This is a genomic window from Rathayibacter sp. AY2B5, from assembly GCF_002931645.1.
Classification (GTDB): domain Bacteria; phylum Actinomycetota; class Actinomycetes; order Actinomycetales; family Microbacteriaceae; genus Rathayibacter.
The window spans coordinates 1-51401 of sequence record NZ_PSUE01000024.1 but is presented as its reverse complement, the minus strand read 5'-3'; the positions used below and the strand labels follow the sequence as shown (position 1 = coordinate 51401).

Below are 51401 nucleotides of genomic sequence, written 5' to 3'. Positions count from 1 at the left end.
CTCCCGGAAGCACATGCCCGACAGCCACGCCGCCCGCACCCCCTACGAGGTGCTGGGCGTCGCCGCCACCGCGTCCGACGACGAGCTCCGCCGGGCGTACCGGCTCCGCCTCCGCGAGACCCATCCGGACACGGGAGGCGACGCCGCGTCGTTCCACGCGGTGCAGCTCGCCTGGGAGCGGATCGGCAGCGCCTCCGCCCGCGGCGACTACGACCGAGGCGCTCCCGCCCCCGGGAGGTCCTCCCCGCAGTCGCCGTACACCGGCTCGCCGCGCCCGCAGACCGCCTCGGCCGTGCGCGCCCGCTCCTACGGTCACCCGGGAGGCGCGGCGCGCGAGTACTACCTGCGCCTGGTGCGCGAGTGGCTCGGCCGCGGCGTCGAGACCGAGGACCCCTTCGACCCGGCGATCGTCCGCTCCGCTCCTCGCGAGATCCGCTCCTGGCTCGCGAAGGCTCAGGCCGAGGAGGCGACGGCCGCGCTCGTCGGCGCGCTCGGCATCGCCTACACGATCTGGAACGACGTCGCGGTCGGCGACGGCGGGCTCAAGATCGACCACCTCGTGCTCGGGCCGGCCGGCCTGCTCGCGCTGACCTCCGCCGACTGGGGCGACCCGGTCCGCTTGAAGAAGGGCGAGCTGGAGGGCCCCGGGATCGCCGAGGACGAGAAGCCGATCGCCTCGCTCGCGAAGGCCGCGCGCCGTCTCGGCCGCGAGCTGGGCGTCCGCTTCTCGACGAGCGTCGTGGTCGTGCCGGACGACGCGCTGGAGCAGCCGTTCGAGCAGGTCGAGCGCGGCAGGCACCAGGGCGCCGTCGTCATCCGCCGCTCGCTGCTGCCGCAGCTGCTGCGCTCCGGCACGGACGACCCGCGGCTCGGCGGGTACGGCGAGTCGTTCGAGGTCCGCACCCGCGTGCAGAACCGCATCCGCTTCGTCTGACGCCGCGCTAGCCGCCGCTCGCGACCGCGGCAAGGGGTTAGCGCGCATCCGGCGCCCCGCCCACCATGGGACGTGCCCCCGGGCATCCACGACGAGCGGAACGAGGACGGACGATGGTGCGATTCGGATACACCCTGATGACCGAGCAGAGCGGACCCAAGCAGCTGGTGGGCTACGCGGTCGACGCCGAGAGGCTCGGCTTCGAGTTCGCGGTCTCGAGCGACCACTACTCGCCGTGGCTGACCGAGCAGGGGCACGCCTCCTACGCCTGGACGCTGCTCGGAGCGGTCGCGCAGGCCACGTCGACCATCGACCTCACGACCTACGTCACCGCGCCGACCATCCGCTACCACCCGGCCGTGGTCGCGCAGAAGGCCGCGACGCTCGCGATCCTCTCCGACGACCGCTTCACGCTCGGCCTCGGCTCGGGCGAGAACCTCAACGAGCACGTCGTCGGCGAGGGCTGGCCCTCGGTCGCCGTGCGCCAGGACATGCTCGAGGAGGCCGTCCACCTCATCCGCGAGCTGCACACCGGCGAGCTGGTGACCTGGGAGGGCGAGTACTTCCGCGTCGACTCCGCCCGCATCTGGGACCTGCCGGACACGCCGGTCGAGATCGGCCTGGCGGTCTCGGGGGAGAAGTCGATCGCCCGCTTCGCGCCGATCGGCGACCACCTCATCACGACCGAGCCCGACGCCGAGCTGATCTCGCAGTGGACCGCGGTCCGCGGTGCGGACGCCGCCCCCTCGCGCACGATCGGCCAGATCCCGATCTGCTGGGCGCCGGACAAGGAGCAGGGAGTGGCGCTGGCCCACGAGCAGTTCCGCTGGTTCGCCGGCGGCTGGGCGGTCAACTCCGATCTGCCGACCCCCGCCGGCTTCGCCGGAGCGAGCCAGTTCGTGCGCCCGGAGGACGTCGCCGAGCAGATCGCCTGCGGCCCCGACCTCGACGAGCTCGCCCAGAGCTTCGTGCCCTACATCGAGGCGGGCTTCACCGACATCGCCCTCGTCCAGGTCGGCGACGAGCTGCAGCAGCGGTTCCTCGACGAGGCGGCGGAGGGGCTCCTGGAGCGCCTGCGCGCGCTCGCCCCCTGAGGCCGCTGCCGGGTCGCGCGGTCAGAATCCGCGGAGGCGCTCGATGTCGCGCCGGTCGCGCTTCGTCGGGCGGCCCGCTCCGCGGTCACGGACGATCACGCCCGGCGCGGACTCCCGGGGTGGCGGCGGGGGTGTCCGGTCCTCCATGCACTCGGCGGCCACCGGCGCACCGACCCGCTTGACCACGAGTCCGCGGACGATCAGCTCCCGGTCGAAGCCGCCGATCCGGGCGCGGACCTCATCGCCCACCCGCACGGTCTGCGCCGCCTTGGCCCGCTCGCCGTTGACGCGGATGTGGCCGGCCCGAGCCGCGGTCGTCGCGGCGGAGCGCGTCTTGTAGATGCGCACCGCCCAGAGCCACGCGTCCACCCGCACGGCACCGGTCACCGGGATCTGCATCCCCCCAGTCTACGAACGGCGCCCGCTCGCCACCCACCCCGCGGTCCTACACTGGCCGCCGACAAGGAGGTTCCCATGAACCGAGACGACAGCATCTACACCGGAGCGGACGACGCGCTGCGGAGCGGCGACGACCGCATGGTCGCGGCGAACGACAGCTCCGGAGCCGGCGGAACCCGCGGCGACGTCGGCATGAGCACGACGAGCGGCGAGGGCACCGGGGTCCCCACCCGCGGCGCGCCTCCGCAGAGCGGATCCCCGTCCGAGCTGCGCCCCACCGGCTTCCCGCACGCGGGCCTGAAGTTCTCGCTCGTCCCGTCCGGGCACGAGGAGTGGCGGATCGAGCACCCGGGCGGTCGCACCGTCGGCGTCCTCGCCGTCATCTCGCACGCGGGCGAGGAGTCGGAGGCCGTGTTCGTCACGCGCCGCGTCGGCTCCGAGGACGCCGTGGCCGAGGGCACCGACTGGCGCGGCATCGTCTCGGCCGTGATCAACGACGAGGCGGCGGACGAGCGCGATCCGGTCCAGCTCGACCCCACCGTCGAGCACGTCCGCGGCGGACTGATCAGCCGCGGCCCCGCGGACGTCGACGGCCTCTCCTGAGCCCTCTCTCCTCCGGGACGCCGTCCGCGCTCGGCGCGGGGCGTCCCACGGAGGAGGGTCGGACGCTCAGCGGGCGAGCAGCGCGGCGTTGATCCGGACCGAGAGGTCGGCGTCGACGCGGCGGTCGGTCCCGTCGACGGCACGGACGGGAGCGGCGTTGCGCGCGCTCGAGACCAGCCACGCCGCGTCCGCCGCCTCCAGATCGCCCGAGCGCAGCGGACGCACCGCCGTCCCGAGGCCGAGGCCCGGCGCGAGCGCGAACAGGTCGGCCTGCGTGGTGCCGGGCAGCAGCCCGAGGCTCGGCGGAGGAGTCACGAGCTCCCCGCCCGTCAGCAGCACGAGGTTCGAGGTCGGCCCCTCGAGCAGGTAGCCGTCGCTCGACACGAACAGGGCGTCGTCGGCACCGCGCCGGGCGGCCTCCCGCGCGGCCGCACGGTTCACCGCGTACGAGAGCGTCTTCGCGCCGGCGAGCAGCCAGGGGGACGTCGACTGCACGTCGGAGCGCAGCCCGCGGTCCAGGAGCACCACGCGCACGCCGTCGCGGCGGGCCGGGCCGAAGTCCGGGCTGGTCTGCACGAAGACGACGCCGGTGGGCCGCCCGCCTCCCTCGACGCCGCGGGTCAGGATCGTCTTCACCATCGCCTCGGCGACGGGCGGGTGCGCGGCCACCGCCGCTCCGATCGCCTCGAGCCAGGCGGGCCGGTCCGGCCGGGGCAGGTCGAGCATCCGGGCCGAGCGCTCGAAGCGGTCCAGGTGCGCGTCGAGCGCCTGCAGCCGTCCGTCGACCAGGTTGATCGTCTCGAACACGCCGTCGCCGCGGGTGAAGCCGAGGTCGGTGACGTCCAGATCGCCGCGCCCGCTCGGATCGATGCGGTGCGCGGGTCCTCCCGGCGAGTGCGCCTCGGCGTCGAGGGAGGGTCGGTCGAGGACGACGAGGGTCTCAGCGGGCATGGGCGGTGCGGTCCTTCCGGGAGCGGCGGCGGGGGGAGAAGCGGAGCAGCGCGATCGTCAGCAGGGCGCCGATCAGGGAGCCGCTGCCGTTCGAGACGAGGTCCTGCACGTCGGAGACGCGGGTCGGCAGCCACAGCAGCTGCGCTGTCTCGACGGCCGCCGACACGGCGAGCCCGATGACGGCGGCCCACAGGCGGCGACCCGCCGGCAGCTGCGCGGCGATCAGCGCACCGAGCGGCACGAAGAGCAGCACGTTCGCGGTGAACTCCGCCACGTCGAAGTCGAACCAGCCGGTGAGCGGCGTGGAAGCGAGGAAGGCGATGATCCCGCGGATCAGCGCGTTGGGCTCCCCGGCCGGGTAGGGCGCGGGCGTCAGCGTGATCAGGGCGATCAGCGCGAGCCAGGCGAGCGTCGCGAGGCGGAGGGGTCTCGAGCGGCGCATCGTCCGATTCTGCCAGCCCGTCGGGGTCGGGCGCGGCGGGCGCGGTGTGGGAGGCTGGAGGGCATGACCAGCGAGGACCCCGGCGCGGACGCCGTGCTCCCGCGCCACCCCTTCGACGCGTCGCTCGGCGACGGCTGGGTCGAGATCGGCGACGGACGCCGCTTCTGGGGGCGCTTCGGCGCCGCCGGCCTCCTCCTGCGCGATCCGTCGGGACGCGTCCTGCTCCAGCACCGCGTCAGCTGGAGCCACTTCGGCGACACCTGGGGGCTGCCCGGCGGCGCCCGTCACCCCGAGGAGACGGCCTTCGAGGCGGCCCTCCGGGAGTCGGAGGAGGAGGCGGGCGTCCCCGCCGACCTGATCCTGCCCGTGCTCTCCAGCGTCGTCGTGATCGGACCGTGGAGCTACTCCACCGTCCTGGCCGAGTCCCGCGAGCACTTCACTCCCCGCATCAGCGACGCCGAGAGCACCGAGCTGCGCTGGGTCGCCTCCGACGAGGTCGACTCCCTGCCACTGCACCCGGGCTTCGGAGCGGCCTGGCCGGGTCTGCGCGCGCTCGGCTCCTCGATCCCGGTGCTCGTCGTGGACGCCGCCAACGTGGTCGGCTCACGCCCCGACGGCTGGTGGCGCGACCGCGCCGGCGCCGCGGAGCGCCTCCTCGCCTCCCTGGCCCGCCTCGCGGAGGCCGGCGTCCCCGGCCGTCTCCTGGGGGTCGACGCCGACACGGTCTGGCCGCGCATCGCCGTGGTGCTCGAGGGAGTGGCGTGCGCCGCCCGTCCGGAGGCGGGCGCTCTCACGGAGCGGCTGACGGTCCACGCGGCCGACGGCTCGGGCGACGACGCGATCGTCGAGCTGGTCGGCGCGCTCGAGACCGCGGTCGTCGTGACGGCCGACCGTGGACTGGCCGCCCGCGTCGAGGCGCTCGGGGCCGCCGTGGTCGGTCCGAGGTCGCTGCTCGACCTCCTCGATCCCGCCCGGGAATAGGCCGCGGGGGCACCCGGTTGCATCCCCCATGGCTACGACTGCGATGACCCTCGACTCCCACGACCAGACGATCGCCGACGGCATCGTCCTCATCGACTTCTGGGCCGACTGGTGCGGCCCGTGCAAGCAGTTCGCTCCGGTCTTCGAGGCCACGAGCGAGAAGAACGCCGACATCACCTTCGCGAAGGTCGACACGGAGGACCAGCAGCAGCTCGCCGCGAGCTACGGCATCTCCTCCATCCCCACCCTCGTGGTGTACCGCGACGGCATCCCGCTGATGGCTCAGCCCGGCGCCCTGCCCGCCCCCGCGCTCGACAACCTGATCGAGCAGGTCCGCGGCCTCGACATGGTCGAGGTGCGCCGCCAGTACGAGGAGGCGAAGGCCGCTCAGGAGGCCGGCGCCGCCCCGCAGGCCTGATCCGCGCGGCGCTTCGATCCGCTCCGCAGGCGGGAGGCGCCCGCAGACGCACGAGAACCCCCGGCAGCCGTGAGGCTGCCGGGGGTTCCGTCGTTCCGAGCCGGGATCAGCCGGTGTTCTGCAGCCCCGCCGCGACTCCGTTGACCGCGAGCAGGAGCAGCCGCTGGTTCTGCTCCGTCCCGGATCCGCCCGGGTCGGTGCGGAGCGCCTTCAGTGCGCGTAGCTGCAGGAGCGAGAGCGCGTTGACGTACGGGGTGCGCAGGCGCACGGCACGGCCGAGCACGCGGTGGCCCGTGAGCAGGCTCTCCTCGCCGGTGATCGAGAGCACCCACCGGCGGGTGAGCGCCATCTCGTCGAGCACGAGTCCGGCGAGGTCGTCGCGGGAGTCGAGGGCGAGGTACCGGCGGGCGATGCCCTCGTCGGTCTTCGCGAGCGACATCTCGACGTTGTCGACCATCGTCGTGAACAGCGGCCAGGAGGCGTAGGCCTCGCGGAGCAGGTCGAGGTCGCCGACGGCCTCGAGCGCGCTGCCCAGCCCGAACCAGCCGGTCAGGTTGACGCGGGCCTGGGTCCAGGCGAAGACCCACGGGATCGCTCGCAGGTCCTCGAGCGACTCGACGGAGAGGCCGCGGCGGGCCGGACGCGAGCCGAGGGCGAGCAGGCCCACCTCCTCCTGCGGGGTGACCCGGGCGAACCACGGCGCGAAGCCGTCGGCCTTCACGAGCTCGAAGAAGCGGCGGCGCGACTCGCGGTCCATCGTCGCCGCCACCTCGGCGAAGCGCTCCGCGGCGCCCGCGTTGCGCTCGCCGACCGCGGGGGAGGAGGCGAGCAGCGTCGCTCCCGCCACCTGCTCGATGTGCCGGGTGGCGATGTCCGGGTTGCCGTAGCGGGCGAAGATGACCTCGCCCTGCTCCGTCAGCTTGAAGCGGCCGTCCACCGATCCGGGCGGCTGCGCGAGGACGGCCCGGTTGGCCGGCCCGCCGCCGCGGCCGAGCGCTCCGCCGCGCCCGTGGAACAGCGTGAGCACGATGCCCTCGTCGGCCGCCCACTGCGCGATGCGCGCCTGCGCGTCGTAGAGCGCGAGCGTCGCCGAGACCGGTCCGACGTCCTTCGACGAGTCGGAGTAGCCGAGCATCACCTCGAGCCGGTTGCCGGTGGCCGCGAGGCGCGCCTGCACCTGGGGGAGTCGGATCATCTCGGCGAGGATGTCGGTCGAGGCGTCGAGGTCGGCGAAGGTCTCGAAGAGCGGGACCGCGTCGATGATCGGCGGCACGCCGTCGGTCGCCGCCTCGGCCAGTTCGAAGACCGTCCGCAGGTCGTCGGCCGACTGCGTGAAGGAGACGATGTACCGCCTCGCCGCGTCGGTGCCGAAGCGCTCCTGGACCTTCGCGATCGCCCGGAACACCGACAGGACCTCGAGGCCGCGCTCGTCGAGCTCCTCGCCGGCGCGGATCGCGGCGATCGTCTCGCGGTGCACCTTCGAGTGCTGGCGCACCTCGATCTCGGCCAGGTGGAAGCCGAAGGTCTCGAGCTGCCAGACGAAGTCCTGGAGGTCGCCGTAGGCGGCGCGGACGTCCTCGGCCTCGACCAGGGACTCCTGGAGGGTGCGCAGCTCGGCCAGCAGCTCGGCGGCGGCGGAGTAGGCCAGCGGCCCCTCGGAGCGGGTCGCCGCCAGGCGCTCGGCCGCGAAGAGCAGGACGCGGCGGTGCGCCTCGTTGGGCGAGCGCTCGGCGATGTCGGCGGCGAGCTCGGGAGCCCGCTCGACGCAGGAGGCCCAGAGCGCCTCGACGGCGGCCGACGGGGGAGTGGTCGACGCGTCGAGGGTCAGCGCGCGGCCCACGCGGCGGGCGACCCGCTCGAGGCCCATGAGGACGTGCTCGGAGGCGATGTCCACCGCAGCGAGGGTCGTCTCGGCGGTGACGAAGGGATTGCCGTCGCGGTCGCCGCCGATCCAGGTGCCCAGGCGGACGAAGGCCGGTGCGACCGGAGCCCGGGTGCCCGAGCCCTCGCAGAGCAGAGCGTCGTCGAGGCGGCGGTAGACGCGGGGGAGCACCGAGAACAGCGACTCGTCGAAGACGCTCATCGCGGTGCGCACCTCGTCGAGGGGAGTGGGCTTGGACTCGCGCAGCGGAGCGGTGCGCCACAGCGTGTCGACCTCGGCCAGCAGCCTGCGGCGGATCTCCACCAGCACGACGCCGCCCATGCGCGGGTCGTCGCGCTGCTCGAGCAGGTCGCTGATGCGGCGGATGGTCGAGGCCACTGCGCGGCGGCGCGCCTCGGTCGGGTGCGCCGTGAGGACCGGGCGGAACTCCAGTCGGGACAGGCGCGCGAACGCCTCGTCCTCCCCGAGCTCCCCGGTCAGCCGGCGCATCGAGGCGAGGATCGAGTCCTCGGGCGACTGCGCGCCGGCGTCGGCCTCGCGCCGGCGCAGCACGCGGACGCGGTGGAACTCCTCCGCCACGTTGACGAGGTGGAAGTAGCAGGTGAACGCCCGGGCGACCTCCTCGGCGCGCTCGAGCGTGAGCGAGGCGACGAACTCCTCCGCCTCCGCGGTCCCGGCGGCGTCGCCGCTGTCGTAGGCGCTGATCGTGAGCGCGCGCAGGCGCTCCACGTCCTCGTAGAGGGAGGGCTCGCCCGACTCGCGGAGCACCTGGCCGAGCAGCTCGCCCAGCAGGTGGACGTCGGCGCGGATCCTCTCGTCGAGCGGAGGCGCGGTCGTCCCATCGGCGGAGGAGGGGGCGGTGGCGGAGGCGGGTGCTGCGGTCGCGGCGGACGCGTCGGAGAACGGATGCACGGGAGAGACCTTAGCGGCGGTGCGTATCGAGCACATGACGCCTGCGTCACGATCCGAACTGGAATGATCGAGGGGTGACCGTGACAACCGCACCCCCCGCTCCCGCCGTCCAGACCGAGCAGGCGGCACCCCATGTCGTCGTGCTGTTCGGCGCCGTCGGCGACCTGGCCCGGCGCAAGCTCATCCCGGGGATGGCCCACCTCGCGCTCTCCTCCCTCGCACCGGACCTGCAGATCGTCGGCACCTCGCTCGAGGAGCACGACGACGCCTCGTTCCGCGCCTTCGCGAAGCTGGCCTACGACGAGTTCGGGAGCCGCTCCCTGACGCCGGCGCAGTGGGACGAGTTCGCGTCCAAGCTCCGCTACGTCCCACAGTCCGCCGGTCCGGCCGCGCTGGCCGCCGCCGTGACCGACGCCGAGGCGGTCCTCGGCCCGGACGTGAGCCGGCTGCACTACCTCAGCGTCCCGCCCAGGGCAGCTCTCTCCGTCGTGCGGATGCTCGCCGAGGCCGGGCTGGTCGAGCGCTCGCGGATCATCATGGAGAAGCCGTTCGGCGTCGACCTCGAGAGCGCGGTCGTCCTCAACGCGGAGCTCCACGAGACCTTCAGCGAGGAGCAGATCTTCCGGATCGACCACTTCCTCGGCAAGGAGCCGGCGCAGAACATCCTCGCCTTCCGCTTCGCCAACGGCCTCTTCGAGCCCATCTGGAACCGCAACTTCATCGATCACGTCCAGATCGACATCCCCGAGCGCCTCACGCTCGACCGTCGCGCCGAGTTCTACGAGTCCACCGGCGCGTACAAGGACATGGTCGTCACCCACCTCTTCCAGGTGCTGGCGTTCATGGCGATGGAGCCGCCGACCGCGCTGGAGCCCCAGGCCATCAGCGAGGAGAAGAACAAGGTCTTCCGCTCGATGCGTCCGCTGAACCCCGAGAACGTGGTGCGCGGCCAGTACATCGGCTACCGCGACGAGCCGGGCGTCGCCGCCGACTCCGAGACCGACACCTTCGTCGCGCTGAAGTGCGAGATCGACAACTGGCGCTGGGCGGGAGTGCCGTTCTACCTCCGCACCGGCAAGCGGATGGCCGAGGGTCAGCGCATCATCTCGATAGCGTTCCGCGAGCCCCCGAAGAGCATGTTCCCGCAGGGCTCCGGAGTCGGTGCCCACGGCCCGGACCACCTCACCTTCGACCTGGCGGACGCCTCGAAGGTCTCGCTCTCGTTCTACGGGAAGCGCCCCGGTCCCGGCATGCGGCTCGACAAGCTGAGCATGCAGTTCGCGCTCCAGGAGACCGACCGCGCGGGCGACGCGCTCGAGGCCTACGAGCGCCTGATCCTCGACGCGATGCGCGGAGACCACACGCTGTTCACCACCGCGGAGGGCATCGAGCGGCTCTGGGAGGTCTCCGCGCCGCTCCTGCAGGATCCGCCGCCCGTCCGTCTCTACGCGCCCGGCTCCTGGGGGCCGAACGCGATCCACCAGCTGATCGCGCCGCACGCCTGGCGCCTGCCGTTCGAGCGGGTCTGGCGCGACAAGCGCTGACCACGCCGCCGTGCGCCCCGCCTAGGCTGGGCGCATGGCGCGCACCGGTGAGGACCGGATCTGGACGGTCCCGAACGTCCTCAGCATGGTGCGTCTCGCGCTGGTGCCGGTGTTCCTCGTGCTCGTGGTCCTCGGCGAGGACGCGCTCGCGCTCCTGACCCTCGTCGTCTCGAGCCTCACCGACTACCTCGACGGCTGGATCGCGCGCCGCTTCGACCAGATGACGCGCCTCGGCCGCGTCCTCGATCCGGCCGCCGACCGCCTCTACATCTTCGCCACCGTCCTGGGCCTCGCGGCCCGCGGACTGGTGCCCTGGTGGCTGGTCGCCGTGCTGCTCGCCCGCGACCTGATGCTCGTGGTCCTGGCGGTCGTCCTGGCGAACAACGGCTACGGACCGCTTCCCGTGCACCACCTGGGGAAATTCGCGACCTTCTGCCTCTTCTACGCGCTCCCGCTGATCATGCTGGGGCAGGCGTTCCCGGCCCTCGCGCCCGCCTCGCTCCCCATCGCCTGGGCCTTCGCGCTGTGGGGCGCGTTCCTCTACTGGTGGGCCGGGATCGTCTACGCCGTCCAGACACGGGACCTCGTCCTGGGGGTCCGCACAGGTGCTCAGGGGTCCGACGAGGGTCACGATTCGGATACGCTGACCTGATAGGAGGTACGTCTTGGTCGAGCCCGTCGGTGGAGCATCATCCGCCCAGCACAATTCCGTTCCCGGTGAGCCGTCGACGGAGACGACTCTGACGTTCACCGACGACATCGGTGCCCAGCTCGCCGCTCTCGACAACCGCGCGTCCCGCGAGGAGGCCGAGGCCGTCGGGGCTCTGCCCTCGGGATCCGCGCTGCTGGTCGTGCGCCGCGGACCGAACACCGGCGCCCGCTTCCTCCTCGACACCGACTCCACGACGGTCGGCCGTCACCCCGACGCGGGCATCTTCCTCGACGACGTCACGGTCTCGCGCCGGCACGCCGAGTTCGTCCGCCGCGGCACGGCGTTCGAGGTCCACGACCTCGGCTCCCTGAACGGCACCTACTTCGACGGGGTCCGGATCGAGTCCGCGATCCTCACCGACGGCTCCGAGGTGCAGGTCGGCAAGTTCCGACTCACCTTCTACGCGTCCCGCGCCGACCTCGTCGCCGCTCCGGACGCGTGAGCCGTGGGCCGCTCCTCCGCGCGCGCCCTCCCCACCGGCTCCGCCGCTCTGCTGAGCATCGGGCAGGTGCTGGCCAGGCTGACCAGTGAGTTCCCGGACGTCACCCCGTCCAAGCTGCGCTTCCTCGAGGAGCAGGGGCTCGTCTCGCCGGCCCGCACCGACTCCGGCTACCGCAAGTTCTCGGGCTCCGACGTCGAGCGGCTCCGGATGATCCTCGCTCTGCAGCGCGACCACTACCTCCCCCTCAAGGTCATCCGCGGATACCTCGACGACATCGACGCCGGACGCGAGCCCGCCCTGCCGGCCGGTGTCGGGGGTCCGAGCGCCTCGCTCCTCGGCCCCGCCACGCGGTTGACCCGCGAGGGACTCGCGGCCGAGTCCGGTGCCACGCCCGCTCTCGTCCAGGAGGCCATCGCCGCCGGGCTCGTGCGGGGCGGCGACGTGTTCGGGGACGAGGCCGTGACGACGCTCAAGGCGCTCGTCGACCTCGGCCGATCCGGTATCGAGCCCCGCCATCTCCGACCGCTCCGCGTCGCCGTCGAGCGCGAGATGTCGCTCATCGAGAGCGTCGTCGCCTCCAGCGCCCGCCGCGGAGAGGCGTCCGGCTCCGCCGGCGCTGCCGAGAACGCGGTGGGGCTCGCGACCCAGCTGGGCACGATCCGCGGGGCGATGGTGCGCAGCGCCCTCTCGCGGATCGCCCGCTCGTGAGGGCCGCGCCGCCGGCCGTCGGGCGGCCCGTGCGACACGCCGCGGCGCCGAGGCCGATGTCGTTTACTCGGCCTGCGCCGGTCGGTACGGTAGGGAGCGCGTTCGGAGGATCCGGCGTCCGGATCCGAGAGGCACAGGGATGAGAGAAGTCAGCCGCGACGTCAGCGGCCAGCGCGACCTCGTCCTGTTCACCGACGGACTGCCCGAGCTCGACGCCGACGCGGGCTACCGCGGGGCCGTCGCGGCGCGCGCCGCGGGGATCACCTACCGGCAGCTCGACTACTGGGCGCGGACCGAGCTCGTCGAGCCCACCGTGCGCGGCGCGTCCGGCTCCGGAACGCAGCGCCTCTACGGCTTCCGCGACATCCTCGTGCTGAAGCTGGTCAAGCGCCTGCTCGACACCGGGATCTCGCTCCAGCAGATCCGCACGGCGGTCAACCAGCTCCGCGAGTCCGGGGTCGACGACCTCGCGCAGACGACCCTGATGAGCGACGGCGCGAGCGTCTACCTCTGCACCTCGAACGACGAGGTCATCGACCTGCTCAGCCGCGGCCAGGGCGTCTTCGGCATCGCCGTCGGCAAGGTCCTCCGCGAAGTCGAGTCGAGCCTCGTCGAGCTCGACCATCAGTCGGTCGACCCGGGCGACGAGCTCGCCCAGCGCCGCGCCTCCCGCCGCGTCGGCTGACCGCCCACCCCTCGCGGGTCGGCCGCGGCCCCGGGGACTCCGGGGTCTCCTCCGCGCGCTCAGCTGATCAGGAGCGGACCTGCCTGCAGCCGTGCTGAGCGGGCAACGGGCGGCACCCGAGTCTCACCGAGCTGGTCGAATGGCGGGCCCCGCCCGCGTGATCCGTCCGCCCGACGCGAGCTCCCCGCCGATCACGCCCGCTAGCATGCGGGTCCGATGACGGGCTCCGTCCGTGTCCCGCCCTGCGGATCCGACGATGGGCTCCGCCCGCGCATCGAGAGCCCGCGCTGAACTCCGACGCCGAGCGTCCGCCGGCGCCGTCCCTGGCACTCCTCGGGCACCGAGCATCGCCCGCGTCCCGAGACCTCGAGCCGGAGGAGTCCGGCGGACCCGCCGGCCCTAGGTCGCGGCGGGGACCTGCTCGCCGATGCGACCGGTGCGGATCACGCGGTCGAGCAGCAGGTCGAAGTTGTGCGCCATCTCCTGAGCGCTCTCCCCGGGCCAGACGTGCACGGGCTTCGCCGCGCCCTGCGCCTGCTGGAGGGAGGTGCGCTCCGGGAGCTGCGGGCTGAGCACGAGCGGCCCGAACATGTCGCGCAGCTCCTTGATCCGGAACTGGTGCTCCAGCGACTGGACGCGGGCGCGGTTGACGATGATGCCCAGCGGCTGGAGGCGCGGGCTGAGTCCGCGGCGGATCTCCTCGATCGCCCGGAGCGCCCGGTCGGCGGCGGCCACCGAGAACAGGCCCGGCTCCGTGACGACGGCGACGCGGTCGCTCGCGGCCCAGGCCGTGCGGGTCAGGGCGTTGAGCGAGGGGGCGCAGTCGATCAGCACGAGGTCGTAGTCGGCCTCGACGCTCGCGAGGGCCTCCTCGAGCTTCCAGATGTCGCGGATGCTGGGGTGCGGCCCGTCGAAGTTGATCGCGGAGGGGCTGCCGATCAGCACGTCGATCGTGCCGTGGTGCTCCTTGGTCCAGCCGGAGGGGGCGATCGCCGAGCGGACGATCTTCTCCTTCGGCGACGTCAGGACGTCGGCGATGTTGAGGTGGCCGGCGACGTTGATGTCCATTCCGGTCGACACGTCGGACTGGGGATCGAGGTCGACGACCAGCGTTCGCAGGCCCTTCGAGAACGCCGCGGATGCAAGGCCGAGCGTCACCGTGGTCTTGCCGACGCCGCCCTTGAGGGAGCTCACGCTGAGTACATGCATGGCTGACTACTTTACGTTCCTCCGGGCGGCAGAACCTAACCGTTCGCTGCACGCGCCGTCCGCGCCGCCTCCGGAAGCGGGCCGCACTAGCAGTCGGAGCGCGCTCCGACCAAGCCGCCCGGCGCGATCCGGGCCCGCCGGTACACTCGTCCTGAGCGGAAGGAGGCTCGTTCGCATGGATGAGCGCAACGACGAACAGCCCGACACCGGCACCGGTCCCACGCCGCGGACCGCCATGGACGCGGCTCGGGAATCGGGTCAGTACTCCCCGCGAGCCAGCGACACCGCTCCGACCCTCCTGCCCGACGGCGTGCGGATCACCCCGCCCGGCCCGCGGCGCCGCTCCACCGCCCCTGCTCCGGTCGAGGACGAGGACGCGATCGATGTCGGCCGCCTCGGCCTGCCGCCCTCGCGCTCGCACGCTCTCGTGCCCCCGGAGCCGAGTCCTGCTCCGACCCCCTCACCGGCTCCCGCTCACCCGTCCGGCGCGAACGGACCGGTCTCGGCGGGGATCCCCGCCCGAGCGGAGTCCGCCGAGAAGCCCGCGGCGTCCGAGTCCGCGGGGGAGCCCGCCGCCGTCCCCACGCGCCGCGACCGCCTCCGCGCCGAGTCCTCGAGCGCCGCTCCCGCCCCGTCCGCGCCGAGCGCCGCCGTCCCCGAGTCGGCGTCGATGCTCACCCCGGACAGGCTCCTGGAGGTCAACCGCAAGACCCGTCCCGCTCCCACGGGCGGCTGGCACCGCTTCCTCTACGGCCTGACCTTCCACACGGTCAACCTCGGCGACTCCGCGAAGGTGAAGGCGTGGAAGGCGATGGACGAGCGGATCGGCCGGCAGTTCGAGGGCGGCACCCGCTTCGTCCCGGTCATGACCCGCAAGGGCGGCGTCGGCAAGACCACGGTCACGACGCTCCTGGGCATGGCCCTCGCCGACGCGCGCGAGGACCGCATCATCGCGGTCGACGCGAACCCCGACCGCGGCACCCTGGCCGAGCGCGTCCCCAAGCAGACGCGGGCGACCGTCCGCGATGTCGTGAACCGCGCGGCCGGTGTGACCGGATTCACCGAGTTCTCGACGATGGTCTCCCGCGACGAGACCCGCCTCGACGTCCTCGCCTCCGACACCGACCCGCAGCTCTCCGAGGCCTTCGACGAGGACGACTACAACGTGGTCGCCGATCTGGTCGAGCGCTTCTACTCGATCATGCTCACCGACTGCGGCACGGGCATCGTGCACTCGGTGATGCGGCCCACGCTGCAGCGCGCCGACACAGTGGTGATCGTCTCGGGCGGCAGCGTCGACGAGGCCCGCCTGGCCTCCGAGACCCTCACCTGGCTGGACGCGAACGGCTACGGCGCCCTGGTGCGCAACGCGGTCGTCGCGCTCAACACGGCGACGCAGGGCACGAGCCTGGTGAAGCTGGAGGAGATCGAGTCGCACTTCCGCTCCCGCGTCCGCGACATCGTCCGCATCCCCTACGACCCGGTGCTCGCCGCCGGCTCCGTGGTGAAGTGGGAGCAGCTGCGCGAGGGCACGAAGGACGCCGCACGCCTGCTCGCCGCGCTCGTGGTCGAGGGCATGCCGGTCCGACGTGTCTGAGCCCCGGGGCTCCGGGGCGGCGTCCGCCGCGCACCAGGACCGCACCGACGGGCCCGACCCGTCCACCGACGCCTTCGACCTGATCGTCATCGGGGCCGGCTCCGGCAACTCGATCGTCGGTCCGGAGTTCGACGGCCTGCGGGTCGCGATCCTCGACGACGGGGAGTGGTTCGGCGGCACCTGCCTCAACGCCGGCTGCATCCCGACCAAGATGTTCGTCCATGTCGCCGACGTGATCACCGACGTCGACCAGGGCGGCCCGATCGGCGTCCACTCCCGCCTCCGCCGCCCCGAGTGGGCCGAGGTGCGCGACCGGGTGTTCGGCCGGATCGACGCGATCAGCGAGGGCGGTTTCGAGTACCGCGATCAGCGCTCCCCGAACGTGACCGTCCTCCGCGAGAGCTTCGGCTTCGAGTCGCTCGGAGACGGCGACCGCCCGCACATCCTCGTCAGCGCCAGCGGTGCCCGCATCAGTGCGCCGCAGGTGGTCGTGGCCGCCGGCTCGCGGCCCAGGCCGCTCCTCGCCGCGTACGAGCCGGACCCCCGCATCCAGGACTCCTCCTCCGTCATGCGGCTCGACGAGCTCCCCGAGCGGATGCTGATCCTCGGCGGCGGCGCGGTGGCCGTCGAGTTCGCCCACGTCTTCTCCTCCTTCGGCACGGCCGTGACCGTCGCCGTCCGCGGCGACCGCCTCCTCCGCGCCCTCGACGAGGACGTCTCGCGCCGGTTCACCGGGATCGCCGCCGAGCGGTACACGGTGCTCACCGGAGTGAGCGCCGAGAGCGTCGACGCCCGCCCTGACGGGCTCCGCGTCGCCCTCAGCGACGGCACGACGGTCGAGACCGACCTGCTCCTCGTCGCCTTCGGCCGCGACCCCAACAGCGACACGGTCGCCGCCGCCTCCGTCGGGATCGATCTGCACGAGGACGGCCGGATCAGCGTCGACCCCGAGCAGCGCGTCCTCTCCGGCGGACGCCCCGTGCCCGGCCTCTTCGCCCTCGGCGACGTGTCGTCTCGCTGGCAGCTCAAGCACGTCGCCAACCACGAGGCGCGCCTCGTGGCGCACAACCTCCTGCACCCGGGCGAGATGCTCTCCGACACCCTCTCGCCGGTGCCCGGCGCGATCTTCGCCCACCCGCAGATCGCCCACTTCGGGCTCACCGCGGCCGAAGCGCGAGACCACGGCCTGGACGTCGTCACCGTCACCCAGGAGTACGGCTCCACCGCCTTCGGCTGGGCGCTCGAGGACGACTCCAGCGCCTGCCTCCTGGTCGTCGGACTCGACGGCGCCCTCCTCGGCGCGCACATCATCGGGCCGCAGGCCAGTATCCTCATTCAGCCGCTCGTCCAGGCCGCCAGCGCCGGCACCGGCATCCGCGGACTCGCCCGCAGCCAGTACTGGCCGCACCCCGCAGCGAGCGAAGTCGTCGAGAACGCCCTCCTGAGCGCGGAGGAGGCCCTGAGGGAGCGCACCACATGACCGAACGCCAGATCCGCATCTTCGGGGACCCGGTGCTGAAGACCCCGTCCACGACCATCGAGACGGTCGACGCCGGCGTCCGCGGCCTCGTCGAGGACCTCGTCGACAGCGTCCGCCCGCCCGGACGCGCCGGCGTCGCAGCCCCCCAGATCGGCGTCAACCTCCGCGCCTTCAGCTACAACGTCGACGGCGTCATCGGCTACATCCTCAACCCCGAGATCATCGAGCTCAGCGGAGACCCGCAACCGGTCGACGAGGGCTGCCTCTCCGTCCCGAACCTCTGGTACCCCGCGATCCGCTACCCGCACGCGAAGGTCCGCGGCACCGACCTCGACGGCAACGAGATCGTCCTCGAAGGCGACGGCCTCATGGCCCAGGCCCTCCAGCACGAATGCGACCACCTCGACGGACGCCTCTACCTCGACCGCCTCTCCAAGGACGACCGCCGCGCCGCCATGAAGGCCGTCCGGGAATCCGACTGGTTCTGAGTTGGATTCCGAGCCGGTCCTTGCCCGGCTCGGCGCGGTCGGCTTTTCGAGGTGGGCGCGTTCGGTGGAGCGTCGTGCGTTCCGCCGACGGGAAAGCGCTGGGACGCGCTTTCCCGGATACGGCTGTGTCGAGGGGGGGGCGGTCCCTGCCCGGCCCGGCGCGGTCGGCTCAGCGAGGTGGGGGCGTTCCGTGGAGCGTCGTGCGTTCCGCCGACGGTGAAGCGCTGGCACGCGCTTCACCGGATACGGCTGTGTCGAGGGGAGCCGGTCCTTGCCCGGCTCCGCGCGGTCGGCTTTTCGAGGTGGGCGCGTTCCATGGAGCGTCGTGCGTTCCGCCGACGGTGAAGCGCTGGCACGCGCTTCACCGGATACGGCTGTGTTGAGGGGGAGCCGGTCCCTGCCCGGCCCGGCGCGGTCGGCACCGCGACAGGGGCGCGTCGAGGAGAGCGTCGTGCGTTCCGCCGACGGGATAGAGCTGGGCGCGCTGTCCCGGAGGCGGCTGCGATCGGGACGGCCTGCTGGTGACGCGGGGAGAGCGCGGGGTCAGCGGAGGGAGATGCCCTCGGTGGCGGGGGCGGCGGAGTAGACGGCGGCGATGGTGTCGGCGAAGTCGGCGAGGATGACGTTGCGCTTGATGCTCATCTTCGGAGTCAGGTGACCGCTCGCCTCCGTGAACTCGGTCGGGAGGATCACGAACTTCCGGATCGACTCGGCGCGGGACACGCGCTCGTTCGCCGCATCGACGGCCCGCTGCACCTCGGCCAGAACGACCGGGTTCACGGCCGCGTCCTCGAGTGAGAGGCCCTTGTCCTGCCCGTTGTTCGCGAGCCACGTCGGCAGCATCTCGGAGTCGAGCGTGACCAGAGCGGCGATGAACGGGCGCTGATCGCCGACGACGACGACCTGGCCGACCAGCGGGTTCGCGCGGATCGGATCCTCCAGCGCCGCCGGAGCGACGTTCTTGCCGCCGGCGGTGACGATGATCTCCTTCTTCCGCCCGGTGACGCGCAGGTACCCGTCCTCGTCCAGAGTTCCGAGGTCGCCCGTGCGGAACCACTCGCCGTCGAACGACTCGGCCGTCGCCGCCTCGTTGTTCCAGTAGCCGCCGAAGACGTCGATGCCGCGCACCTGGATCTCGCCGTCGCCCGCGATCCGGATCGAGACGCCGGGCATCGCCGGGCCCACCGAGCCGATCTTGAAACGCTCGGTGCGGTTGACCGTGGCGGGCGCCGTCGTCTCCGTGAGGCCGTAGCCCTCGAGGATCTTGATGCCGAGGCTGTGGAAGAAGTGCCCGAGCCGGTCTCCCAGCGGCGCCGAGCCGGACACGGCGAAGCGGACGTTCCCGCCCATGGCGGTGCGCAGCTTCGAGTACACGAGCCGGTCGAAGAGGAGGAACTGCAGCTTCAGCGCAAGCGGCACCGAGCCCGCCTCGAGCGCCATCGAGTGGGCGACGGCGACGTCGGCCGCGCGGCGGAAGATCTTCCCCTTCCCCCCGGCCTCGGCCTTCTGCTCCGCGGAGTTGTAGACCTTCTCGAACACGCGCGGCACGGCCAGGAGGAACGTCGGCTTGAAGGACGCGAGCGAGGGGAGCAGCTGCCTGGTGTCGGCCTGGTGCCCCACCTTCACCCCGCCGTGCACGCAGAGGATCGCGATGAAGCGGGCGAACACGTGCGCCGTGGTGATGAACAGCAGCGTCGACGCGCCGGGCTGGTGGATCAGCTCCGTCAGGGCGACCGCCGAGTTGCGGCTGAGCTCGACGAAGTTCGAGTGCCGGATGATGCAGCCCTTGGGGCGGCCGGTGGAGCCGGAGGTGTAGATGATCGTCGCGATGTCGGTGCCGGTCGCCAGCGAGCGGCGGCGCTCGATCTCGGCGTCCGGCACGTCGACGCCGCGCGCGACGAGCTTGTCCAGATCGCCCAGCCCGATCTGCCAGGCGAGTCGGACCTCGGGAAGGTCGGCGCGGATCTCGTCGAAGCGGGCGAAGTGCTCGGGGGTCTCGACGATCACGGCGTGCGCGCCGGAGTCGGTGAGGTTCCACTGCACCTGCGCGGGGGAGGAGGTCTCGTACACCGGGACGAGGATCCCGCCGGCGAACCAGACGGCGAAGTCGATCAGCGTCCACTCGTAGCGCGTCTTGCAGATCAGCCCGACCTTCTCGCCCGGCTCGAGGCCGGCGGCGACGAAGCCCTTCGCGAGGGCCGTGACCTGGTCGAGGAACTCCTGCGCCGTCACATCGCGCCAGCCGTCGCCGTCGGGCAGCGCGAAGAGCGGGCGATCGGGCGTCTCGCGGACGCGGTCCAGCAGGAGGGCGGTCGTGTTGGCCTGGGGATCGGCCGGAACCACCAGGGGGGAATCGAACTGGTCCACGGCAACTCCTTCGGTACCTGAATGAACGTCGTCTCCACCCTACCGGCGCGGCGCAAGCTGTGGATCCGTTCAGGGTAACGATCCAGGGGTGGCTCCGCGAGGAGGGCCGACACGCGTCGCCGGGTCTCGCCGCTGAGCCGCATCGGAGCGCTCGCGGTCACTACACTCGTCCTGGCCGCCGCTCAGGGCGGCCCGCCGACGCTGCCGCGCCGGTGGCGACGGGAAGGCGGTTCGCGTGCACGCGATCGGGATCGACATCGGCGGCACGAAGATCGCCGGAGCCCTGGTCGACGAGTTCGGGGGGATCCTCCGCGAGGACCGTCGGCCCACTCCTGCCGGGCACCCCGAGCTGATCGTCGACGTCGTGGTCGAGATGGTCGAGCATCTGCGCTCCGGCCTGCTCCCGGGAGACGTCTCCGCGGTCGGAGTCGCCGCCGCCGGCTTCATCGACGCCTCGCAGTCGATCGTCTACTACGCCCCGAACATCAACTGGCGCAACGAGCCCTTCCGCGAGAAGCTCTCGGCCCGCATCGACCTGCCGATCATCATCGAGAACGATGCGAACGCCGCCGGCTGGGCCGAGTTCCGCTACGGCTCGGGCCGCCTCGTCAGCGACATGCTGATGCTCACCATCGGCACCGGAGTGGGTGGCGCGATCGTCATCAACGACCGGCTCCTGCGCGGCGGCTTCGGCGCCGCGGCCGAGATCGGGCACATGCGCGTCGTCCCCGGAGGCCTGCCCTGCGGCTGCGGCGCCCGCGGCTGCATCGAGCAGTACGGCTCGGGCCGCGCGCTCCAGCGCTTCGCCGGCGAGCTGGCCGACGCGGGCGGGATCGGCCAGGGCATCGCCGACGCCCGCGCCCGCAACGGCGGCGAGCTGAACGGCCACCTCATCTCCGAGCTGATCACCGCCGGCGACCTCGGCGCCCTCGCGGCGCTGCGACAGCTCGGCCACTGGCTGGGCGAGGCGGCGGCCAGCCTGAGCGCCGTCCTCGACCCGCAGATGTTCGTCATCGGCGGCGGAGTGGCGCAGGCGGGCGACCTCCTGCTGGACCCCATCCGCCAGGCCTACCTCGACAACCTCCCCGCCCGGGGCTACCACCCCGAGCCCGAGTTCCGCATCGCGGAGCTCGTCAATGACGCCGGAGTCGTGGGGGCCGCCGACCTGGCGCGCCTGCACGCGAGCTCCCTCTAGCGGCACCCGCCGCACCCGATCCGCCGCACCGCCGAGGAGCCCGATGTTCTACTGGTTCATGAAGCACATCGTCGCGGGCCCGCTCCTGAAGACGATCTTCCGGCCGTGGGTGGTCGGCGCCGACAAGGTGCCGCAGAACGGCGGCGTGATCCTCGCGAGCAACCACCTCTCCTTCATCGACTCCGTGATCCTCCCGCTGGTGATCGAGCGGAACATGGTCTTCCTCGCCAAGAGCGACTACTTCACCGGCAAGGGCCTCAAGGGCTGGGCGACGCGGACGTTCTTCACCGCCACGGGGATGCTGCCCATCGACCGCTCCGGTGGCAAGGCGTCGGAGGCCTCGCTCAACACGGGCCTCCGCGTCCTCGCGGGCGGCCACGCCCTGGGCATCTATCCCGAGGGCACGCGCAGCCCCGACGGCCGCATGTACCGCGGCCGCACCGGTGTCGCACGCATGGTCCTCGAGGCCCGCGTGCCCGTCATCCCGGTCGCCATGATCGACACCGCGCGCATCATGCCCATCGGCAAGCGCCTGCCGAAGCTGGGCCGCATCGGCATCGTCTTCGGGGAGCCGCTCGACTTCAGCCGCTTCGAGGGCATGGAGGGCGACCGGTTCATCCTCCGCTCGATCACCGACGAGATCATGTACGAGCTCCTCGCCCTGAGCGGCCAGGAGTACCTCGACGTCTACGCGACCTCGGTCAAGGAGAAGCGCGCGGCCCTCACCCGCTGAGCGCCCGCTCGACGCCGGGGGCCCCTCCCGGCCGAGCGCCCTGCCAGGCTATAAGCTCGTCAACCGCTGCCGTCCGTCCGGACGGCGGCCCTCCGCGCGCCGCTGGCGCCCGTCAGAACCGGGAACACCCTCGTGGTCATCGATCCGAACGAACCGTACGTCCTCGCCGCCCCCTCCGTGGTCGCCGGCCTGGACTATTGGCGCGAGCTCGAGATCAAGCAGCAGCCGCAGTGGCCCGATGCGGAGGCCGTGCGAGCGGCGTCCGCCGAGGTGGCCGCGCTCCCTCCGCTGGTGTTCGCCGGCGAGGTGGACCAGCTGCGCGAGCGTCTCGGAGCCGCGGCCCGCGGCGAGGCGTTCCTCCTGCAGGGCGGCGACTGCGCCGAGACCTTCGCCGGAGCGACCGCCGAGCAGATCCGCAACCGCGTCAAGACCGTGCTGCAGATGGCCGTCGTCCTGACCTACGGCGCGAGCATGCCCGTCATCAAGATGGGCCGGATGGCCGGCCAGTTCGCGAAGCCGCGCTCGAGCGACCTCGAGACCCGCGGCGACGTGACCCTGCCCGCCTACCGCGGCGACATCGTCAACGGCTACGACTTCACCCCGGAGTCGCGCGCCGCGGACCCGCGCCGCATCGTGCAGGGCTACCACACCGCCGCCTCGACGCTGAACCTCATCCGCGCCTTCACGCAGGGCGGATTCGCCGACCTGCGCCTCGTCCACTACTGGAACAAGGGCTTCACCGAGAACCCGCAGAACCAGCGCTACGAGCAGCTGGCCCGCGAGATCGACCGCGCGGTAAAGTTCATGGTGGCGTGCGGGGCCGACTTCGAGGGCATGAAGCGCACCGAGTTCTACACCGGCCACGAGGGCCTGCTGATGGACTACGAGCGCCCCATGACGCGCATCGACTCGCGGACCGGCACGCCGTACAACACCTCCAGCCACTTCATCTGGATCGGCGAGCGCACCCGCGAGCTCGACGGTGCGCACGTCGACTTCCTGTCGCGGGTGCGCAACCCGATCGGCGTGAAGCTCGGCCCGTCGACCACGCCCGAGACGATGCTCGAGCTGATCGACAAGCTCGACCCCGAGCGGGAGCCCGGTCGCCTCACCTTCATCACCCGCATGGGTGCCGGGAGGATCCGCGACGCCCTCCCGCCGCTGCTCGAGGCCGTCAAGCGGAGCGACGCCCTGCCGCTGTGGGTGACCGATCCGATGCACGGCAACGGGCTGACGACGCCGACCGGCTACAAGACCCGTCGCTTCGACGACGTGGTCGACGAGGTCAAGGGCTTCTTCGAGGCGCACCGCGCCGCGGGGACGCACCCCGGCGGCATCCACGTCGAGCTCACGGGCGACGACGTCACCGAGTGCCTCGGCGGCTCGGAGCACATCGACGAGGCGACGCTCGCCACCCGGTACGAGTCGGTCTGCGACCCGCGCCTCAACCACATGCAGTCGCTCGAGCTCGCGTTCCTCGTGGCGGAGGAGCTCCGGGGCCGCGCGATCTGATCCGACCCCGACCGCCGGTCGAGTCCTCGTTGAGGGGCTCGACCGGCGGCGTCAGGTCGTGATGGTGATCGACAGCTGGATCGTCGTGCCGCGCTGCACGAGATCGCCGGCCTTGTTGGACTGGTTCGTGACCTTGGTCAGCTCGTTCGGCGCCGCGTCGATCAGCGGGCCGAGCGTCGTCAGGGAGTAGCTCCACGACAGGTCCGCCGCCTCGAGGGCCGCCTTCGCCTCGTCGCGGTTCATCCCCACGACGTTCGGCACGGCGACGGGCTCGGGCCCCTTCGACACGATGACCGAGACGGTGTCGCCGGTCACGGCGGGCGCCTCCGGGTTCGCCTGCGTGAGGACGACGCCCGCGGCCACGGTGTCGCTCCAGTCCTCGCCGCTGCGGTCGAGGGCGAGACCGGCCGCCTCCGCCTTCGCCGTCGCGTCGTCGATCGAGAGGCCGACGACGTTCGGGATCGGTCCGAGGCTCACCACCATCGCGATGGTGCTGGTCTCGGACATCGTCTCGGGCAGCGCCGATCCGTCCGGCAGCGAGGCGGAGACGACCACACCGGCGTCGACGTCGGCGTCGAAGATCTTCGAGACGTCGCCGACGGTGAAGGAGCCTCCCGTCACCGCGGCGGCAGCGTCGGCCTCCGAGAGGCCGGCGAGAGACGGGACCGGCAGCTGGCGCGGCCCGCTCGAGACGGTCAGCGTGATGACGGAGCCCTTGTGCACCCCCTGCCCGCCGGGCGGATCGGAGCTCACCACCGTCCCCGCGGGCACGGTGAGGTCGGGCGTCTCCTGCGGCTGCACCTCGAAGCCCTGCGCCTGCAGCTGGGCCGTCGCGTCCTGCTGCGACTGGCTGACGACGTCCGGGATCGACACGATCGCGCCGGGTCCCTCGCCGAACCACCAGGCCGTCCCGCCGCCGATGAGCGCCAGGAGGAGCACGACCACCGTGAGCAGGACGCCGCGACGCCGTCGGACGCGGCGCCTGCTCGCGAGCCGGGCGACGGTGTCGTCGTCCTCGTCGACCACGAGTACCGCTCCGGGCGCCGGCGCCAGGTCGAAGACCGAGGTCTGCCCGGGCTCCGCCGGATCGAAGACGGCCGTCGCGGGCGCCGGATCGGCGACCGGCGCCGGGAGCGGGGTGACCGCCTGCGTGTCGCCGCGGCGGTCGCTCGGTGTGATGCCCATGAGCCGCTCGGCCTCGAGCAGCTGCGCGAGCATGACACCGGCGTCGCGGGGCCGCATGTCCGGGTCGCGCTCGGTCGCCCAGAGTACGAGCTCGTCGAGCGAGGTGGGGACGGAGGCGACCGTCGCGCTGGGGTACGGGACGGAGTCGTTCGCGTGCTGGTACGCGATCTGCATCGGCTGCTCGCCCGTGAAGGGCTGCTCTCCGGTGAGCATCTCGTAGATCATGATCCCGATGGCGTAGATGTCGCTGCGGGTGTCGGCGGTGCCCCGCGTGACCAGCTCGGGGGAGAGGTAGGCGATCGTGCCGAGGAGGGCCTGACCGGAGGCGGTGTTGGCGGAGGCGGCGCGCGCGAGGCCGAAGTCGCCGATCTTGATCCGGCCGTCGTCGGCGAGGAGCACGTTCTCGGGCTTGAGGTCGCGGTGGAGGATCCCGGCGCGGTGCGCGGCGGCGAGACCCGAGAGCACGGAGTGCATGATGTCGACGACCTGCTGGGCGGTCAGCCGGCCGCGCTCCTTGAGCAGGTCGCGCAGGGTGATCCCGGGGAGGTACTCCATCACCAGGTAGGCCATGTCCGAGTCCTGGCCCTGGTCGAAGACGCTGACCACGTTCGGGTGGGCGAGACGGGCGGCGGAGCGCGCCTCCTGGACGAAGCGGTTCTTGAACGTCGCGTCGTCGGAGAGGTGGCCGTGCATGACCTTCATCGCCACGCGGCGCTCGAGGCGCTGGTCGTGCGCGAGGTAGACCGTCGCCATGCCGCCGCGGGCGATCCTCGAGCGCACCTCGTACCGGCCGTCGACGAGACGGCCGAGGAGGGGGTCGAGCTGGCTGGTGGTCACGCGACGAGTCTAGGCAAGACCCCCGGGGGAACCGGTGAGCGACGCCCGGGCGGCGCAGGACGGGCCCGACTCCTTCTCCGGGGCGCCCGCAGTTGGCGGCCCTCCGGGCTCGTGGCAGTCTTGACGCGTGACCGACTCGTCCGCTTCCCCCGCCACCTCGACCGATTCCGAGCTCGAGTGGCTGACCGTCCCCGACCTCGTGGAGCTGACCGGGCTCGGCGCCGGCCGGGTCCGCCGCCTCCTCGAGGAGCGCCACCTGCTCGGCACCCGCCGCGACGGCGTCCTGAAGGTCCCCGCCCTCTTCCTCCGCGACGGGGAGCCGATGAGCGAGATCCGCGGCACCGCGATCCTGCTCGCCGACTCCGGCTTCACCGACGACGAGGCGGTCGACTGGATGCTGACGGTCGAGGAGAGCCTGGGCACGAGCCCGATCGTCGCCCTCCGCGCCGGCCGCAAGGCCGAGGTCCGGCGGGTCGCCCAGGCCCTGGCCTGATCCCGCCCGTCCGCTCCTAGGAGGTGCGGACCGTGACCTGGGCGGCCAGCTCGCGCAGCTCCGCCACGCCCTCCGTGCGGAGCGGCGCGTCGGGGAGGACCGCGATCGCCGCGGCCACCTCCTGGTCGATGCGCTCCTCGAGCCGCTCGAGGGCGCCGCTGCCCGCGATGATCTCCTGCGCCCGCGCGATGGACGCCGCGTCGGCGTCGTTCCGGCCCACGACCGCGTCGAGCTCGGCCCGCTCGCCCGGCGAGCACGCGCCGCGGGCGAGGCCGAGCAGCACGGTGCGCTTGCCCTCCCGCAGATCGTCGCCGGCCGGCTTGCCCGTCACTGCCGGGTCGCCGAAGACTCCGAGGACGTCGTCGCGCAGCTGGAAGGCGATCCCGACCGGGAGCCCGAAGCGGCGCAGGGCGTCCAGCTGCGCGTCGTCGCCGCCGGCGAGGGAGCCGCCGATCACCAGCGGCGCCTCGATGCTGTACTTCGCGCTCTTGTAGACCACCACCCGCTCCGCCCGCTGCAGGTGCTCGTGCTCGGGGTGCTGCACCCACGCGCTCTCCTCGAGGATGTCGAGGTACTGGCCCAGCGTGACCTCGGTGCGCATCAGGTTGAACTCCGCGCGCGCGCGCTCGGCTGCGACTCGATCCCCGAGCGACCACTCCGCCGCGGCGAAGATCTCGTCCGACCAGACCAGGAGGAGGTCGCCGAGGAGGATCGCGGAGGAGCGGCCGAACTCGTCGCGGTCGCCGGTCCAGCCGCCGTCGGCGTGGAAGGAGGAGAAGCGCCGGTGGGCCGCGGGAGCGCCGCGGCGGGTGTCGGAGTTGTCGATCACGTCGTCGTGGACGAGGGCGGCGGCGTGGAACAGCTCCAGCCCGGCGCCCACCCTCGCGATCGGATCGGAGCCGCTCGGATGGGCCTCGCTCGAGGTGCTCGACACCGCGTTCCAGCCCGCCTCGCAGAAGCGCGCGCGGAACCGCTTGCCCCCGCTGAGAAAGTCCCGCGAAAGGTCGCCGAGGGCGGAGACGTCCTCTCCTATGGAGCGCAGAATTGGCGTGCGCCCGGTGAGGAATTCATCGATTCGGAGCTGGACGCGATCGACCAGTCGAGAGCTGTGGTTCACCCGACCAGCCTATGCACCGAAGGTGCCTGGTGCCTGCGTCGGGCTCGGTCTACACTGAAGCGCCGCCCGACCGGTCGAGCCCAGACGCCGCCTATTCCGGTGCCGATCCCCGAAAGGGTCGACGCCGCACCCTGAAGGGGTCACGATGCCGCTTTCGGAACACGAGCAACGGCTCCTCGATGAGATGGAGCGGAACCTCTACCAGAACGACGCCGATTTCGTGGCGGCGGTCGGCAAGGGGCGCGGCGGCACCAACTACCGGGCCCTCGTGCTCGGCATCCTGCTCGGCATCCTCGGTCTCGCCGTGCTCGTCGCGGGCGTGGTCGTGCGCCAGCCCCTCGTCGGCATCCTCGGGTTCGCCTTCATGCTCGGCGGCGTGATCGTGGCCATGCGCCCGGCCGCCGGCGGCTCCTCCGAGCCCGGCCTGCCCGACGTCGGCCGTCCGTCGAAGCCCCGCTCGGGCAACCGCCAGGGGTCCGGCTTCATGGACCGTCTGAACGACAGGTGGGACAACCGCGGAGACGGGCGCGGCTAGCCTCCCCTCCGCTCCACCACAGGGTCGATCCTCACGGATCGGCCCTTTTTTCGTGCCCGCGGCCTCCCTCCCGCGGCATTCCCCCTCCACTTCGCCCCACTGTCGCGATTCCGCGGAAACACGCGGATGACCGGGGCCTCTCCGGCGCGCCCCGCGCCGCGCCGGGCTTGTGAGTGGGGGGAAGTGGAGTACTGTGGAGGACACACCATCCTTGGCCGGAAGAAGTGGGGGGCAGTCCGTGTTCCTCGGCACCTATTCCCCCAAGCTCGACGAGAAGGGCCGCGTGATCCTCCCCGCCAAGTTCCGCGACGAGCTCTCCTCCGGAGTCGTCGTCACGCGCGGCCAGGAGCGGTGCCTGTACGTGTTCAGCCAGGCCGAGTTCGAGGTGATGCACGAGAAGATCCGGCAGGCGCCGGTGACCAGCAAGCAGGCGCGGGACTTCCTCCGGGTGTTCCTCTCGGGCGCGAGCGCCGAGACGCCGGACAAGCAGAACCGCGTGACCCTCCCGGCTCCGCTGCGTGCGTACGCGGGCCTCGACCGCGACCTCACCGTCATCGGAGCGGGCAACCGCGCCGAGATCTGGGCGCAGGGCGCCTGGGAGACCTACCTGCAGGAGCAGGAGTCCGTGTTCTCCGACACCCAGGAGGAGGTGATCCCCGGCCTGTTCTAGGTCCTGTCGCGCGACTCCCAGCCACTCGGCGCCCGGACGCACCTTCCCCGGTGTCCGGACGCGAGGTGGATGGGGATCGGACGACAGGAACGGGAACGGCGGGACCGCCATGGCAGAGAACACTCCGAAGGGCGCTCCGCGCCCGACCGAGGAGCGGCACCTCCCGGTGCTGCTCGAGCGCTGCGTCGAGCTCCTGGCTCCGGCGCTGGAGCGCGACGGGGCGGTCGTCGTCGACGCGACGCTCGGCATGGGCGGGCACTCGCTCGCGCTGCTCGAGCGCTTCCCCGGCCTGCACCTCGTGGGCCTGGACCGCGACCCCGAGGCGCTACAGCTCGCGGGGGAGCGGCTCTCCGCCCACGCCTCCCGGATCGACCTCGTGCACGCCGTCTACGACGAGCTGCCCGACGTGCTCGACGAGCTGGGCATCGACACGATCGACGGTGCGCTCTTCGACCTCGGCGTCTCCTCGCTCCAGCTCGACGAGACCGAGCGCGGGTTCTCCTACTCCAAGGACGCGCCGCTCGACATGCGGATGGACTCGACCGCCCCGCTCACGGCGGCGAGCATCCTCGCCGACTACGACGAGACCGCCCTGCGCCGCATCTTCCACGAGTACGGCGAGGAGCGCCTCGCCGCGCGCTACGCCAAGAAGATCGTGGAGGCCCGTCGCGAGGCTCCGCTGGAGCGCTCCGGCCGTCTCGTCGAGATCATCCAGGCGGCGACCCCGGTCGCGATCCAGCGGAACGGCCACCCCGCCAAGCGCGTCTTCCAGGCGCTGCGGATCGAGGTCAACCAGGAGCTGTCCGTCCTCGAGCGGGCGATCCCCGCCGCGCTGGGCCGGATCAACGAGGGCGGGCGGATCGTCGTCGAGGCGTACCAGTCGCTCGAGGACCGGATCGTCAAGCGCGCGCTCCAGGCCGCGTCCTCCTCCACCGCCCCGGCCGGCCTCCCGATGGAGCTGCCGGAGCACCGACCCGAGTTCCGACTCGTCATCCGCGGAGCCGAGCTCGCCTCCGACGACGAGAAGGCCCGCAACCCCCGAGCGACACCCGTGCGTCTGCGCGCGGCCGAGAGGATCAGGAGCACCGCATGAGCGCCACCGCCGTCATCGACCCCGCCGTCATCGACACCGCCCGCCGAGCACGCCCCGAGGAGGAGGCGCCCCGCCCCCGCATCGAGGCCGTCCCGGCCGGTCAGGCGCAGTCGCGCCCGAAGCTCGTCTACGGGATCGTCGCCGTCGCCGGCCTCTTCGCGATCATCGTCGTCCAGCTCCTGGTGAGCGTCGGCCTCTCGCAGGGGGCCTACCAGATCTCGGCGCTGCAGACCGAGCAGAAGTCGCTCACCCGCAGCAACGCGGAGAAGCAGGACGCCGTCGACACGCTGAGCTCGCCGCAGAACCTCGCCACCGCCGCACAGGGCCTGGGCATGGTCGCCAACACCGCGCCGGTCTACCTCCGCCTCTCGGACGGCGCCGTGCTGGGTGACCCCTCCTCCGCCGCGTCGAGCGAAGTCGCGGGCACCGCCTCCGCGCCGCTCGTGCCCAACGCCCTCGTCCCGGCTCTCCAGCCCGGCGCGAGCGCGTCCTCCCCTGCTGTCGACGGTGCGGCCGTACCGTTGCAGGGCGAGCTGCCCGCGCCCATCACGCACTGACGCACGGCGTCGCGGTCCGCCTCCGCGCGGGCACCCGCCCCGCGGGGCGCACGACGACCATCCGGACCCGACGAACGGCGGCCCGCCCGCCCGGAGCAAGAAGGACACCGCCGCAGTGAGACACCACCGCTCGAGCAGACGCCGCACGGCCGTCACGTTCGTCATCATCGTCGCCGTCGTCGGACTCTTCATCGGCAAGCTGGTGGACATCCAGATCGTGCGGGCGAACGAGCTCACCGATGCGGCCGCCCAGAACCAGTCGAACAGCGTCGTCACCTACGGCCAGCGCGGCCCCATCGTGGACCGCTCCGGGACGGTGCTCGCGGACACCACCACGCGCTACCGGCTGACGACCTCGCCGAAGAACGTGGCCGAGTTCCCGCGCGAGCTGGGCGAGGACCAGAAGGTCATGGTCAGCGTGCAGCAGGCCGCCTCCGAGATCGGCGCGATCACCGGGCAGTCGGTCGAGCAGATCACCGGAGCGGTGGACGCCGCGCTCGCGAAGGACGCGAAGGCCAACTACCTGATCCTCTCGGAGGGGCTCGACCTCGAGGCCTACCAGAAGCTCGTCGCGCTCGACATCCCGTGGACCTACTTCGAGACCCAGCAGGGACGCAGCTACCCCAACGGCGCGGTGGCCGGCAACCTCGTCGGCTACGTCGGGGCGGACGGAGCGGCCCAGGAGGGCATGGAGTACGCGGAGAACACCTGCCTCGCGGGGCAGAACGGGTCCGAGAGCTACGAGCGCAGCGCCGACTACGTCCGGATCCCGGGCAGCACCGTCTCGGAGACCCCGGCGGTCGACGGCGGGACGCTGAAGCTCACCATCGACTCCGACCTCCAGTACTACTCCCAGCAGGTCCTCTCGCAGCGCGTCGCCGAGGTCGGCGGCAGCTACGGGATCGTCGTGGTGCAGGAGGTCAAGACCGGCAAGCTGCTCGCCGTGGCCGAGACGCCGACCGTCGACCCCAACAACGTCGAGGCGAGCGCCTCCGCAGACCGCAGCTCGCGCGCCTTCCGCGCGCCGTTCGAGCCGGGCTCGACCTTCAAGCCGATGACGGCCGCGATGCTGATCGACCAGGGCCAGGCGGGCCCGACGACCCAGGTCGTCGTCCCGGACTCCTTCGAGAAGGACGGCGCCTCGTTCAGCGACGACTTCGCGCACACCCCGACGAACTACACGCTGACCGGCATCCTCAAGGACTCGTCGAACGTCGGCATCTCGATGCTCGGCTCCCGCCTGTCGGCCCAGACCCGCTACGACTACCTGCAGAAGTTCGGTCTCGGCACGCCCACCACGAGCGGCTTCCCCGGCGAGGAGGGCGGCCTGCTCGCCGACTACCAGGACTGGGACAACCAGACGAACTACACGACGATGTTCGGCCAGGGCGTCTCGGCGACCGCGGTGCAGGTCGCGAGCATCTACCAGACGCTCGGCAACGGCGGAGTGCGGCTCCCGTCGCAGCTGATCGACGGCTGCACCACGGCCGACGGCTCCGTCGTGGACGTCCCCGATGCGACGGGCACCCAGGTGGTGTCGAGCTCGGCCGCGAAGCAGGTCGTCGACATGCTGCAGACGCACTACAACGAGGGCTGGCTGGCGAACGACATCCACGTCGACGGCTACAACATCGCCACCAAGACCGGTACCGCGCAGCAGCCCGACGGGAAGGGCGGCTACTCGAAGAGCTACACCGTCTCGCTCGCCGGGCTCGCGCCGGCGGAGGACCCGGAGTACGTCGTGACGGTCACCATCGCCGATCCGGTTAAGATGAACACGTCCCAGGCGACGGCTCCCGTCTTCCAGCAGGTCATGACCCAGGTGCTCAAGACCAACCGGGTGGAGCCGTCCACGGTGCCGCCCGTCCAGTACCCCACGACGTGGTGAGCCCCGCCGGGACCACGATCCACGCACCAGAACGAGAGAAAGAGCGGGCAGTGCACGACCCTCGCCCGCAGTCCTCCCTCCGCCCCGAGCACCCCGTGCCGCGGAGCCTCTCGCAGCTCGTGGCCGAGTTCTCCCTCGGCCCGGTCCGCGGCCTCGAGGGCGTCGAGGTGAGCGGAGTCACGCTGGACTCGAACCAGGTCGAGTCCGGAGACCTCTACGTCGGTGTCGCAGGACGCCGTGCCCATGGCGCGGCCTTCGCGTCCGCCGCCGCGGCGTCCGGAGCCGTCGCCGTGCTGACCGATCCCGCCGGAGCGGAGCTCGCCGCCGACAGCGGCCTGCCCGTGCTGGTGACCCCCGACCCGCGGGCCGCCCTCGGTGACGTCGCCGCGTGGATCCACCGCACCCGCGAGGACGTCCCGACGCTCTTCGGCGTGACGGGGACCAACGGCAAGACGAGCGTCGTCTACATCCTCGACGCGCTGCTGCGCCGGCTCGGAGTCGTCTCCGGCCTCAGCTCCACCGCCGAGCGCCGGATCGGCGACGTCGCCGTGGTCAGCTCGCTGACCACTCCCGAGGCGAGCGAGCTGCACGGCCTGCTCGCTCGGATGCGCGAGTCCGCCGTCCGCGCGGTCTCCATCGAGGTGTCGGCGCAGGCGCTCACGCGGCACCGGATCGACGGCCTCGTCTTCGACGTCGTCGGCTTCACGAACCTCAGCCACGACCACCTCGACGACTACTCCGATCTGCGCGAGTACTTCGAGGCCAAGGCCGACCTCTTCGAGCCGGAGCGCGCACGCCGCGGCGTCGTCACGGTCGACAGCGCCTGGGGGCGCGAGCTCGCCGAGCGCAGCCGCATCCCCGTCGCGACGCTCGCCGGCTCTCCGGTCGTCGGAGTCGCCCCGACGACGCCCGCCGACTGGTCGATGACGGTGCTGGACGCGACGCCCGACAGCACCACCTTCCGCCTGGAGGGGCCCGAGAACCGCTCCGTCGTCGTCACCGTCTCGCTGATCGGCTGGTACATGGCCTCCAACGCCGCGCTGGCGATCGTGATGCTGGTGGAGTCGGGCTTCGACCTGGACGCCGTCGCGCACGCGCTCGAGGACAGCCGTCTCGACGTCTACATCCCGGGCCGCGCCGAGCTCGTCTCGGGGGAGCGCGGACCGCGCGTCTACGTCGACTACGGCCACACCCCCGACGCGTTCCAGAACGCGCTCGAGGCGCTGCGGACCATCACGCCCGGCCGCCTGTTCATGGTGTTCGGGGCGGACGGGGACCGCGACACGACCAAGCGGAGCGACATGGGCGCCATCGCCGCCCGCCTCGCCGACGTCGTGGTCGTCACCGACTTCCACCCGCGCTGGGAGGATCCGGCCGCCATCCGTGCCGCGCTCCTCCAGGGCGCCCGGGCCGCCGTGCCCGACCGGGAGATCCACGAGATCGCCGACCCGCGCGCCGCCGTGCGCGCCGCCGTCGCCCTCGCGCGCGAAGGGGACTCGATCCTCTACGCCGGGCCCGGCCACGAGGACCACCAGGAGATCGCAGGAGTGCACATGCCGTATTCGGCCAGAGACGACGTCCGTCACGCGCTGCGCGAGGCGGGCTGGCTGTAGATGATCGCCCTCACCCTCACCGAGATCGCCGAGGCCGTCTCCGGACGCCTCCACCTGGCCGGCTCGTCCGCCACGGCCGCCACCGTGATCGACGGAGCGACCGAGACCGACTCCCGCGAGATCGCGCCCGGCGGGATCTTCGTCGCCAAGCGCGGCGAGCACACCGACGGCCACCTCTTCGCTCCCGCCGCTCTCGAGCGCGGTGCCGCACTCCTCATCGTGGAGCGCCCGCTCGACCTCGACGTGCCGCAGGTCCTCGTCGACGACTCCGTCGAGGCGCTCGGCGCACTGGCGACCGAGGTCGTCCGCCGCGTCCGCGCGAAGGGCGGGCTCACCGTCATCGGCGTCACCGGCTCGAACGGCAAGACGACGACCAAGAACCTCCTCCGCACCGTCCTCGAGCGGGTCGGCGAGACGGTCGCTCCGCGCGGATCCTTCAACAACGAGGTCGGCGCGCCGATCACGATGCTCCAGGTGTCCGAGTCGACGCGCTTCCTCGTCGCCGAGATGGGCGCGAGCGCGGTCGGCGAGATCCGCCGCCTCGTCCGGATGGCCAGGCCCGACGTCGGCGTCGTCCTCGCCGTGGGCCTCGCGCACGCCGGCGAGTTCGGCGGGATCGAGCGCACGCTCGAGGCCAAGACCGAGATGGTCGCCGACCTCACCGCCGACGACGTCGCCGTGCTGAACGCCGACGACGGCCGGGTCGCCTCGATGGCGGGCCGCACCGCCGCCCGGGTCCTCTGGTTCGGCCGCGGCGAGAGCGCGGACGTCCGCGCCGTCGACATCGACGCGACCGCCGACGGCACCCGCTTCGCCATCGAGGTCTCGGCGGGGGAGGGCCGCGAGGCCGCTCGCGCCGAGCTCCTGCTGCGCGTCCTCGGCGAGCACCACGTGATGAACGCCCTCGCGGCGACCGCCGCCGCGCTCTCTGTCGGAGTGGCGCTGCCCGCGATCGTCGAGGCTCTCGCGACCGTCACCCTCGCCGAGCGCGGCCGCATGGAGGTCCTGGGCGGCGAGGACGTCCGCGTCATCAACGACGCGTACAACGCGAGTCCCGACTCCACCGCGGCCGCCCTGCGCACCCTCGCCCAGATCGCGAAGCCCGGGGGGCGCACCGTCGCCGTCCTGGGAGAGATGAGCGAGCTCGGCGAGTGGGCCGACGAGGAGCACGAGCGCGTGGGCCTGCTGGCCGTCCGCCTCAACATCTCCCAGATCGTGGTGGTGGGCCGAGGCGCCCGCCGGATCCACGTCGCGGCCGAGCGCGAGGGATCGTGGAGCGGCGAGTCCGTCTTCGCGGAGACCTCCGACGAGGCGTTCGACCTCCTCGAGGACTACCTGCGACCCGGCGACACCGTGCTGGTCAAGTCGTCCAACTCCGCGGGGCTGCGCTTCCTCGCCGACCGTCTCGGGGAGCGTCACCGATGAGGGCACTCCTCCTGTCCGGCGCGTTCTCGGGAGCCTTCACGCTCCTGATGACGCCCCTGTTCATCCGCCTCTTCCACCGCCTGCAGTGGGGCCAGTTCATCCGCGAGGACGGACCGAAGTCGCACCACGTCAAGCACGGCACGGCGACGATGGGCGGCATCGTCATCATCATCGGCACCGTGGTCGGCTACTTCCTCGGGATGCTGTTCGGCAACCGGGCGATCGCGCCGTCGGCCCTGCTGGTGCTCTTCATGATGGTCGGGCTCGGACTCGTCGGCTTCGTCGACGACTTCCTGAAGACCCGCAACCAGCGCAGCCTCGGCCTCGGCGGCTGGGCGAAGATCGCCGGCCAGGTCATCGTCGCCGCGGCCTTCGCGGTGATCGCGATCGTGGTCCGCGACTCCAACGGGCTCACCCCCGCGTCCACCTCGATCTCGTTCATCCGCGACCTGCCGTTCGACTTCGCCTCCCTCGGCTGGATCGGCATCGGCCTGTTCGTGCTGTGGATCTGCATCATCGTCACCAGCACGTCGAACGGCGTGAACGTCGCCGACGGGCTCGACGGACTCGCCACCGGGTCCTCGATCCTCGCGATCGGCTCCTACGTCATCATCGGGTTCTGGCAGTCGAACCAGTGGTGCTTCGACCAGCACCTCAACCCCGAGGTCGTCGACAAGTGCTACCAGGTGAGCGACCCGTTCGACCTGGCCATCATCGCGGCGGCCGTCTCCGGTGCCCTGGTGGGCTTCCTCTGGTGGAACACCTCGCCGGCGCAGATCTTCATGGGCGACACCGGCTCGCTCGGCCTCGGCGGCGCGCTCGCGGCCCTGGCGATCCTCACCCGCACCGAGCTGCTGGTCATCCTCATCGGCGGCCTGTTCGTCATCGTGACCGGCTCGGTCATCCTCCAGCGGATCTACTTCAAGCTGACCCGGGGCAAGCGCATCTTCCTGATGAGCCCGCTCCACCACCACTTCGAGCTCAAGGGCTGGGCCGAGATCACCGTCGTGGTCCGGTTCTGGATCATCGCCGGCATCTTCGTCGCCGCCGGAGTCGGGCTCTTCTACCTGGAATGGCTGTCGCTGGCATGACCGATCCCGCCCGTCCCGACTCCCTCCGCAGCTGGCACTCGGACTGGCGCGGCCTGCGCGTCGCCGTGCTGGGCCTGGGCGTCACCGGGTTCTCGGTGGCCGACACCCTGACCGAGCTCGGCTCCGAGGTGCTGGTCCTCGCCGACCGCGCCGACGAGGAGCGCGAGCGCCTGCTCGAGGTGATCGGCGCCCGCCTGCACCGGGCCGACCGCCTCGACTCCGCTCCGGAGGAGCTGCACGCGTTCGCACCGGAGCTGGTCGTGGTGTCGCCCGGCTTCCGGCCGACGCACCCGATCCTCGTGTGGGCGGCGGAGTCCGGGATCCCCGTGTGGGGCGACGTCGAGCTCGCCTGGCGCGTCCGCGACAAGGTCGTGCGCGCCGACGGCACTCCGGCGGACTGGGTGGCCGTCACCGGCACCAACGGGAAGACCACGACCGTCCAGCTCACGGCGACGATGCTCGTGGCCGGCGGCCTCCGCGCCGCCCCCTGCGGCAACATCGGCGTGCCCGTGCTCGACGCGGTCCGCGACCCGCAGGGCTTCGACGTCCTCGTCGTGGAGCTCTCGAGCTACCAGCTGCACTACCTGGGCGCGATCGAGCCGATCGCGAGCGCGTGCCTCAACATCGCCGACGACCACCTCGACTGGCACGGTTCGTTCGACGCCTACCGCGCAGCCAAGGGCAAGGTCTACGCCGGCACCCGCGTCGCCTGCGTGTACAACCGCGCCGACGCGGCGACCGAGCAGATGGTGCTCGACGCCGAGGTGGTGGAGGGCGCCCGGGCGATCGGGTTCGGCCTCGGCGTGCCCGGCCCGAGCGACTTCGGGATCGTCGACGGCATCCTCTGCGACCGCGCCTTCCTCGAGGACCGCCGCACCAGTGCCCTCGAGATCACCACCGTGGACGAGCTCGCCGCTCGGAACCTCGCCGCTCCGCACATCGTCCAGAACGTGCTCGCCGCGGCAGCGCTCTCCCGAGCGTGCGGGATCGAGGTCACGGCCGTCCGCACCGCGCTGGCGTCCTTCGAGCTCGACGCCCACCGCATCCAGGTCGTCGCCGAGCACGACGGGGTGACCTGGGTGAACGACTCCAAGGCCACGAACCCGCACGCCGCCGACGCCTCGCTGCGCGCGTACCCGTCGGTCGTCTGGGTCGTCGGCGGCCTGCTCAAGGGCGTCGACGTGGACGCCCTCGTGGCCGCGCACGTCGGCCGCCTGCGGGGCGCCGTGGTGATCGGCGCCGACCGCTCGGCGCTGCTCGCGGCATTCCGACGACACGCGCCCGCCCTCCCCGTGAGCGAGGCGGCGCCGGACGACACTGGTGCGGTGATGCAGGCGGCCGTCGAGGCGGCCGCGACGCTCGCCCGCTCGGGGGACGTCGTCCTGCTCGCACCCGCCGCGGCCTCGATGGACCAGTTCCTCGACTACGCGGCTCGGGGCCGCTCCTTCGCGGCCGCCGTGGCGACACACCTGGGAGGGGGAGCCGATGACCGCTCCGACGACGAGCCGCCCCGCGGGCCGCTCGCGCACTGAGCCGCGCGGGAAGGACCGGAGCGGGGCCCGCTCCGCGCGGATCGTCCTCTCGAAGGTCTTCGCCTCCCACTCGCCGAACTTCTACCTCCTCTTCGGAACCACGCTCTTCCTGGTGCTGTTCGGACTGACGATGGTGCTCTCCTCCTCGTCGGTCACCTCCTACGTGTCGAGCGACGACTCCTTCGGGGGCTTCCTGCGCCAGGGCGGGTTCGCCCTCCTCGGGATCCCGATGATGCTGGTGGTCTCGCGGCTGCCCCTCGGCGTGTGGAAGCGCGTGACGCCGATCCTGCTCATCGCCGGCTGCGTCCTCCAGTGCCTCGTGCTCTTCACGCCGCTCGGCGACTCCGTCGGCGGGAACCGCAACTGGATCCGCCTCGGCGCCTTCAGCATGCAGCCCTCCGAGATCATCAAGCTCGCGCTCGCCCTCTGGCTGGGGCTCCTGCTCGCCCGCCGCTACCGGTCGCCGAAGGACTGGAAGGACGCGCTCATCCCCGTCCTGATCGTCGGCGGCGCGGCGATCGGACTGGTCCTCATCGGAGGCGACCTGGGCACGGTCGTGATCATGGCGGGCATCGTCCTCGCCGCACTCTTCTACGCGAACGTCCAGATGAAGGTCCTCGTGCCGATCGTGGTGGTCGGCGCGATCGGAGCGGTGCTGTTCGCCGTCTCCAGCGACAACCGCCTCACCCGGATCATGTCCTTCCTCGGCGACTGCTCCAACGTCGAGGAGTACCAGAACTCGTGCTGGCAGCCGGTGCACGGCACCTGGGCGATGGCCTCCGGCGGGATCTTCGGCGTGGGCCTCGGCAACTCCAAGGCCAAGTGGTCCTGGCTGCCCGCCGCGGACAACGACTACATCTTCGCCATCATCGGCGAGGAGCTCGGGCTGATCGGAGCGATCGTCGTCCTGGCGCTGTTCGTGGTCCTCGCGGTCGCCTTCTTCCGCGTCATCCACGCGTCCTCCGATCCGTTCGTGCGGATCAGCACCGGCGCGATCATGGTCTGGCTGATCGGCCAGGCGTTCGTCAACATCGGCGTCGTCCTGGGGGTGCTCCCGGTGCTGGGGGTCCCGCTGCCGCTGATCTCCTCCGGAGGCACCGCCCTGCTCAGCTCGCTCCTCGCCATCGGCGTCGTCCTCTCCTTCGCCCGCACCCAGACCGCGCCCCTGCCCGGCGCTGGCGTGCTGCGCCGCAGGAAGGCGGCGGCGGAGTGACCCGCTACCTGCTCGCCGGCGGCGGCACCGCCGGCCACGTCAATCCGCTGCTCGCGACGGCCGACGAGATCCGCAGGCGGAACCCGCGCGACGAAGTGCTCGTGCTCGGCACCGCCGAGGGGCTCGAGGCGCGCCTCGTCCCCCTCCGCGGCTACGAGCTCTCGGTGATCCCGCGGCTGCCGTTCCCGCGCCGCCCGAACGCGGCGGCGCTGCGGTTCCCCGGAGCCTTCCGCGCGACCATCGCCGGCATCGTCCGGACGATCCGCGACCGGCGGATCGACGCGGTGGTCGGCTTCGGAGGGTACGCGGCAGCACCCGCCTACCTGGCGGCCCGCCGCGCCGGCGTCCCCTTCACCGTCCACGAGGCCAACGCGCGCCCCGGGCTCGCCAACCGCCTCGGCGCGCGCGCGACCCGCTCGGTCGGCGTGGCCTTCGAGGGCACGCCCCTGCCGCACGCGCGGGTGGTCGGCATGCCGCTGCGCCGCGAGATCGCCGAGCTCGACCGGGCCGCGCGCCGCGACGAGGCGATGGCGGCGCTGGGCCTCGACCCGTCCCGGCAGACCCTCCTGGTGACCGGCGGCTCCCTCGGCGCTCGACGGATCAACGCGACGGTGCACGCCGCCGCCCGGGATCTCGTCGCCACCGGCTTCCAGGTCCTCCACATCACGGGCGACCGTGCCGAGATCACGGACCCGGGGGTGGCCGGCTACCACCTCCTCGCCTACTGCGACCGGATGGACCTCGCGCTGTCCGCCGCGGACGTGGCCGTCTCCCGCGCGGGGGCGGCGACCGTCAGCGAGCTGACAGCCCTCGGCCTGCCCGCGGTCTACGTCCCGTACCCGGTCGGCAACGGCGAGCAGCGCTACAACGCGCGCGGCGTCGTCGACGCCGGGGGAGCGGTCCTCGTCGAGGACGCCGCCTTCCTCCCCGGCTGGGTCCAGCGGGAGCTCGTACCGCTCCTGGGCGACACCGCCCGTCGCGACGAGATGGCGCGCCGGGCTGCCCGCGTGGGAGTCCGCGACGGCTCCGGGCGGCTCGTCGACCTGATCGAGTCGACCCTCTCCGCTCCGCGCTGAGCCCGCTCCGCGCGGCTCGTGAGAGCACTCCCGCCCACCGTCTACACTGATCCGGCGCACCGCGGGAGGCCCCTCCCGCCCGCCGCGACCCACCCGAAAGCGAGAGCCCCGTGATCAAGCCCGACCTCGGCATCACCGTCCCCGACGAGCTCGGCTCGGTCCACTTCATCGGCATCGGCGGCTCCGGGATGAGCGGGATCGCCCGGCTGTTCCACCACGCCGGGCACCGGGTCACCGGGTCCGACGTCCGCGAGTCCCACCCCATCGAGCAGCTGCGGGAGCTCGGCGTCCCGGTCGCCATCGGCCACGACGCGGCGAACCTCGGGGACGCCGAGGCGGTCGTCGTCACCTCCGCCCTGTGGCCCGACAATCCCGAGTACCTGCTCGCGAAGGAGCGCGGCCTGCCCGTGCTGCACCGCTCGCAGGCCCTCGCCTGGCTGGTGCGCGGCAGGCGCCTGGTCGCGGTGGCCGGAGCGCACGGCAAGACCACGTCGACCGGCATGATCGTCACCGGCCTGCTCGGCGTCGACGCCGACCCCAGCTTCGTCAACGGCGGCATCATCGAGAGCCTCGGCACCTCCTCCGCCGCCGGCTCCGGCGAGGTCTTCGTCGTCGAGGCCGACGAGTCGGACGGCAGCTTCCTCCTCTACGACACCGCGGTCGCCCTCATCACGAACGTCGACCCGGACCACCTCGACCACTACGGATCGCTGGAGGCGTTCGAGGAGGCCTTCGTCACCTTCGCCTCCTCCGCGAGCGAGCTCGTCGTCATCTCCTCCGACGACCCCGGCGCCGTCCGCGTCACCGAGCGGCTGGTCGGCGGACGGGTGCTGACCTTCGGCGAGGCCGAGGGGGCGGACGTCCGCGTCGTCGACCTCGACCTCGTCGGCCCCGTCGGCTTCTCGGTCGAGTACGAGGGCAGGCGCTACTCGGCCCGCCTCCGCATCCCCGGCCGGCACAACGCGATCAACGCGGCCGGCGCGTTCGCAGTGCTGGTGGGCCTGGGCTTCGATCCGGCCGCCTCGCTCGAGGCCGTGTCGGCGTTCGGAGGCACGGAGCGCCGCTTCGAGCTGCACGGAGCGGTCCGCGGAGTCAGCGTCTACGACGACTACGCCCACCACCCCACCGAGGTGGCCGCCGCCCTCTCCGCCGCGCGCACCGTGGTCGGCGAGGGCCGCATCATCGCCGTGCACCAGCCGCACCTCTACAGCCGCACCCGCCTCTTCGCCCGCGAGTTCGCCGAGACGCTCGAGCGCTACGCCGACGAGACGATCGTCCTCGACGTCTACGGGGCGCGCGAGGATCCGGAGCCCGGAGTGACCGGAGCGCTGGTCAGCGAGAAGTTCGCCGACCCGTCGCACGTCTCGTTCGTCCCGGACTGGGCGGAGGCGGCCCGCCTCACGGCCGGCATCGCGCGCGAGGGCGACTTCGTCATCACCCTCGGCTGCGGCGACGTCTACCGGATCATCCCGCAGGTGCTCGAGTCGCTCGGCGCGAGCGAGGCCGCGCCGGTCGCACGATGACCGCGGTCCTCGCGCCCGAAGCGGGGGAGCGGCCGTGAAGCGGCCCGACGGCGGACGCCCTCCGGCGCCCGGTCGGAGCGTCCCCGCGCGCGGCGGCGAGCCGGAGCCGGACACCGAGCCGATCCGGATCGTCACCGCGATCCGCGTGGACCCGGAGCCGGCCGAGCGCACTCCGTCGCGCGCGGGCGCGGTCCGCCGCACCCTCTCGGGCCTGCGCCTGCCCGGTGCCGAGAACCGGGCCGTCTCCCGGGCCGCCCGCGAGCGGAGGCGCTACGAGCGGGGGGAGGTCCGCCGCTTCACGAAGCGCGCGCGTCGGCGCCGCCTGATCGCCCTGGTCGTGGCCGGGTCGCTCGTCGCCCTCGCCCTGATCGTCGGAGTCGCGGCCTTCTCGCCGCTCATGGCCGTGCGCACGATCGAGATCTCGGGCACCCAGCGCGTCGACGCCGCCGCCCTGCAGAGCGAGCTCGACGACCAGCTCGGCGTCCCGCTCACCCTGGTGGACCGGGACGAGGTCGGCCGCGTGCTGGGCGCGTCCCCGCTCATCCAGAGCTACTCGGTGCAGACCCGGCCGCCGAGCACCCTCGTGGTGTCGATCGTCGAGCGCACGCCCCTCGGTGTGATCGCGGCGGGGGGCCGCTTCGAGCTCGTGGACGCGGCCGGAGTCGTCATCGAGACGGCGGACTCGGCGCAGCCCGGCTACCCGGTCCTCACCACCGCGTCCGGCGACGCCTCGGGAGCCGGCTTCCGCGCGACCGCGCGGGTGCTGCGCTCCCTGCCCGCGTCGCTCGCTCCGCAGGTGACGGCCGCCACAGCCACGACCGGCGACGACGTCTCGCTCACCCTGCAGAACGGCACGGAAGTCGTCTGGGGCGGGTCGGACGAGTCGGCGCTCAAGGCCGTCGTGCTCGAGAAGCTGATGGCCGCGACCGACCCCGCCGTCGTCGGCACCTACGACGTGTCCTCGCCCCAGGCCGCAGTCGTGGCGCCCCGGCCCTGACCGGCGGCGGATCCGCGCGTTCTTTCGAGCGTTGCGGGCGTGTCTGCTGGGAGCGCGACCGGACTCCGCCTACCGTCGGAGCCGAACCCCAAATGCATACTCAGCATAACTTTAAGCCTCAACTACAGGTTTAAGGTTCAGCCCGGAGGCCGGAGACGTGACTTCAAACCAGAACTACCTCGCCGTGATCAAGGTCGTCGGCATCGGCGGTGGCGGCGTCAACGCCGTCAACCGCATGATCGAGCTCGGCCTGCGCGGTGTCGAATTCATCGCGATCAACACGGACGCCCAGGCGCTCCTGCTCAGCGACGCCGACGTCAAGCTCGACGTGGGCCGCGAGCTGACCCGCGGACTCGGCGCCGGCGCCGACCCCGAGGTCGGCCGCCGCGCCGCCGAGGACCACGCCGAGGAGATCGAGGAGGTCCTCGCGGGGGCCGACATGGTCTTCGTCACCGCGGGCGAGGGCGGCGGCACCGGCACCGGCGGCGCGCCCGTCGTCGCGCGGATCGCCAAGTCGATCGGCGCCCTCACCATCGGCGTCGTGACCAAGCCCTTCGGGTTCGAGGGACGCCGTCGTCAGACGCAGGCCGAGGCCGGCGTCGCGACGCTGAAGAACGAGGTCGACACGCTCATCGTCGTTCCGAACGACCGCCTGCTCGAGATCAGCGACCGCGGCATCTCGATGCTCGAGGCCTTCGCGACAGCCGACCAGGTGCTCCTCGCCGGCGTCCAGGGCATCACCGACCTGATCACCACGCCCGGCCTGATCAACCTCGACTTCGCCGACGTGAAGTCGGTCATGCAGGGCGCGGGCTCGGCGCTGATGGGCATCGGCTCGTCGCGCGGCGCCGATCGCGCGATCAAGGCGGCCGAGCTGGCCGTCGCCTCACCGCTGCTCGAGGCCAGCATCGACGGCGCGCACGGCGTGCTCCTCTCGATCCAGGGCGGCTCGAACCTCGGCATCTTCGAGATCAACGACGCGGCGCGCCTCGTCCAGGAGGCGGTGCACGCCGAGGCGAACATCATCTTCGGTGCCGTGATCGACGACACGCTCGGCGACGAGGTGCGCGTCACCGTCATCGCCGCGGGCTTCGACGGCGGAGAGCCGGGCGGGACCGCTCAGGCCGCGATCGCCCAGCCGCGCCAGCAGCAGAGCTCGGCGAGCGAGTCGGCCGCCGAGCCCGTCCCGGCTCCCGCCGCCGCTCCTGCGGCCGGCTCGATCTGGTCGAGCACCCCCGTCGCCGCCCCGGCCCCTGTCGCCGACCCGTCCTTCGACGACGACGACAGCGACCTGGACATCCCCGACTTCCTCAAGTAGTCGTGCCGGATCCGGAGCTGGCCGCGCGCTGGGCCGAGGTCTCCGAGCGGGTCGCCGACGCGACCCGCTCGGCCGGTCGCGAGGCGTCCTCGGTCACGACCATCGTGGTGACCAAGTTCCACCCCGTGTCGCTGCTCCGCGACCTCCTCGAGCTGGGCGTCGTCGACTTCGGCGAGAACCGGCACCAGGAGGCGCAGGAGAAGTCGGCCGAGCTGGCGGGGACCGCTGCGCGCTGGCACTTCATCGGGCAGCTCCAGAGCAAGAAGGCGCGCCAGGTGCGGCGCTACGCCGACGCGGTCCACTCCGTCGACCGGCTCGCGCTCGTCCCGCTGCTGGAGGCGGGGGAGGAGCCGCTCGACGTGTTCCTGCAGGTCAACCTCACCGAGGATCCCGACCGCGGGGGAGCGTCGCCCGCCGACGTCGAGCCCCTCGCCGAGGCTCTCGCCGGGGCGCCCGGCCTCACGCTGCGAGGCGTGATGGCGGTCGCTCCGCTGGACGAGGAGCCCCGTCCGGCTTTCGCCCGGCTCCGGTCGATCTCCGACCGCGTGCGCGCCGTCGAGCCCTCCGCCACGGCGATCTCGGCGGGCATGTCGAACGACTTCGCCGAGGCGATCGCGGAGGGTGCGACACACCTGCGAATCGGATCGGCAATCACCGGAGAACGCCCCGCCCGCACCTAACCTCGTGGTGACCCACCTGTGGGAGCACACACGACACGGAGGACACCCCATGGCCAACCCGCTGAAGAAGACGATGGTCTACCTCGGACTCGCCGACGAAGAGGTCGAGTACGAGCGCGCAGAGCCCGTCGAGGCGGCCCCGGCGACGGCCCACCGCGCACCGGTCTCCCCGGTGCAGCCCGTCCCTCCCGTCGAGCCGGTGCAGCAGCCCCGCGCAACGGTCACCCCGCTCCGCAAGCCCACCCCCCAGACCCCGAAGGCGACGGCACCCGCCGAGATGAACGAGATCCTCACCGTCCACCCGAAGCAGTACCGCGACGCGCAGGTCATCGCGGAGAACTTCCGCGACGGCATCCCCGTGATCATCAACCTCTCGCAGATGAGCGATGCGGACGCCCGCCGCCTCATCGACTTCGCGAGCGGACTCTCGCAGGGCCTCTACGGCCGCATCGAGCGCGTGACGAGCAAGGTCTTCCTGCTCTCGCCGTCGCACATCACCGTCGCCGGCGACTCCGCCTCCGCCGAGAGCGACGCCGACGCGTCGTTCTTCGCGAAGTCCTGATCCCGGGGAGCCCTGGCCCCCGGTGACCTCCGTCGTCTCGCTCCTCGGGAGCGTCCTGTACTTCGTGCTGCTGCTCTACTTCTTCGCGATGTGGGCGCGGTTCGTGCTCGACCTCGTCCGCGTGATCCGACGCGACTGGCGCCCCCGCGGTGCCGGCCTCGTCGCCGCGGAGGGCGTCTACACCATCACGGACCCGCCGATCGGCTTCTTCCGACGCCTGATCAAGCCGGTCTCGATCGGTCCGATCGCCCTCGATTTCGGCTGGAGCCTCACCATGCTCTGCGTCATCGTGGGCATGTACATCGCCACGTGGCTCCAGCGCGACTGACCGTCCCTGTATCGTTGGCACGTCCGGACGTTCCCCGCGGTGTCAGCACTGCGCCGTGCGCCTGAAGTTGCTAGCTTTAGTCGCGCGTTGTTAAACGTGTACCTACTTGAAATCGAAGGTGGAAAGCCATGGCGCTCACTCCCGAAGACGTTGTCAACAAGCGGTTCCAGCCGACCAAGTTCCGTGAGGGATACGACCAGGACGAGGTCGACGACTTCCTCGACGAGGTCGTCGTGGAGCTCCGCCGCCTGAACCAGGAGAACGAGGAGCTTCGTCAGCGCCTCTCCTCCGGCGACAGCCGCCCGTCGGACGCCCGAGTCCCCGACGCCCCGCGCGAGAGCACTCCTGCTCCCGCCCCGGTGGTCGACGAGGCACCCGAGCCGGAGCCGCAGCCCGAGCCCGAGCCCACCCCGGCTCCCGCACCGGTCGTCGCTCCCGTCAGCTCCTCGCAGTCGGCTCCGGTCGACGAGGCCGAGAGCTCCAGCGGACTCCTGCAGCTCGCCCGCCGCCTCCACGAGGAGCACGTGCGCGAGGGTGCCGAGAAGCGCGACGCTCTCGTCGCCGAGGGACGTGCCACGGCCGCCCGCATCGTCGCCGAGGCCGAGGCCAAGCAGCGCCAGCAGGTCGCGAAGCTCGAGGAGGAGCGCGCGACGGTCGAGCACCGCATCGACGAGCTCCGCACCTTCGAGCGCGAGTACCGCCAGAAGCTGAAGAGCTACATCGAGGGCCAGCTCCGCGACCTCGACACCCAGCCGGCGTCGACGGAGTCCTCGCTGTCGGGCTTTGGGGCGTAGTCCCGCCGCAGCGGACGTCAGGCCGAGGGTGCTCGTCACCCTCGGCCTCGTCGCGCTCGCGGTCTTCGCGATCGATCAGACCGCGAAGTTCCTGGTCACGACGAACCTGACCCTGGGCGAGGACGTCCACGTCCTCGGCGACGTCCTGATCCTGCACTACGTGAAGAACCCGGGCGCCGCCTTCTCCCTCGCGAGCGGGTCGACCTGGATCTTCTCGATCATCGCGGCGTGCGTCGTCGTCGCCGTGATCTGGTTCTCGCGCCGGATCCGCTCCACCGCGTGGGGCGTCTTCTTCGGCCTGCTGCTCGGCGGCACCCTCGGCAATCTCTTCGACCGGCTGTTCCGAGAGCCCTCCTTCGGGCTCGGACACGTCGTCGACTTCCTCTTCACGCCGTGGCTGCTCCCGGCGATCTACAACGTCGCCGACATCGCGATCTGCACGGCGATGGCGCTGTTCGTCCTCCTGAGCGTGCGGGGCGTCGGCCTCGACGGCACCCGTGAGCGCGCGGGCGACGACGAGCAGGACCAGGTCGTGTCCGAGAACGGCGCTCCCGCCGCCCCCGGAGCGGGCGCCCCCGCAGCGGCCTCCTCCGTCGAGGAGGCGGCCCGCGACGCCGACCGCCCCGGCGGACGCTGATGGCGCAGTCCCGAGAGCTGCCGGTCCCGGACGGGCTCGACGGCCTCCGCGTGGACGCGGCCGTCGCGAAGCTGCTCGGCTTCTCGCGCACCTTCGCGGCCGAGGTCGCCGAGGCGGGCGGAGTGAGCGCCGACGGACGGGTCCTCGACAAGAGCGACCGCGTGCGCGCCGGAACCTGGCTGAGCGTCGAGTGGAACCCGCGCGAGGAGCCGCGGATCGTGCCGATGGCGGTCCCCGGCCTCGGCATCGTGCACGACGACGACGACATCGTGGTGATCGACAAGCCCGTCGGAGTGGCCGCGCACCCCGCCGTGGGCTGGGAGGGACCGACGGTGCTCGGCGCTCTCGCCGCCGCGGGCTTCACCGTGTCGACCTCCGGTGCGGCCGAGCGCGCGGGGATCGTGCACCGGCTCGACGCCGGCACGAGCGGCCTCATGGTCGTCGCGAAGTCCGAGCGCGCCTACACGCACCTCAAGCGCGCGTTCCACGACCGCACGGTCGAGAAGGTCTACCACGCGGTCGTGCAGGGCCACCCCGACCCGCTCGCCGGCACGATCGACGCCCCGCTCGGCCGCCACCCGTCCTCGGACTGGAAGTTCGCGGTCCGCGCCGACGGCAAGCCCTCGGTGACCCACTACGAGACGATCGAGGCCTTCCCGTTCGCCTCCCTCCTCGAGATCCACCTCGAGACCGGCCGCACCCACCAGATCCGCGTGCACATGGCCGCCCAGCGCCACCCGTGCGTCGGCGACGCGATGTACGGCGCCGATCCGACCCTCTCAAAGCGGCTCGGCCTCACCCGCCAGTGGCTCGACGCGGTCCGGCTCGGCTTCACCCACCCGGGCTCGGGGGAGTGGGTGCAGTTCGAGGCGTCCTACCCCGACGACCTGGTGCACGCCCTCGAGGTGCTGCGCGGGGAGTGATCCGCGCTCTCCCGGCCGGACCCGCGTCCGGCGCGGTTAGACTTCTTCCCGCCGTGTCCACGGGCCCTCCCGGGTCGCCGGCCATCCCTCCCCTGCCCGCAGTCCGCCGGAGGCGCATCCTTGCCGAGTAACGATTCCTTCGTCCACCTCCACGTGCACAGCGAGTACTCGATGCTCGACGGTGCAGCGCGGGTGAAGCCGCTGATCGACGCGGCGGTCGAGGAGGGCATGCCGGCCATCGCCGTGACCGACCACGGGAACGTGTTCGGCGCCTTCGACTTCTGGCGCACCGCGACGGCGGCGGGGATCAAGCCGATCATCGGCACCGAGGCCTACCTCACCCCGGGGACGCACCGCTCCGACAAGACCCGCATCCGCTGGGGTGACGGCGGAGGGGACGACGTGTCCGGCTCTGGCGCGTACACCCACATGACGCTGCTCAGCTCGACCACGACGGGCATGCACAACCTCTTCCGCCTCTCCTCGCGCGCGTCGATCGAGGGCTACTACTTCAAGCCGCGCATGGACCGCGAGATCCTCTCGCAGTACTCCGAGGGCCTGATCGGCACCACGGGCTGCCCGAGCGGCGAGGTCCAGACGCGCCTGCGCCTCGGCCAGTACAAGGAGGCCCGCCAGGCGGCCGCCGACTACCGCGACATCTTCGGCAAGGAGAACTTCTTCGCCGAGATCATGGATCACGGCCTCGACATCGAGCGGCGGGTGATCGGCGACGTCATCCGGCTCGCGAAGGACCTCGACCTCCCGCTGGTCGCCACCAACGACCTGCACTACACGCACGCGCACGACGCGACCTCGCACGCGGCGCTGCTCTGCGTGCAGTCCGGGACCACCCTCGACGACCCCAAGCGCTTCAAGTTCGACGCGGACGAGTTCTACCTCAAGTCGCCGCGCGAGATGCGCCAGGTCTTCCGCGACCACCCCGAGGCCTGCGACAACACGCTCCTCATCGCGGAGCGCTGCGACGTCCAGTTCGACACCTCGGCGAACTACATGCCCCGCTTCCCGGTGCCGGAGGGCGAGACGGAGGACACCTGGTTCGTGAAGGAGGTCGAGGCCGGACTGCGCGAGCGCTACCCGGACGGCATCTCCCAGGAGGTGCGCGACCGGGCGGACTACGAGACCCGCGTCATCCTGCAGATGGGCTTCCCCGGCTACTTCCTCGTCGTCGCCGACTTCATCAACTGGTCCAAGCGCAACGGGATCCGCGTCGGTCCCGGCCGCGGCTCCGGTGCCGGCTCGATGGCGGCCTACGCGATGAAGATCACCGACCTCGATCCGCTGCGCCACGGCCTGATCTTCGAGCGCTTCCTCAACCCCGACCGCGTCTCCATGCCCGACTTCGACGTCGACTTCGACGACCGTCGCCGCGGCGAGGTCATCCGCTACGTCACCGAGAAGTACGGCGACGAGCGCGTCGCGCAGATCGTCACCTACGGCACCATCAAGGCGAAGCAGGCTCTCAAGGACGCCTCGCGCGTCCTCGGCTTCCCGTTCGGGATGGGCGAGAAGCTGACGAAGGCCATGCCGCCCGCGATCATGGGCAAGGACATCCCGCTCAGCGGCATCAACGACCCCGCCCACGCGCGCTACAAGGAAGCGCTCGACGTGCGCAACGTCATCGCCGAGGACCCGCAGGCCAAGCTGGTCTTCGACACCGCGCTCGGGCTCGAGAACCTCAAGCGCCAGTGGGGCGTGCACGCGGCCGGCGTCATCATGTCCAGCGATCCGCTGCTGGACATCATCCCGATCATGAAGCGGGAGCAGGACGGCCAGATCGTCACGCAGTTCGACTACCCCGCGTGCGAGTCGCTCGGGCTGATCAAGATGGACTTCCTGGGGCTGCGGAACCTCACGATCATCGACGACGCCCTCGACAACATCCGCGCCAACCGCGGACAGGACCTCGTGCTCGAGGACCTCGAGCTCGACGACCAGGCCGCCTACGACCTCCTCGCCCGCGGCGACACGCTCGGCGTGTTCCAGCTCGACGGCGGCCCGATGCGCGGCCTTCTCCGACTGATGAAGCCCGACAACTTCGAGGACATCTCCGCAGTCCTCGCGCTCTACCGGCCGGGCCCGATGGGCGCCGACTCCCACACCAACTACGCGCTGCGGAAGAACGGCGTGCAGGAGATCACCCCGATCCACCCGGAGCTCGAGGAGCCGCTCTCGGAGGTGCTCGGAGGGACCTACGGCCTGATCGTGTACCAGGAGCAGGTCATGTCGATCGCGCAGAAGCTCGCGGGCTTCACGCTCGCGCAGGCCGACCTGCTGCGGCGCGCGATGGGCAAGAAGAAGAAGTCCGAGCTGGACAAGCAGTTCGAGGGCTTCTCGGGCGGCATGATCGCCAACGGCTACTCGATGGAGGCCGTCAAGACCCTCTGGGACATCCTGCTGCCCTTCTCCGACTACGCCTTCAACAAGGCGCACTCGGCGGCGTACGGCGTCGTCTCCTACTGGACGGCGTACCTCAAGGCGCACTACCCCGCGGAGTACATGGCCGCGCTGCTCACCAGCGTCGGCGACTCCAAGGACAAGATGGCCGCCTACCTCAACGAGTGCCGGCGGATGGGGATCAAGGTGCTCCCGCCGGACGTCAACGAGTCGATCGGCTTCTTCACCGCCGTCGGCACCGACATCCGCTTCGGCCTCGGCGCCGTCCGCAACGTCGGCATGAACGTCGTCGAGGGCATCCGGGCCGCCCGCGAGGAGAAGGGCCGCTTCGAGACGTTCCACGACTTCCTCCGCAAGGTGCCGCTGCAGGTGACCAACAAGCGCACCATCGAGTCGCTGATCAAGGCCGGCGCCTTCGACTCGCTCGGCTCGACGCGCCGCGCCCTGGTCGAGGTGCACGAGGACGCCGTCGAGGCGGCGGTGGGGGAGAAGCGCAACGAGGCGAACGGCCAGGTCGGCTTCGACTTCGACAGCCTCTGGGACGAGCCGCAGGCCGCGATCCAGGTGCCCGAGCGGCCCGAATGGGCCAAGCGCGACAAGCTCGCCTTCGAGCGCGACATGCTCGGGCTCTACGTGTCCGACCATCCGCTCGCCGGACTCGAGACCGAGCTCGCCAAGCACTACAGCACCACGATCGCCGACCTGCTGATCTCGGAGACGATCGCCGACGGCGAGACCGTGGTCGTCGCGGGCCTCGTCACGAGCGTCCAGCACCGCATGGCCAAGGCCTCCGGCAACCAGTACGGGATGATCCAGGTCGAGGACTTCGGCGGCGAGATCACCTGCATGTTCATGGGGAAGGCGTACCAGGAGTTCGCCCCGGCGCTCACGAACGACTCCATCGTCGTCGTCAGAGGCCGCGTCAGCATGCGCGACGACGGGATGAATCTGCACGCGTTCAGCCTGTTCGCCCCCGAGATGAGCCAGGACGGCGACTCGGGACCGCTCACCGTCTCGATGCCCGAGTCGCGCGCGACCACCGACACGGTCTCGCAGCTCAGCGACGTGCTCATCCGCCACTCCGGCCAGACCGAGGTGCGCCTGAAGCTCATCAAGGGCGACACGGCCCGCGTGTTCGAGGTGCCGTTCCCCGTGCGCATCACCCCGGACCTCTTCGGCGAGCTGAAGAGCCTGCTGGGGCCGAACTGTCTGTATTGAATTCCGAGCCGGTCCCCGACCGGCTCGGCGCGGTCGGCTGGGGAGGGTGGCCGGGTTCGTGAGAGCGTCGTGCGTCCGGCTACGACGATCCGCTGACACGCGGATCGCCGGTTCGCGGTGCCTGTGGCGAGCCGGTCCCTGCCCGGCTCGGCGCGGTCGGCTGGGGAGGGTGGCCGGGTCGGTGAGAGCGTCGTGCGTCCGGCTACGACGATCCGCTGACACGCGGATCGCCGGTTCGCCTCGGAGGGTGCGGCGAGAGGGTGGCGGATCGGAGTGCGAGCCTGCGGCCGCCGGTGTCCTCCGGGTGGTCGAGTAGCCGCGCGGCGGCGTATCGGGACCGGGCGAGGGCCGGGCGGCTACTCGACCACCCGGAGGACACCGGCGGCCGCAGGC

At 71.9% G+C, this 51401-nt stretch carries 46 protein-coding genes; 38 read left to right on the top strand and 8 right to left on the bottom strand.

Features of this window, described 5'->3' with window-relative positions; all coding sequences use genetic code 11:
* Positions 1–934: DnaJ domain-containing protein (locus C5C30_RS13910; protein WP_258065970.1), on the top strand; the 934-nt coding region annotated here is incomplete at its 5' end.
* 113 nt (positions 935–1047) lie between these two features.
* A complete protein-coding gene (locus tag C5C30_RS13905) occupies positions 1048–2028 on the top strand; it encodes a TIGR03557 family F420-dependent LLM class oxidoreductase (RefSeq protein ID WP_104222565.1) in 981 nt (326 codons plus the stop codon).
* A gap of 21 nt (positions 2029–2049) precedes the next feature.
* On the opposite strand, the gene C5C30_RS13900 is transcribed toward C5C30_RS13905, so the two are convergent.
* Positions 2050–2427, bottom strand: a complete 378-nt coding sequence (locus C5C30_RS13900) for an RNA-binding S4 domain-containing protein (RefSeq protein ID WP_181027140.1) — start codon at positions 2425–2427, stop codon at positions 2050–2052.
* 75 nt (positions 2428–2502) lie between these two features.
* Between C5C30_RS13900 and C5C30_RS13895 the strand changes: the two genes are divergently transcribed.
* Entirely contained in the window at positions 2503–3030 is a 528-nt protein-coding gene (locus C5C30_RS13895; protein ID WP_104333965.1) for a hypothetical protein, read from the top strand.
* 66 nt (positions 3031–3096) lie between these two features.
* Here C5C30_RS13895 and C5C30_RS13890 read toward each other — a convergent pair whose 3' ends face one another.
* Positions 3097–3981, bottom strand: coding sequence for an aminotransferase class IV (locus C5C30_RS13890; RefSeq protein ID WP_104333964.1), 885 nt, complete (start codon positions 3979–3981; stop codon positions 3097–3099).
* Positions 3971–4423: a VanZ family protein gene (locus C5C30_RS13885; RefSeq protein WP_104222568.1), complete on the bottom strand. Its 453-nt coding sequence runs from the start codon at positions 4421–4423 to the stop codon at positions 3971–3973. The genes C5C30_RS13890 and C5C30_RS13885 overlap by 11 nt, the downstream gene beginning before the upstream one ends.
* A gap of 63 nt (positions 4424–4486) precedes the next feature.
* Between C5C30_RS13885 and C5C30_RS13880 the strand changes: the two genes are divergently transcribed.
* Positions 4487–5404, top strand: coding sequence for an NUDIX domain-containing protein (locus C5C30_RS13880; RefSeq protein ID WP_104333963.1), 918 nt, complete (start codon positions 4487–4489; stop codon positions 5402–5404).
* Positions 5405–5432: 28 nt separating this feature from the next.
* Positions 5433–5822 carry a thioredoxin gene (gene trxA, locus C5C30_RS13875; protein WP_104225382.1) on the top strand — a complete coding sequence of 130 codons (390 nt, stop codon included), beginning with the start codon at positions 5433–5435 and terminating at the stop codon, positions 5820–5822.
* Positions 5823–5928: 106 nt separating this feature from the next.
* On the opposite strand, the gene C5C30_RS13870 is transcribed toward trxA, so the two are convergent.
* The gene (locus C5C30_RS13870; protein WP_104333962.1) at positions 5929–8652 is read right to left on the bottom strand and encodes a phosphoenolpyruvate carboxylase; all 2724 of its coding nucleotides are present in this window, start codon (positions 8650–8652) and stop codon (positions 5929–5931) included.
* Positions 8653–8696: 44 nt separating this feature from the next.
* Between C5C30_RS13870 and zwf the strand changes: the two genes are divergently transcribed.
* From zwf to C5C30_RS13845, 5 genes are all read left to right on the top strand, one after another.
* A complete protein-coding gene (zwf, locus tag C5C30_RS13865) occupies positions 8697–10160 on the top strand; it encodes a glucose-6-phosphate dehydrogenase (RefSeq protein ID WP_104225448.1) in 1464 nt (487 codons plus the stop codon).
* A gap of 34 nt (positions 10161–10194) precedes the next feature.
* Positions 10195–10812 carry a CDP-alcohol phosphatidyltransferase family protein gene (locus tag C5C30_RS13860; protein ID WP_104222572.1) on the top strand — a complete coding sequence of 206 codons (618 nt, stop codon included), beginning with the start codon at positions 10195–10197 and terminating at the stop codon, positions 10810–10812.
* A 13-nt stretch (positions 10813–10825) separates the two neighbouring features.
* Positions 10826–11314, top strand: a complete 489-nt coding sequence (locus C5C30_RS13855; RefSeq protein WP_104222573.1) for an FHA domain-containing protein — start codon at positions 10826–10828, stop codon at positions 11312–11314.
* 3 nt (positions 11315–11317) lie between these two features.
* Complete coding sequence (locus C5C30_RS13850; RefSeq protein WP_104222574.1) at positions 11318–12022, top strand: MerR family transcriptional regulator; 705 nt, start codon at positions 11318–11320, stop codon at positions 12020–12022.
* A 139-nt stretch (positions 12023–12161) separates the two neighbouring features.
* Complete coding sequence (locus tag C5C30_RS13845; RefSeq protein ID WP_104222575.1) at positions 12162–12707, top strand: MerR family transcriptional regulator; 546 nt, start codon at positions 12162–12164, stop codon at positions 12705–12707.
* Between the two features lie 399 nt (positions 12708–13106).
* On the opposite strand, the gene C5C30_RS13840 is transcribed toward C5C30_RS13845, so the two are convergent.
* Positions 13107–13916 carry a ParA family protein gene (locus tag C5C30_RS13840; protein WP_104222576.1) on the bottom strand — a complete coding sequence of 270 codons (810 nt, stop codon included), beginning with the start codon at positions 13914–13916 and terminating at the stop codon, positions 13107–13109.
* A 175-nt stretch (positions 13917–14091) separates the two neighbouring features.
* On the opposite strand from C5C30_RS13840, the gene C5C30_RS13835 reads away from it, so the two are divergent.
* From C5C30_RS13835 to def, 3 genes are read left to right on the top strand one after another with little or no spacing between them, the layout of a single operon-like run.
* Positions 14092–15513 carry a MinD/ParA family protein gene (locus tag C5C30_RS13835; RefSeq protein WP_258059940.1) on the top strand — a complete coding sequence of 474 codons (1422 nt, stop codon included), beginning with the start codon at positions 14092–14094 and terminating at the stop codon, positions 15511–15513.
* The gene (locus C5C30_RS13830) at positions 15506–16993 is read left to right on the top strand and encodes a mycothione reductase (protein ID WP_104333961.1); all 1488 of its coding nucleotides are present in this window, start codon (positions 15506–15508) and stop codon (positions 16991–16993) included. Before C5C30_RS13835 ends, C5C30_RS13830 begins: the two co-directional genes overlap by 8 nt.
* On the top strand, positions 16990–17481 hold the full coding sequence (gene def / locus C5C30_RS13825) for a peptide deformylase (RefSeq protein WP_104250747.1): 492 nt from the start codon (positions 16990–16992) through the stop codon (positions 17479–17481). Before C5C30_RS13830 ends, def begins: the two co-directional genes overlap by 4 nt.
* Before the next feature lie 543 nt (positions 17482–18024).
* On the opposite strand, the gene C5C30_RS13820 is transcribed toward def, so the two are convergent.
* A complete protein-coding gene (locus C5C30_RS13820; protein ID WP_104257314.1) occupies positions 18025–19848 on the bottom strand; it encodes a long-chain fatty acid--CoA ligase in 1824 nt (607 codons plus the stop codon).
* A 235-nt stretch (positions 19849–20083) separates the two neighbouring features.
* Here C5C30_RS13820 and C5C30_RS13815 point away from each other — a divergent pair, with 235 nt between their 5' ends.
* The 3 genes from C5C30_RS13815 to C5C30_RS13805 all read left to right on the top strand — a co-directional run bounded on the left by C5C30_RS13815 (position 20084) and on the right by C5C30_RS13805 (position 23288).
* Positions 20084–21043 carry an ROK family glucokinase gene (locus tag C5C30_RS13815; RefSeq protein ID WP_104222580.1) on the top strand — a complete coding sequence of 320 codons (960 nt, stop codon included), beginning with the start codon at positions 20084–20086 and terminating at the stop codon, positions 21041–21043.
* 43 nt (positions 21044–21086) lie between these two features.
* A complete protein-coding gene (locus tag C5C30_RS13810) occupies positions 21087–21776 on the top strand; it encodes a 1-acyl-sn-glycerol-3-phosphate acyltransferase (protein ID WP_104222581.1) in 690 nt (229 codons plus the stop codon).
* A gap of 177 nt (positions 21777–21953) precedes the next feature.
* Positions 21954–23288 (top strand): class II 3-deoxy-7-phosphoheptulonate synthase, encoded by a 1335-nt coding sequence (locus tag C5C30_RS13805; RefSeq protein ID WP_104222617.1) that lies wholly within the window; start codon positions 21954–21956, stop codon positions 23286–23288.
* Between the two features lie 51 nt (positions 23289–23339).
* Here C5C30_RS13805 and pknB read toward each other — a convergent pair whose 3' ends face one another.
* Complete coding sequence (gene pknB / locus C5C30_RS13800; RefSeq protein WP_104333960.1) at positions 23340–25310, bottom strand: Stk1 family PASTA domain-containing Ser/Thr kinase; 1971 nt, start codon at positions 25308–25310, stop codon at positions 23340–23342.
* Between the two features lie 127 nt (positions 25311–25437).
* Here pknB and C5C30_RS13795 point away from each other — a divergent pair, with 127 nt between their 5' ends.
* Positions 25438–25803, top strand: coding sequence for an Rv2175c family DNA-binding protein (locus C5C30_RS13795; protein ID WP_104222583.1), 366 nt, complete (start codon positions 25438–25440; stop codon positions 25801–25803).
* A 16-nt stretch (positions 25804–25819) separates the two neighbouring features.
* On the opposite strand, the gene C5C30_RS13790 is transcribed toward C5C30_RS13795, so the two are convergent.
* On the bottom strand, positions 25820–26920 hold the full coding sequence (locus C5C30_RS13790; RefSeq protein WP_104238695.1) for a polyprenyl synthetase family protein: 1101 nt from the start codon (positions 26918–26920) through the stop codon (positions 25820–25822).
* Positions 26921–27065: 145 nt separating this feature from the next.
* Here C5C30_RS13790 and C5C30_RS13785 point away from each other — a divergent pair, with 145 nt between their 5' ends.
* From C5C30_RS13785 to dnaE, 21 genes are all read left to right on the top strand, one after another.
* The gene (locus tag C5C30_RS13785) at positions 27066–27455 is read left to right on the top strand and encodes a DUF3040 domain-containing protein (RefSeq protein WP_104233350.1); all 390 of its coding nucleotides are present in this window, start codon (positions 27066–27068) and stop codon (positions 27453–27455) included.
* Between the two features lie 238 nt (positions 27456–27693).
* Positions 27694–28125: a division/cell wall cluster transcriptional repressor MraZ gene (gene mraZ / locus C5C30_RS13780; protein WP_104222586.1), complete on the top strand. Its 432-nt coding sequence runs from the start codon at positions 27694–27696 to the stop codon at positions 28123–28125.
* 109 nt (positions 28126–28234) lie between these two features.
* Entirely contained in the window at positions 28235–29218 is a 984-nt protein-coding gene (gene rsmH / locus C5C30_RS13775; RefSeq protein ID WP_104225374.1) for a 16S rRNA (cytosine(1402)-N(4))-methyltransferase RsmH, read from the top strand.
* Entirely contained in the window at positions 29215–29775 is a 561-nt protein-coding gene (locus tag C5C30_RS13770) for a hypothetical protein (RefSeq protein WP_104222588.1), read from the top strand. Before rsmH ends, C5C30_RS13770 begins: the two co-directional genes overlap by 4 nt.
* Positions 29776–29890: 115 nt before the next feature.
* The gene (locus C5C30_RS13765) at positions 29891–31663 is read left to right on the top strand and encodes a penicillin-binding protein 2 (protein WP_258063941.1); all 1773 of its coding nucleotides are present in this window, start codon (positions 29891–29893) and stop codon (positions 31661–31663) included.
* 50 nt (positions 31664–31713) lie between these two features.
* Positions 31714–33276, top strand: a complete 1563-nt coding sequence (locus C5C30_RS13760) for a Mur ligase family protein (protein ID WP_104238697.1) — start codon at positions 31714–31716, stop codon at positions 33274–33276.
* Positions 33277–34701, top strand: a complete 1425-nt coding sequence (gene murF / locus C5C30_RS13755; RefSeq protein ID WP_104222590.1) for a UDP-N-acetylmuramoyl-tripeptide--D-alanyl-D-alanine ligase — start codon at positions 33277–33279, stop codon at positions 34699–34701. It abuts the gene before it with no gap.
* Complete coding sequence (gene mraY / locus C5C30_RS13750; RefSeq protein ID WP_104250755.1) at positions 34698–35792, top strand: phospho-N-acetylmuramoyl-pentapeptide-transferase; 1095 nt, start codon at positions 34698–34700, stop codon at positions 35790–35792. The genes murF and mraY overlap by 4 nt, the downstream gene beginning before the upstream one ends.
* Positions 35774–37324 (top strand): UDP-N-acetylmuramoyl-L-alanine--D-glutamate ligase, encoded by a 1551-nt coding sequence (gene murD, locus C5C30_RS13745; protein WP_258065965.1) that lies wholly within the window; start codon positions 35774–35776, stop codon positions 37322–37324. The genes mraY and murD overlap by 19 nt, the downstream gene beginning before the upstream one ends.
* A complete protein-coding gene (gene ftsW, locus C5C30_RS13740) occupies positions 37278–38537 on the top strand; it encodes a putative lipid II flippase FtsW (protein ID WP_104222593.1) in 1260 nt (419 codons plus the stop codon). Before murD ends, ftsW begins: the two co-directional genes overlap by 47 nt.
* Entirely contained in the window at positions 38534–39613 is a 1080-nt protein-coding gene (gene murG, locus C5C30_RS13735) for an undecaprenyldiphospho-muramoylpentapeptide beta-N-acetylglucosaminyltransferase (RefSeq protein ID WP_104273472.1), read from the top strand. Before ftsW ends, murG begins: the two co-directional genes overlap by 4 nt.
* A 110-nt stretch (positions 39614–39723) precedes the next feature.
* A complete protein-coding gene (gene murC / locus C5C30_RS13730; protein ID WP_104269150.1) occupies positions 39724–41136 on the top strand; it encodes a UDP-N-acetylmuramate--L-alanine ligase in 1413 nt (470 codons plus the stop codon).
* Positions 41137–41170: 34 nt separating this feature from the next.
* Positions 41171–42133 (top strand): cell division protein FtsQ/DivIB, encoded by a 963-nt coding sequence (locus tag C5C30_RS13725; protein ID WP_104269149.1) that lies wholly within the window; start codon positions 41171–41173, stop codon positions 42131–42133.
* A 157-nt stretch (positions 42134–42290) separates the two neighbouring features.
* On the top strand, positions 42291–43451 hold the full coding sequence (gene ftsZ / locus C5C30_RS13720; RefSeq protein WP_104222597.1) for a cell division protein FtsZ: 1161 nt from the start codon (positions 42291–42293) through the stop codon (positions 43449–43451).
* Positions 43452–43453: 2 nt separating this feature from the next.
* Entirely contained in the window at positions 43454–44131 is a 678-nt protein-coding gene (locus C5C30_RS13715; RefSeq protein WP_104222598.1) for a YggS family pyridoxal phosphate-dependent enzyme, read from the top strand.
* 49 nt (positions 44132–44180) lie between these two features.
* Positions 44181–44693, top strand: a complete 513-nt coding sequence (locus tag C5C30_RS13710) for a cell division protein SepF (protein ID WP_104222599.1) — start codon at positions 44181–44183, stop codon at positions 44691–44693.
* 22 nt (positions 44694–44715) lie between these two features.
* Positions 44716–45021 (top strand): YggT family protein, encoded by a 306-nt coding sequence (locus C5C30_RS13705; RefSeq protein WP_258065963.1) that lies wholly within the window; start codon positions 44716–44718, stop codon positions 45019–45021.
* 128 nt (positions 45022–45149) lie between these two features.
* Positions 45150–45815, top strand: coding sequence for a DivIVA domain-containing protein (locus tag C5C30_RS13700; protein WP_104267391.1), 666 nt, complete (start codon positions 45150–45152; stop codon positions 45813–45815).
* Between the two features lie 28 nt (positions 45816–45843).
* Positions 45844–46452 carry a signal peptidase II gene (lspA, locus tag C5C30_RS13695; protein ID WP_104333958.1) on the top strand — a complete coding sequence of 203 codons (609 nt, stop codon included), beginning with the start codon at positions 45844–45846 and terminating at the stop codon, positions 46450–46452.
* Positions 46452–47375, top strand: a complete 924-nt coding sequence (locus C5C30_RS13690) for an RluA family pseudouridine synthase (RefSeq protein WP_104273468.1) — start codon at positions 46452–46454, stop codon at positions 47373–47375. The genes lspA and C5C30_RS13690 overlap by 1 nt, the downstream gene beginning before the upstream one ends.
* Positions 47376–47546: 171 nt before the next feature.
* Entirely contained in the window at positions 47547–51008 is a 3462-nt protein-coding gene (gene dnaE, locus C5C30_RS13685) for a DNA polymerase III subunit alpha (protein ID WP_244229655.1), read from the top strand.
* The last annotated feature ends 393 nt before the right edge of the window (positions 51009–51401 follow it).

Bases quoted from the DNA above. Each gene is read 5' to 3' on its own strand.
- C5C30_RS13905 (WP_104222565.1), top strand. From the start codon at position 1,048: ATGGTGCGATTCGGATACACCCTGATGACCGAGCAGAGCGGACCCAAG.
- C5C30_RS13900 (WP_181027140.1), bottom strand. From the start codon at position 2,427: ATGCAGATCCCGGTGACCGGTGCCGTGCGGGTGGACGCGTGGCTCTGG.
- C5C30_RS13895 (WP_104333965.1), top strand. From the start codon at position 2,503: ATGAACCGAGACGACAGCATCTACACCGGAGCGGACGACGCGCTGCGG.
- C5C30_RS13890 (WP_104333964.1), bottom strand. From the start codon at position 3,981: ATGCCCGCTGAGACCCTCGTCGTCCTCGACCGACCCTCCCTCGACGCC.
- C5C30_RS13885 (WP_104222568.1), bottom strand. From the start codon at position 4,423: ATGCGCCGCTCGAGACCCCTCCGCCTCGCGACGCTCGCCTGGCTCGCG.
- C5C30_RS13880 (WP_104333963.1), top strand. From the start codon at position 4,487: ATGACCAGCGAGGACCCCGGCGCGGACGCCGTGCTCCCGCGCCACCCC.
- trxA (WP_104225382.1), top strand. From the start codon at position 5,433: ATGGCTACGACTGCGATGACCCTCGACTCCCACGACCAGACGATCGCC.
- C5C30_RS13870 (WP_104333962.1), bottom strand. From the start codon at position 8,652: ATGTGCTCGATACGCACCGCCGCTAAGGTCTCTCCCGTGCATCCGTTC.
- C5C30_RS13860 (WP_104222572.1), top strand. From the start codon at position 10,195: ATGGCGCGCACCGGTGAGGACCGGATCTGGACGGTCCCGAACGTCCTC.
- C5C30_RS13845 (WP_104222575.1), top strand. From the start codon at position 12,162: ATGAGAGAAGTCAGCCGCGACGTCAGCGGCCAGCGCGACCTCGTCCTG.
- C5C30_RS13840 (WP_104222576.1), bottom strand. From the start codon at position 13,916: ATGCATGTACTCAGCGTGAGCTCCCTCAAGGGCGGCGTCGGCAAGACC.
- C5C30_RS13835 (WP_258059940.1), top strand. From the start codon at position 14,092: ATGGATGAGCGCAACGACGAACAGCCCGACACCGGCACCGGTCCCACG.
- def (WP_104250747.1), top strand. From the start codon at position 16,990: ATGACCGAACGCCAGATCCGCATCTTCGGGGACCCGGTGCTGAAGACC.
- C5C30_RS13810 (WP_104222581.1), top strand. From the start codon at position 21,087: ATGTTCTACTGGTTCATGAAGCACATCGTCGCGGGCCCGCTCCTGAAG.
- C5C30_RS13785 (WP_104233350.1), top strand. From the start codon at position 27,066: ATGCCGCTTTCGGAACACGAGCAACGGCTCCTCGATGAGATGGAGCGG.
- rsmH (WP_104225374.1), top strand. From the start codon at position 28,235: ATGGCAGAGAACACTCCGAAGGGCGCTCCGCGCCCGACCGAGGAGCGG.
- C5C30_RS13770 (WP_104222588.1), top strand. From the start codon at position 29,215: ATGAGCGCCACCGCCGTCATCGACCCCGCCGTCATCGACACCGCCCGC.
- murF (WP_104222590.1), top strand. From the start codon at position 33,277: ATGATCGCCCTCACCCTCACCGAGATCGCCGAGGCCGTCTCCGGACGC.
- mraY (WP_104250755.1), top strand. From the start codon at position 34,698: ATGAGGGCACTCCTCCTGTCCGGCGCGTTCTCGGGAGCCTTCACGCTC.
- murD (WP_258065965.1), top strand. From the start codon at position 35,774: ATGGCTGTCGCTGGCATGACCGATCCCGCCCGTCCCGACTCCCTCCGC.
- ftsW (WP_104222593.1), top strand. From the start codon at position 37,278: ATGACCGCTCCGACGACGAGCCGCCCCGCGGGCCGCTCGCGCACTGAG.
- C5C30_RS13710 (WP_104222599.1), top strand. From the start codon at position 44,181: ATGGCCAACCCGCTGAAGAAGACGATGGTCTACCTCGGACTCGCCGAC.
- C5C30_RS13700 (WP_104267391.1), top strand. From the start codon at position 45,150: ATGGCGCTCACTCCCGAAGACGTTGTCAACAAGCGGTTCCAGCCGACC.
- C5C30_RS13690 (WP_104273468.1), top strand. From the start codon at position 46,452: ATGGCGCAGTCCCGAGAGCTGCCGGTCCCGGACGGGCTCGACGGCCTC.
- dnaE (WP_244229655.1), top strand. From the start codon at position 47,547: ATGCTCGACGGTGCAGCGCGGGTGAAGCCGCTGATCGACGCGGCGGTC.